The sequence below is a fragment of the Pseudonocardia sulfidoxydans NBRC 16205 genome (assembly GCF_007989085.1).
Taxonomy (GTDB): domain Bacteria; phylum Actinomycetota; class Actinomycetes; order Mycobacteriales; family Pseudonocardiaceae; genus Pseudonocardia; species Pseudonocardia sulfidoxydans.
The window spans coordinates 1-57146 of sequence record NZ_BJVJ01000013.1 but is presented as its reverse complement, the minus strand read 5'-3'; the positions used below and the strand labels follow the sequence as shown (position 1 = coordinate 57146).

Genomic DNA, 57146 nt, shown 5'->3' with positions numbered 1-57146 from the left:
GACGAGGTCCCTACGCTCGAGACCGTCGTCGTGGTCGGCGGGCCTGGCGACGGCGGCGACGGCGGCCGATCGAGCTTCGACGACCTGCTCGCCGAAGGCCACGCGGACCCGATCAGCACCCCGCGGGCGTCGGGCGACATCGCCCTCCTGCTGTACACGTCCGGCACCACCTCGGCGCCCAAGGGTGCACTGCACAGCCACGACACCCTCGATCACGAGAACCGCAGCATCATCGACTTCTTCGGCCTCTCCGCCGCCGACGTCGTCTTCATGCCGTCCCCGGTCGGCCACATCATCGGTGTGCTCTACGGGCTGCAGCTGCCGTTCATGCTGGGCGGCACCGTCGTGCTCCTCGACGTCTGGGAGCCCGGCCGGGCCCTGGAGCTCATCGAGGAACACCGCTGCACGTTCACCGTGGCGGCCACACCCTTCCTCCACGGGCTCGTCCACCACCCGTCGCTGCCGGAGCGGGACGTCAGCTCACTTCGGGTGTTCGCCTGCGGCGGCGCCGACGTCCCGCCGGAGCTGGTCAGGGCCGCGACCACGGCGCTGGGCTGCACCGTCAGCCGCGGCTACGGCTCCACCGAGTTCCCCACGGCGACGGTGTGCAACACCAGGGACGCCGTCGAGAAGCGGGCGCGGACGGACGGCAGGCCGATCGGCCCCGCCGAGGTGCGGCTCGCCCCCGACGGCGAACTCCAGGTACGCGGCCCCGAGCTGTTCCTGGGCTACCTCGACGCCTCGCTCAACGACTCCGCGTTCACCGACGACGGCTGGCTGCGCACCGGCGACCTCGCCCGAATCGACGGCGACGGCTACGTCGAGATCACCGGGCGGCAGAAGGACATCATCATCCGCGGCGGCGAGAACATCAGCGCCAAGGAGATCGAGGACCACCTCTTCGAACATCCCGACGTCGCGGACGTCGCCGTGGTGTCCTCCCCCGACCCGGTGCTCGGCGAACGGGTCTGCGCCGTCGTCGTCGCCTTGCCGGGACACCACGTGACACTGCCAGGGCTCGTCGAGTGGCTGACAGTGCGCCGGACGGCCCGTCAGAAGCTCCCCGAGCGTCTGATCCTGCTCGACGAACTGCCCCGCAACCCCAGCGGGAAGATCCAGAAGTTCCGGCTCCGCGACCTCGCACGTGAGCACACAACCCTTGGAGTGACGCGATGATGCTGCACCGCCTGACCGAGCTCGCCTCCGGGCACCGCTTCCTCGAGGGCCTGCGCTGGCACGAGAGCGCGCTGTGGGCCAGCGACTTCTTCGCCGGCACGGTTCTGACCTTCGCCCCTGACGGCGTGGCCACCACGGTCGCCGAGGTACCGGGGGCGCCGTCGGGGCTGGGGTTCCTGCCCGACGGCACCCCGCTCGTGGTCTCCCAGGCCGACGCGACGGTCCAGCGGATCGGCCCGGACGGCTCACTGAGCATCTACGCCGACTTCAGCCCCCTCGCGGGCGGCCCCGGGAACGATCTGCTGGTGGCTCCTGACGGTCACGCCTACGTCGGCAACTTCGGGTTCGCTGTCGGGACGGAGGAGCCGAAGCCGACTGCGCTGGCCCACATCGACCCGCTGGGCGCCGTACACCGCGTCGACGGCGAGGTGCTGTTCCCCAACGGAATGGCCCTCGCCGCCGACGGACGCCTGCTGCTCGCGGAGACCTTCCTGCACCGCATCACCGCCTACGACCGCGCGACCGACGGCACCCTGTCGAACCAGCAGGTCTGGGCGCAGCTGCCGGAGACGTTCATGCCGGACGGCATCGCCCTCGACACCGACGGCGGCGTCTGGTTCGGCAACGCGCTCACCACGGGCGACGACGCCGGCTTCTTCCGCGTGGTCGAGGGTGGCGAGCTCACCGACAAGGTGCCGGTGACGGGGGCGCAGGCCGTCGCATGCGCCTTCGGCGGCGACGACCTCGCCACGCTGTACATGAGCTGCAACGCCACCACGCTCGAGGAGTTCGTCCAGGGGCAGTCCAAGGGCGCGATCGCCACCGCGTCGGTCGGACGGACCGGACTCCCTCGCTAGGATCCGTGCGGCGGGAGGAGGCCACGGCATGGACGCAGCGAGCGCGCCGCCGCGTTCGCGGCCACGCAACCGGCGGGCCGAGATCGCCCGCAACGCCGGCGAGCTGTTCAGCGTCCGTGGCTTCCACGCCGTGCGCATGGACGACATCGCGGAGGCGAGCGGCATCACGGCCCGCGCCCTGTACCGCCACTACGCCAACAAGCAGGCCTTGCTCTCCCACGTGGTGCTGGAGGATCAGCAACACGTCGTCGACACGATCACGGAGCTGAGCGCGCAGCCACCCGGGCGACGCGACCTGGACACCACGTTGGCCGCGCTCACCGAGGCCGCGCTGGACAGTCGGCGACTCTCCCTGCTGTGGCAGCGCGAGGCACGCCACCTCGACCCCGACGACTTCCGGCTGGTCCGGAGCCGGACGCGGTGGATCGCCGACCAGCTGGACCAGCTGCTCCTCGCCGACCGGCAGCCCGAGCTGGGCGCTCAGGTCACCGACATCCGCAGCTGGGTGATCGTCAGCGTCATCTCCGGCGCCGGGTTCTACGACAGTCCGCTCCCCCGGGCTCATCTCTCCCGGGAGCTCGCCGCGGCGAGCAGGCGGGTGATCGACGCCCCGGCGGCGCCCGCCGCGGAGGAGCCTGCGCGGTCCGCCGAACGCGTCCCGCTGGCCCGTCGGGAGCAGCTGGTGTCTGCCGCGGCGACCGAGTTCCGCGCGAAAGGCTTCGCGGGCGTCGGCATCGACGACATCGGCAGCCGGGTCGGCGTCGTCGGGCCGGCCCTGTACCGCTACTTCGACACCAAGGCCGACGTCCTGGTCGCCGCCGTCACCCGGCTGCACGAGTGGCTGGCCCTGGAGACGATCCGCGCCCTGCGCACCCCCGGCCCGGATGCCGCGGTTCTCGGCCGGCTCGTCGACGGGTACGTCCGCGTCGCACTCGACGCGACCGATCTCCTCGCCGTCTGGCTCACCGAACGGCTCTACCTACCCGACGCCGCCCGCGAGCGCATCGACCGGATTCAGGCCGACAATCTGGCCGAATGGCAGCGCTGGCTCACGGTGGCCCGCCCCGGCCTTTCCGACGCCGACGCCGCGACGCTGGTCAAGACCGCGAAGACGATCGTCGACGACTGCGCAAGGATCCCCCACTTCCGGCGCTACCCGACGGTGGCGGGTGAACTGTCGCTCGCGGCGCTGGCCGCCCTGGGGCTGTCCGGACCCGACGGCCGAGAGTCGGTCCGACCTGCGGGGTCGTGACACGCGCCGGACCTCGCGTCGATCGCTCCCCGCCGGGGCGTCTCAGCCGACGACCGGCAACACCACGCGGGAGCGGCCGTCGACGGGGAGGGTTCTCGTCGACGGGCGCAGGGTCGAGCCGGTGGCGGCGGGTTCGCCCGAGCCGAGGTTGCGGGCGAGGCGGGGGTGCGCGCCGCCGGAGATCTGCAGCCGGACGCGGTGGCCGGGGCCGAAGCGGTGCGCGGTGCCAGCGAGCTCGACGCGCACGACCTGGTCGCGGTCGGCGTCGGTGAGCCGGACGAAGCCGTCGGTCACGTTGAACGACCGGCCGCGCTCGTCGACGTCGCAGATTCTGACGAAGAGGTCGGCGTGCGGGTTGTCGCTGCGGTGCGCGAGCTCGACGACGACCGTGCCCGCCACCTCCAGCGTCCGCGTGAGCGGCTCCCCGGTGAAGGTGACGACGTCGTCGCGTGACTCCAGCGGCCCGTTGTCGACCACGCCCGCGGTCTTGCCGTCGAGCAGCGGCCCGCCGAGCGCGGGGGTCGGGTCGGTGGGGTCGTAGGTGAAGGTGACGGGCGCGGCGGGCTGCGTGGACGCCGTCGCCGCGAGGCCGCGGCCGGGTTCGAGGTAGAGCTCCCGCGGTGAGGTCGGCGGGGGCCAGTCGGCGGAGCCGCGCCAGCCGGCGTCGGCACCGGTGACGTGGACGCGCACCGGGGTCGGGCGCCCTTCGGGGCGGCCCGCCAGCCGGGCGCCGAGGAAGTCGAGGGTTTCTTTCACCACGCGCCCGCCACCGCGGGCGGCGGCGTCGGTGTGGGTCCAGGGCCCGACGGTCAGGGCGACGTCGAGGCCGCGTCCGCGCAGGTGGGCCCACTGGTCGAGGGTCTGGCGGATGAAGATGTCCTGCCAGCCGCCGACGAGCAGGACCGGCGTCTGGACGCGGTCGAGCGCGGCGGAGAGCTGCATGGGCTTCCAGAAGGGGTCGGCGGCGTCGGGCCGGGCGGCCCAGTCGCGGTACCACGGGGCCTGACCGGCGAGCAGGGTCTCACCGGCCGCGACGAGCGGGATTCCGTCCATGGCGGTCCGTTGGCGGCGTTGGGTGGAGCGTTCCCGCAGCAGCCGTTGCGTGAGCGAGCCGTCCTCCTGGTGGGCGACCATGTCGCTCCAGCCGAGGAAGTCGGCCAGCGAGAACGAGCCGATGCCGTGGGTGGAGCGGTTGAAGTCGTGCGGGCCGACGACGATGACCGACGCGGCGAGCTCGGGCGGCGGGTCCATGAGCAGCGCCCACTGGGTGAAGCCCAGGTAGGACATGCCGAGCGTCGCGAAGCTGCCGATGAACCACGGCTGGTCGCGCATCCATGCGACGGTGTCCTGGCCGTCTTCGATCTCGCGTCGCATGGGTTCGAACGCCCCGCCCGACCCGAAGGTCCCGCGCACGCTCTGCAGCAGCACCTGCCAGCCGCGGGCGGCGTAGACGCGGGCGAAGGCGAGGCTGTTGAGGGTGGTGCGGCCGTAGGGGCCGCGGACGAGGATCGTGCCGAGCGGGGTCTCGTCGGCGGGGGTGTAGAGGTCGCCGATCAGGTCGATGCCGTCGCGCATCGGTGCGCGCAAGCCGAGGGTGACGGTGTAGCGGCCGCCGGGTGGGAGCTTCCAGACGCGGTCGATGATCCGGTCGGCGAGCCGCATTCCTCGCCCGGCCTGCCGGGCTGCCGGTGCCGTTGCGACCGTCGTGGTCATCCGCGTCTCCCCTTCGTCGGGTCCCGGCCCCGACGCTAGCGGAACCAGTGGATCAGAGCGCGGCTCGCGGCGACGCGCGTCAGGCGTGGTCCGGAACCGGTGCCGCCGTCCCGAGCGCGAGCACCGCACCCAGCACCGCGCAGCCGGCGAGCAGCACGAACACCGGCGGGTAGCCGCCGAACACCCCCGCGAGGGCGGCGCCGGCCCAGGGGGCGAGGGCGGTCGCGACGGTCACCGGGGCCGAGACGATCCCGTTGAGCCGGCCGTAGTGCGTTGCGCCCCAACGGTCGCTGACGGCGGTGGCCTGCAGCAGCGTCACGACCCCGCGGCTCACGCCCATCAGCAGCGACGCCCCGAACAGCAGCGCGGTGGGCCCGGGGACGAGCCCGAGCAGGGCGGTGGTCGCGGCGGCGGCGAGGAGGATGACGACGGCACGGGTGCGTGGGGTGAGGCGCCCGGTCATGCGTCGGTAGCCGAGGCGGCCGACGAGCTGCGCGACCCCGGCGAGGCCGAGGGCCCAGGCTGCGGCGTGGGTGGAGAGGCCGCGTTCGATCAGCAGCGGGACCTGGTTGACCAGCACCGCGAAGGACGTGAAGGTCCCGAGCGCGACGGCGACGACGATCAGCACGAACGGCCGGCTGCGGGCGATCGTGCGTGGGGCGCCGGTGTCGTCGTCCGACGTGCCCGTGCGGGCGGCCGCGGGCCATGGGCCGCGCAGCCCGATGGCGTGCGCCGGGATCGTCACGACGGCGAGCACGACCGCGAGGACGAGGTAGGTGTGCCGCCAGCCGAGGTGGTCGAGCAGCGTCGCCGACAGCGGCGCGAACACCGTGCCGGCGAGCCCGCCCAGCATCGTGACGGCGGTGAGCGCGGTGACCCGCCGCGGCCCCCACCAGCGGGTCAGCGCGGCGAACGCGGGTGGGTACAGCGTCGCCGACATCGCGACGCCCGCCACCAGCCACGCCGCCACGAACAGCGGCAGCGTCGGCGCGAACGCGACCCCGACCACCGCGGGCACGGCGAGGACCGATCCCACGGTCATGACGGGCCGCGGGCCGATGCGGTCGAGCACGCGTCCGGTCCAGATGCCGACGATCGCCGACACCACGAGTCCGGCCGAGAACGCCGCGGTCACGGTGGCGACCGACCAGCCCGTGTCCCCCGCGACCGACGGCGCCAGCACCGGGAACGCGTAGTAGAGGACGCCCCAGCCGACGATCTGGGTCAGGCACAGCACGACCAGGACCCGGCGGAGCCCGCGTTCGTCGAGGGCGGCGGTGAGCGGCATCGTCGGTCAGCGTCGCCCACGACCGCCGGATCGGCAGGGCGGGGTGAACGCTGCCCGTCCGGAGCGCTGCGTCGGTGACGACGCCGGCGCCTGCCACCTCGGCAACGTGGAAAACTCGGCATCGGGTCGCGCCCCGAGCTGCGGCCCTCGGGGAGCCCCGACAGGTGGGAGGAGACGTGCGATGCGCGTGCTGATCGTGTCCGTCGGTGACACGGACTCGTTGCGCTGGAACGGGCGCACCGTGCCGTCCGCGATGGCGAAGGTCCCCGCGCGCGGCCCGGTGGAGGTGGGCACCCTCGGGTTCCTCGGCGACGAACAGGCCGACCGGAAGAACCACGGCGGGCCCGACAAGGCGGTCCTGCTCTACCCGGGCGAGCACTACCGGGCCTGGGAGCACCTTCCCGACGACGTCGAGCGCCCCGCGTTCGGCGAGAACATCACCGTCGAGGGCATCCTCGAGTCCGACGCCGTGATCGGGGCCGTGTACGCCGTGGGCACGGCGGTGCTGCAGGTGTCCCAGCCGCGCCGCCCGTGTTTCAAGCTCGCCGCCCACCACGGCATCCACGACATGGCGGTCCGCGTCCAGAACACGGGCCGCACCGGCTTCTACGCCCGCGTGCTGCAACCCGGCCGGATCGGCGGCGGCGACGTCGTCGAGGCGATCCGGGTGCCCGAGCACGGGATCACCGCCGCCGAGGTGCACCGCGTGCTGAACATCGACCGCGACGACCTGCCCGCCGCGCGACGCCTGCTCACCACCCCCGACCTGCTGCCGGACTCGTGGGTGACGATCCTGCGCCGGCGCCTCGACGGGCAGCTCGACGAGCAGTCCGCGCGCCTGCACGGCGCGAAGAACTAGGGATCGGCCCCAGGGAAGCTCCGCCGCCGACCCGGAGGGGGACGAGGACGATGAGTGGCGACCCGGCACGGATCCATTTCACGGACGCCGACTACGACGGTCAGCTGGGCCGCACGCTGTCGATGGCGGTCGTGCACGCCGCCGACCTGGGCGAGGCCATGGCCGCCGCCCGCCGCGTCCACCACCCCGACCGCGACGCCTGGTTCAGACCCTGTGAGCGGCAATAGTCGCTATAGCGACTATTGCCGCTCACAAGGGGTGAGGATCGCGCCGACCCCTCACGGGAAGCACTCACCTACCGCGCCTCCCGTACACACCTCAGCTCGGCGTGACCCCCAGCCGCGCGCCGAGGACGTCGACACCCGGTCCTTCGAGCCCCGCCAGCCCCGACCCGCGTCCGGAGGCGACGAGCAGGAGATCGACGTCCGCGCCCCGCACCTCCGGTCCGTCGCCATGGACCCAGCCGGAGCCGGTCGAGACCAACCGCACCCCGGCCAACCGCTTCGGCCCGCCCATGAACGCGTTGCAGGCGACGTGATCGAGACTCGCGGTCACCACCTCCGGCGGCGACCCGTAGGGCACGCCGAGCGGACGGAAGATGTCCTGTCCGTGGATCACGAGGTCCATGAGGGGGTCCATGGGGCCGCTGCCGGGGAACCGCCGTGACGACTCCGCGCTCTCCCGCAGCTGCGCCACCAGCTGGCCGGTGGTGAACGCCGCCGCCCGGCGCGCGGCGAGGTCGACCTCCATCCGGTCGAAGGACCCGCGCGCCCGGATCGCGGCCGCCACCAGCATCGGCACCGTCAGCCGGGTGGTCGTCGTGAGGTGGGCGAGGACGTCACGGACCGTCCACCCCGTACACAGCGAGCGGGTCGCGAGCTGAGTCTCGGAGAGGGCGGCGACGTGAACGGCGAGGCGCCGACGCTCGGCGGACACCGCGGCGTCGACGACCTCGCGGGGCAGTGCGGCCGGGGATGTGGGGCTCATGTCCGATACGACCGTTCGCGACGGTGAAACTCGTCGAACCCGTGGGATGACGAGGACACCCGCAGCGCGTCAGCCGATCGACCCGACCCGCAGTCCGCTTTCCGACCTCTCCAACCGACCCTGCTCCACGAGTTCGTTCGTCGTGGCCGTCAGCCGCCGCGAAATCTCGGGTCCGACCCGATTCCAGCCGTACAGCCGGGCAACCTGCACCGACACGTCGTCTGCCTCTATGCCGGCAGAGTCGCGGACAAGGTTGAAGACAGCCGCCTCCAACTCGGCTGGGTGCACCTGTTCAACCGTCCGCCGGCACTCGTCGGCGGGAGTCCTCACGCGTACCGCGGCGCCTCCGGGAGGGTCGAGGAAGTCGCCGTCCCGGACGACCGCTGAGCGCTGCAGAGCTTCGTCGAGGCGGCGGCGGATCCGCACACCCATCTGCCCGATGGACCAGGCCTGGCGAAAGCGCTGGTGGACGATGTCCATGTGGACAGGGCCTTCCATTGCGGCGATCTTTTGCAGCGCAAAGATCATTTCGTCCACTGCGCCCGCTTCGTGCGGTTCGACCCATCGAGGCCTGCGGCCGATCCGCGCGACGCGGTACTCCTCCGCCCACTCGGGAACTTCCGAGAACTCCACTTCCACGAGTCGTGGCACCGGACGTTCCGGCGCCGGTTCCGGCGTCTTCCCTCCGAGCAGGCCCCGGACCGGCATGCGGACGGCGCTCTCGATCGCCTTCTTCAGGTGCTGTTCGGCGCCCTGCCGGTCGCGGTACCACGCTGTGCCCCAGATCCTGTGCATGGACCAGCCGAGACCGACGAGCACCTGGTCGCGAAGCCTGTCCCTGTCACGGGCGACCCGTGACGAGTGGTACTGAGCGCCGTCGCACTCGACACCGAGCACGTAGACCCCCGGCAGATCGGGGTGGTGCACAGCCATGTCGATGCGATATCCGGCCGCGCCGACCTGGGGTGTGACGTCGTACCCCCAGGAACGGATCGTCCGGATGACCGATTCTTCGAAAGGCGACTCCGCGTCGCCTCCTGTTGCTGTGCTGAGCGACAGCGCGGGAAGACCGCGCTCGGCGAAATCAAGGTAGCGGCGGAGGTGCCGGACTCCCTCGTTCAACGTCGAGTTCCCGATGTCGCCGGCCCTGAGCGAGCTGACGATCTCATTGCGGTACCGAGCCCGGGTGACGGCGACGTTGAGCCGACGCCAACCGCCGGCCCGGTTGAGAGGGCCGAACGTATTGGTTGTCTTCCCGTTCTCATCCGGTCCGTAGCCGATCGAGAAGATCATGACATCGCGCTCGTCGCCCTGGACGGACTCCAGACTCTTGACGAAGAACCCGTCCAGGCGGCTCTCGGCGAATGCCTCGTCCAGGTCCGCTCGATCGCGCCGAGCCTCCTCGACGGCAGCCTCGATCGCCGACGCCTGAGCCTCCGAGAACGTCACGACTCCCACCGACCTTCCAGGGCGGGAGTCGTAGTGGTGGATGACGCGCTCAGCCACCTTCGCCGCCTCGATCGGGTTGTCCCGTGACGACCCACGCCTGTACACGCCCTGGACAGGAATCAGCTCGACCCCGACATCGGGACCCTCATGATCGGCGCCGGGGAATGTCACGAGCTCGCCGCTGTAGAACGAAGTGTTCGAGAAGGCGATCAGCGATTCGTGTCGGGATCGGTAGTGCCATTTGAGCGTCAGACTGCGGAACGATCCCGAGCCTTTCACAAGGTCCAGGATTGATTCGAAGTCCATCGCGTCGTCGGCCTCGTCGACCCACTCGTCGCCGTCGTCCGAGGCGAGTGCGAAGAAGTTCGTCGGAGGCAACTGCTTTGCATCGCCCGCCGTAATGAGAGCCGAGCCGCGATAGACGCAGTTGATCGCGTCCATCGGAGCCACCTGACTCGCCTCGTCGAAGATCACCACGTCGAATTTGAGACTGGCCGGCAAGTATTGGGTGACGGCAAGCGGCGACATCATGAAAACCGGCTTGATCGCCTGCACGACATCCTGCGTCCGCTCGATCAGCGTCCGCACTGGCATGTGTTTCTTCTTCTTCTTTGCCTCATTGCTGATCACAGCAGCCTGTCCGACCTGACGGCGCGGACGGCGCTCGTTGCACTTGTTGATGATCCGTCCGACGCTCGTCTCGACGAGTCGGCGGTCGAGCTCCCGGAAGTCGGCCACCAGGGCGTCACGATCCGTCCCACGGACCGGGCTCAGAGCCTCGTCCTCTGCGATGTGGTGGTCGACCCATTCACGCAGGACAGCCTTCTCGATGACCGCTGGAACCTGTTCTGCAGACACCTGCGTCCGCACACAGAACTCGACCGCCTCGCCGAGGCCCAGGACCTCCAGCGCGTCCCTGCTCGTGCGGTACGCGAACCAGTCGTCCTGCCCTGCAGCATCGTCGAGCAGCGCCGTCAGTAGTTCGCGTGCTCCCTCGACGTCATCGAGTTCGGCAGTCAGCTCGGCTCGCCGTGAGTCGTCGAACGCTGCGACGACGGAACCGCGACGCTCACGCCAGCCGTCCGAAGCTGTTCGCACAGCGGCAGGATCGCCACCCTCGCCCAGCGCAGCAACCTGCGCGGCGGTGAGTGCGCCGCCGGTCATGTCGCGCAGTCGGTGCAGCCAGACAAGAGCAGCGTGCAGTCCGTCGAGATCCGTCCGGTCGCCCGCGTACAGGTCGCCGAAAGCGGTTCGATCGTCCTCCGCCGCCGACTCGAACGAGGCGAGTGCGTGCTGCATCTCCCGCTGGAGCAGGAGAAGCCCCCGGGCGTCGGCCACGTTCCATGTGCGATCCGTTGCGTCATCGACCGGCGCCAGCTCCTTCCGGACCGACTGCAGCGCCCTCAGATGTTCGTCGATCCACTCGATCGCGCCGTCGACGGTTCCTGTCATCAGCTGTGGTCTGGGACCGACCTCGACCGCGACGTCGAACGCGGCACGCCATTCCGTGAGGGCCGCTCCGGCCGTTTCGAACGCGCGCTTCAACGAAGGCGAGGTGTACGCATTGTGCGCGATCTGAGCAGCGGCGCCGTCGAGGAGCATTCCCGGGTATCGATCGGAGACAGCGGCCGCACGGGCAAGTGCACGGGACACCCGCGCCGCATCTGTCTTACGGCCCCGGAAGTAGCTGCCGAGTTCGCGCGAATAGCCCCCTGCTGCGTCGGCGAACTCGCCGACCGCCTTCTGCCAATCGACGATGAGCCCGAGTTGCGCTCGTGCGTCGGCGGCCCCGACGCCCTCGCGTGTGAACGAGACGACCGTCGCCTTGTCCCGCCGGCACGCGCCGCCGAACTTGCGGATACCGGTGTGCACGGTGCGGAATCGCTCCATCAGGCCCGCTGCATCCGCATCGAGGGCGGATTCGTCGAACAGCCGGACGGCAGCGGCCTCGGCGTGGTCGAGTGCGGCGCCCCTGGCCTGGAGGTCGTCCAGTGCCCGCCGTGCAGTGTCCCGAGCAGCGTTCCGGAACCATGCGGCCTCCGGGCGGTCGACGTCCTCCGCGACCGACGCGACGAAGAGCAGGTCGTCGCACTCGGCGAGCGTTCGCGGGGTCGGCAGACGAAGCAGGCCGGCCAGGTCGTCGAGTGCAGACCGGGCGGTGTCGAGCCGTGTCCGATCGGCGAGCAGTCTCTCGACGAGCCGGTCGATGGCAGGTGTCGTCAGCTGCTCGACGTCCAACGGCCTCGGCGCAAGGTTCTCGGGGTAGCCGGGGCTCAGAGTCCCCTGAGCGAACCCCAGAGGTAGCGACGACCACGACACCCCGGCGCGGCCCGACACCTCGTCACGCAGCCGACGGAGCGTCGTCAACTGCGCTGAGAGCTGATCGAGAGCAGCCTCGATCCCCGCAGGTGACGGAACGGTGAGCCAGCTTTCGGGCACGCCTGCTGGACGCGCGAGGTAGTGCTCCAGCAGATCGGCGACCCTCGCTGCCTGCGAAAGGCGACCGATCCCGAATTCCCGGACGACGGCGTTGTTGACCTGCAGCATCGCATCGAGACGGTCCAGAGCCCGTAGACCCGCTTCGAGGTGCGACGTGAGCGCCGGCCGACGCGTGACGCGACGCCACAGGAATGTCGATCCCTCCAACGCCGGTCGCCACGCGCGCGCCAGATCCTGCGCATGCTGCGTGATGTCTCCGAACCGCTTCTGGGTCAGGTTGTCAACGGGGTGGCCGGTCGCAGGGGCCGACGCGACGTCGGAGAGCTCGGAAATCCGGCCGACGACGCTGTGCAACGACCTACCGAAGGGAGCCCTCGGCTCGTTCATCGCCGCGGCGTAGCGGTTGAGCTGGGTCAATCTCGTCCGCAGCCGGTCGAGCTCGACCGCGTCCATGCTCGGCGGGGCAATCGGCCGATGTGTGAGCGCGTGTCCCAGCTCAGTCGCGACCTCCTTGCGGGTCGCCTTGCTCGAATGCAGCTCCAAGAGGAACGGGCCCAGACCCGCCCCGGCGAGACGGTTGCGGACGACATCGAGGGCGGCGGCCTTCTCCGAGACGAACAGGACGGTCCGACCGGCCTCGAGCAGGGCCCCGATCATGTTGGCGATCGTCTGCGACTTGCCGGTGCCGGGAGGGCCGTCCATGACGAAGGACCGCCCGCCGACCGCCGCGGCGATACAGGCCCGCTGCGAAGAGTCCGCGTCGAGCACGAGCGGAGTGCGATCGACCGGCGCTCGCTCGTCGACGTCCTGGTCTCGCAACTCGGCGAAGTCGAAGTCGGTGACATCCTCACCGCGGCCACCAGCCGTCAGAGCGACGACGCCCGGATGCGCCGCGATCAGATCTTCGTTGTCGAGCAGGTCGCGGTACATCGCTTCTTTGGCGAAGGTGAAGTAGGACAGGACCGTGCGGTCCTCGACCCGCCATCCACGCTGTCTCGCAACGGCACGCCGAACCTGATCCAGCACAGCCGACGGGTCGATCTCGTCGGCGCCGGACACGTCCGGCAGCTCCACCTCCGAGTCGGCGAGCTTGAGCGTCAAGGCCGGATTGAGGACTGCGTCGTCCTCGGCGGGCGCGAGGTGCGGAAGCATCCGCGGCCCGGTGTACATCAGCTCCACGGGCACCAGCAGCAGCGGACTCGAGAACTTCGCACCGGAGACATCGACCCACTCAAGAGTCCCGATCGCCAGGTACAGGATCCGGAGGCCTCGATCGAGATACTCCTGGTGCGACCGCCGGAGCAGGTTCCGGAGTGCACCGCTGAGCTCTCCGTCCGAGGCTGTTGTCCGGAGTTCCTCGAGCCCTCGCCCTGATCGCTCGGCGGCCCCGACCACGGCGTCCTTGGTCATGTCGACGACTAATTCCGTGAACGTGAAGTGCCGCCCGGCAGCGAGGCGGCGCAGGATGCCTGACGCGTCGGGTCCGACGATCGTTACCGCACTCGTCTTTCTCGGGCGAAAGTTCAGCAGTCTGTTCGACGCGGACAAGTTGACGAGGCCGTCCCGCCACGACCGCACCGTGTCGCGGACAAGCCGCTCCCGCTCCCCATTCGCGACACCGTGCTCCACGTACTCGCCCTCCACCGCAGCCCACACCGCACACACGTCCACACTCGATCAACAGGACCGTCGCCCCGAACTGCGCCCGTGTTACGACGTATCGCGAAGATTCGAAGGAGACGTTCGGAACCGCGAGGCCCACAGCACATCACTGCTCGGGCGCCCGGTCGCCCCAGGTACCGACCTGGAGCGCGGCGAGGGCTGAGCCCGGCACCGCAGTGCCGTCGTGCGAGGGGGCAGCGCATAATCCTCAGCCTCGAAAGGCGGATATGTCTCCTTCGCGCCGGGCTGCGACGATGCCCTTCCTGGTGGTCACGATCGTCGCCGCGATCGTCGATCTCGTTGTCCTCGCGGTGTTCCACATCGCGCGCCCGGAGGTGGATCCGCTGACGCGCCCGACCAGCGAGTACGCGTTGGGCGCGTACGGGTGGGCGGCAGCGGTGGCGACGGGGATCGTCGGCCTCGGTGCACTCGCGCTCGCCTGGGCGGTGCGGACGCAGACGCGGCCCGCCGCGGTCGTGCTCGCGATCTTCGGGGCGGCGAAGGTGGCGCAGGCGTTCTTCCCGATCGACCCGGCCGGGGTGGTGACGACCACCGGGCAGGTGCACAACGTCCTCGGCAACATCGCATTCTTCACGCTGCCGCTGGCGGCGGTCCTCGCGGTGCGGGCGCTGTCGCCGCGATGGCGGTGGGCGCCGCCCGCAGCGGCGGGGCTCGTCGTCGCGGTCGTCGCGGTGCTCGCGGCCGACCTGCACGGGGCGTTCGGCGTCGCGCAACGCGTCTATCTCGTCGGGTGCTCGCTGTGGATGCTCGCGGTCGCGGCGGTGGGCATCGCCGACCTGCCCGACCGCACCCGGGACGTGTCGTGAGCGGGGTGTCGCGGCGGGCCACCCGGGCGCGCGACGCCGACCGGTCCGCGACCTGCGCGATCCTCGACAGCGCGCTCGTCGACGGGCAGCTCGACACCGTCGAGCACCGCGAACGCATCTCCACGGCGATGACCGCGACCACGCTCGCCGAGCTCGCGGCGCTCACCACCGACCTGCAGACTCCGGACCCGGCACCGGTCGCCGCCGCGCGCCCGCCGCGCACCGGGTCCGGTCCGGTCCGCGGGCCTACCTGGTCGGCGTGGCGGTGGTGTTGTGCGTGGGTCTCGTCGCGACGATGTGCGGGATCGCGAGCTCGCGACCGGCGGTGTCGACGTCGCCCGGCGCCGCCGGTGCGCCGCCGTCCGCGGACACGGACCTCTTCGGCGCGACGGGCTGGCAGGCGATGCTCGGGTGGCTGCGGTCGGAGCACGGTGGGACCGTCGTCGTCGGGGCGACCGTCTATCCGACGTACGCGCGGATCGAGATCGTCGAGCCCGACGATGCCCGGCACACCCGCCGGGTGGCCTACCCGCCGCGGTCCGGCGCGAGTGACCTCACGGGGAACCGGAAGCTCGACGGCCCCCTCGTCGACCTCGCAGGTGTCGATGACGCCGCGGTGCGGGCCCTGCTCGCCACTGCCCCGGAGCGGCTGCGCGTCAGCGACCCGACCTCGACGTACGTGCTGTTCGGCTTCCCGACGCGGCCCGTGGACCAGATCGGCGTCTACGTCGCCAACGAGCACAGGCAGAGCGGAATGCTCACGGCGACGGTGCGCGGCGAAGTGCTGTCGGTGTCCCCCGTCGAGGGCTGACCGCTCCCCGCGGTCGGTGCGGGGCGCCGGGGCCGGACACGGCGATGCGCGCCCGGGCGGTGGGCCCGGACGCGCATGTCGTGTGGTCGTCGGATCAGCTGCTGTAGGACCAGTCGTCGCACTTGCCGTACTTGTCGTCGCAGTCGTACTTGCTGCCGTACTTGTCGTCGCAGTCGTCGTACTTGTCGTACTTGCTGTCACAGTCCTCGTACTTGTCGTACTTCCCGTACTTGTCGTCGCAGTCGTTCCACTTGTCCTTGCCGCCGTAGCCGTCCCACTTGTCGTTGTCCCACTTGTCGTTCTTGCCGCCGTAGCCGCCGTAGCCGCCGTCCCACTTGTCGTTGTCGTAGGACTTGGAGGGGCAGGTGCTCTTGAACATTCTGGGGCTCCTTCGTCGTTTCCGGTGTTCCTTCGCTGACGAGAACTTTGCCGGTTTCCTGCCGCGATGTGGATCGAGTGCACCCCCGGACAGGAGGGGGTAAACCCCCCTTTCCACCACCTTCGGACGGGCACAGGCCCTCCGGCTGCTCCTGCACGTCGTCCCGCGGGGCCGATCTTTCCCTCCACCAGAGGCTGACGCTGCGAGTTCCGCATTGCGGTGCAGGCACCCGAGGGCGCGACGGTCGTCGCCGGCGCGCCGGCGACCGGGTCCGCCACGGACCTGATCGGGGACGACGTCCTCGCGTCGCCGAGGGTGTGCCCGATCGTGTGCGCGGCGCGGCCACGCCCTGCTCGACGCCCGTGCCGCCCCGGCGTCGTCGCCCTGTGCAACCCCTGTTGTTTGATGTCCAAACAACGACTTAGGATGCCCTCATGAAGCGACTCCTGGGCGCCGCCGCCCTCGTCCTGGTGCTGGCCGGGTGCAGCGCCACACCCCCGGCGGCGGAGCAGCAGCCCGCCGAGACGACGTCCTTCCCGGTGACCGTCACGCACTCGCTCGGCTCGACCACGATCCCGAAGGAGCCGGTCCGCGTCGTCACGCTCGGCCCGTCGGACGCCGACGCGGTGCTCGCGCTGGGCGTTGTCCCGGTTGCGATCCACAGCCGCTACGGGTTCGAACGCGGCGTCGGCGCCTGGGCCGAGCAGAAGCTCGGGACGGCGACCCCCGCGGTGACGGGCGGACGCGAACTGTCGTACGAGGCGATCGCCGCCGCGCGTCCCGACCTGATCATCAACGTCGCCTCCGGCGGTGACCGCGAGGAGTTCGACACGCTCTCCAAGATCGCCCCGACCGTCGCGCTGCCGACCGGCGCCCAGCCCTACTCACCCCGGTGGCAGGACTCGACCCGGCTGATCGCGCAGGCCCTGGGCAAGCCGGCCGAGGGCGACACACTCGTGACCGCCACCGAGGCCTACCTGCGGCGTACCGCCACGGACAACCCGTCGTTCGCCGGGAAGACCGTGACCTATCTCGACGTCGTCTCGGGCGAGACCTACGTCGGCGGCAAAGAGGCCACCGTGGTCACGACGATGCACGAACTGGGCTTCGTCGACACCCCGTACGTCGAGGCGCTGCCCGCCTCCGACACCCAGCACGCCCTCTCCGCCGAGCTGCTCCCCCGTATCGACTCCGACGTGCTGCTCGTCTACGGGTTCGGTTCGAGCCGCGACGAGGTCCTGGCGGGCAACGTCGGCCTCGCGAACCTGAACGCGGTGAAGAACGGGCACGCGTACTTCCTGCCCGACCTGGCGCTGTCGTCACCGTCGGTGCTGTCGATCCCGTACGGCATCGACGCGATGCTGCCGTTCCTGCGTACCGCTACGGGCTGACGGCGCTCTCCGGGCCGAGCGCGCGGGCCGATCCGTCGCCCGGGAGATCGGCGAGGCCGGCGACCATACCGTCGACGAGGGCACGCACCGTCCACCGGAAGAGCTCGCTCGGCTCGTCGGGATCGGCCTGCCAGCGCCTGCTCAGGGCGTTGTCCGCCGCGGCGAGGGTGACCGAGACGACGCGGCTGAGCAGGACGTAGGCCTGGTCGTCGGTGAACTCCGGGGCCATCGCCCGGAAACGGGCGATGCTCTCGGAGAACAGCTGCAGGGTCTCGGGATGGTAGGGACCGTCCAGCAGGTAGCGCTCGATCCCGGGATGGCGGCGGGCGAGCTGCCACATCTGCTCGGCGACCTCCAGCAGGTGCGGGCGCCATCCCGTCTGCTCCGCCGGCAGCGGGTACGTGGCGTGGGCGCGCGCCGCGGCCCGCGAGTACAGCTCCTCCCGGGACCCGACGTAGCGGTAGAGCGCCATGTCGGTCACGCCGAGCTCCCGGGCGACGGCGACCATGCTGAAGCGGTCGAGCCCCTGGGCGATCGCCGTCTCCAGGATCTGGTCGAGATTCAGCACGGGTCGACGGTGCCGCAGCGCCCGGTGCGGAATTCCCGCCCATTTGCCGGCGGAATTCGCGCTAATTGCCGGTCGTGGGCGGGTCGCCGATCCGGGCGCGGCGCAGGCCGGGAAGTGCGACGAGAACACCCGCGCTGACGACGGCCATCGCGACGTTGTACATCCAGAATGCACGGGCGGGCCCGAGGGCGGCACCGAAGACACCGGCCACGAGGGCCCCCACCGCCGCGCCCGACATGTTCTGCGCCCCGAAGACGCTGTTGACCCGGCCCAGCATCGCGGCCGGCGTCCGGATCTGGAGCAGCGCGTAGCGCAGGACCTCCTCGACCGACACGCTGATCCCCGCGGCGACCACGATCAACAGGACCACCGGAACCACCGAGGCGAACCCGACCGCGGCGTAGCAGAGGAAGCTCACCACCATCATGACGAGCAGCAGCCGACCGGGCCGGGCCACTCCCACGAGCCTGCCGCTGCCGACCGCACCGATGATCAGTCCCGCCGACAGTGCGGAGTACATCAGGCCGACGACCCTCGGGTCGCCCCCCAGCTCGGCGTCGACGAACGCGGGGACGAGAACCAGCGACCCCCCACCGCACATGCCGACGACCCCGGCGACCATCACCCCCCGCACCACCGGCTCGCCGACGATGAAACGGTAGCCGTTCACCAGCGAGCGGATCGGCCCCTCAACAGGCGAGACCGCTTGCGCGGCAGCGGGTTCCGGCCGCATCCGGTCCCGCGCGGCCAACAACCCGACCCACGTCGACAGCGCGGCCACGGCACCCGCACCGTAGTTCCATTCCGGCCCCGCCACCGCCATCACGGCACCACCGGCCGCCGGTGCGAGGACCGTTCCGAGGCGCATCGCGAGCGTGTTGAGGGCGCCGACCGCGTGGAGCTGGGACCTGTCGACGAGTTCGGGCAGGACCGCGAGCAGCGCGGTGATGCAGATCGACCCGGACACACCGTTCAGCACCACGAACACGGCGACGGCCCACACCGAGTGGAGGAACAACGCGTTGAGGGCCAGCCCGGCGAAGCTCGTCCCGCACACGAACCACGTCTGGACGATCAGCCGCCGGCGGTCCCCGCGGTCGGCGAGCACCCCGCCGGCGAGGTAGCCGGCGAAGAACGCGAACCCCTCGGCGGCCGCAACCACGCCGACCGTCGGCGTGGAGCCGGTGAGGGCGTACACCTCGAGCGGGACCGTCACCGCGACCAGCCCGACGCCGAGCAGCAGGATCGCGCGGGCGACGAAGAGGTACCGGAAGGCGACGCTGTCGCGCAGCGGCCCCACGTCGACGAGCACCGAACGACGGGCCGACCGGCTCATCGGCGGGCCGTCGGCACCGAGCGGTGGGGGCGGATCGGGGAACGTCCCGGAATGTATGACGTGCGACCAGCGATACTCGACCCGAATTGACCCACATCCTCAGAATAGCGTTTACGCCGCCGCGAGTATGAGGGTCAAACAGAAATGTCGTCGTCGTCGGCAGCGCAGTACACGTGCACGAAGCCGACCGAGTCCGCTCCGCCGCTGGTCATCGCGGCGGGTCCACCGCCGCTGACGGGCCCCACCGCCGTCGCGGTCCGGGCAGACAGCCCGACTCGCCCACCCGCGCCGCGGGCCGGGACCGTCGAGCTCAGCGTCCGGCCCGCGGCTTCTCCACCCGCAGCGCCTTCACGCGGGCCTCCTCGCGCTGGGCCTCGGCCCGTATGGTGCGCTCCCGGCGCAGCCACTCCGGCTGCTCCTCCTTGATCGCCGCGATCTGGGCCGTGGTCAGCGGCTCGGTGATCTCGGCGCGGGCCAGCCCGGAGATCGACACCCCCAACCTGTCCGCGACCACCGGGCGCGGGTGCGGGCCGTTGGCCCGCAGCTCACGCAGCCACTCGGGCGGATCGGCCTGCAGGGCGTCGAGCTCGTCGCGGGAGACCACGCCCTCACGGAACTCCGCGGGCGTCGAGTCGAGGTGCACGCCGAGCTTCTTCGCCGCCGTCGCGGGCTTCATCGTCTGGACCGACCTCTGACGCGCCATACGCCCAGGATATCGGGGCCGTGACGGCGGATAACCTGGGCCGGTGAGCGCCCCCGACTCCTTCCGGCTCGGCTACGTCCCCGGCGTCACGCCGGGAAAGTGGGCCCGGATGTGGGCCGACCGCCGACCCCGGGTCTCCCTCGAGCTCGTCCCGGCAACCACCGACGAGGCCGTCGAGCAGATCCGGGCCGGTTCGCTCGACGCCGGCCTCGTCCGGCTGCCGATCGACCGGACCGGGCTCCACGCCATCCCGCTCTACACCGAGACCACCGTGGTCGTCGTCCCCAAGGACCACCTGCTCACCGCCGCCGACGAGACCACGATCGTGGAGCTCGCCGACGAGATCGTCCTCCGGCCGCACGACGACACCCTCGGCTGGCCCGACGGCCGGCCCGGCCGGGCCGGCGCCTACGAGCCCGCCACCACCGCCGAGGCCGTCGAGCTGGTCGCCGCCGGGGTCGGGCTGCTGGTCGTCCCGCAGTCGCTGGCCCGCCTGCACCACCGCCGGGACCTCACCTACCGGCCACTTGTCGACGCCCCCGGGTCCGACGTCGTCCTCACCTGGCCGGACGCGGAGAACACCGAACTGATGGAGGAGTTCATCGGGATCGTCCGCGGACGCACCGCCAACACCACCCGCACCCCCGCACCGAAGGCTGAACCGGCGAAGCGGGACACCCGCCCCACGAAGAAGACCCCCACCCGCCGCACCCCGCCCCGCCGCGGCACCCGTCGCCGCTGACCCCGGCGCCCGCCCGGCAACTGCGATCGGCGCGCACCTTCCACAGTCGACGCCCACGCTGCAGAGCACGTGAGGCCATCAGAACCCGCGCGGCAACCTCACAACGCGCGCCGCGGCAAGCCGTCCCGCACCCCGTCGTGGGCCCGGCACCCCATGTAAGGCCCCGCTTCCCGGGCAGAGGCTCAGCACCGGTCGCAGAGGTGCCGGGCACACCGAACGGGTACAGCCACCGCGGCGCCATTCCGATCAGCCCGCAGGTTGTGTAGTTGAGGCTCACCCTGCAGGACGCGCAGGCCCCCGGAACCGGCGCGATCCTCCGAAAACCCGCGCGCCGGGCCCCGACCATGCGCATCAGCACTCCGGCGTCGAGCAGGGGGTACCCAGCGACAAAGCCGGCGCAGAGCCGTCCCGCTGCCTGCGCCCTGCACCCTGTGCCCGACGCAGCCGGCGCGATCAGCGTGCCCCTCGCGCTCACGACGCTCGACATCCCCGCGCCGACCATCGCGACCGCGGCGGCCACATCACGACGGGGCGGCGGAGACTGGACCGGGCGCTGTGCACGACAGCACTACCGAAAACGACGAACGGCCTGGTCTCAGGACTCGTATTGAGTCTCTGACCAGGCCGTTCGGCTGTGGGCGATACTGGGATCGAACCAGTGACCTCTTCGGTGTGAACGAAGCGCTCTCCCCCTGAGCTAATCGCCCGCTGCCATCGGCAACCCTACATCACCCGAAGATCGGGCTCTTCAGCCAGGTCCAGTGTTCCAGCCCGACCCAGCCGGCGACGAGCGCGAAGGCGTTCAGCAGCCACAGGGTGGCGACGACGATCGCGGCGGTGGCGAGCAGTACGAGGATCTTGACGGCCCAGTGCTGGCGGCCCAGCCAGTCGGTCCAGGCGTCGTACTTGCCGCGCGCGTATCCGAGGACGCGCTTGGCCCAGGTGAACTCGGTGGCGAGGATCGCGAGGCCGGCGAAGACGATGAGCCAGCCGGGGCCGGGGTACGGGATGGCGATGATCCCGGCGGCGAGGACGGCGGCGCCGACGACACCGACGCCGATCTTCCAGGCCCGGCGCCAGGTGGGCCGTTCCTCGATCCGTGCCCGGAACGCGGTGATGCCTCTGGGCTCCTCGCGTTCGTCGGTCTTCTCGCTCAGATCTCCACCTGCCCGGTCGCGACCACGTTCGTGGGGACGGCGGGGAGTGCTCTGCCGGGTTCGAGGGAGATCGCGTACCCGGCGTAGTCCACCGTCGCAGTGCCCGATCCTATGTCGTGCGGTCCGGTTTGCGCGGATGTGACGTCGAAGGTGCCGAGCGCGCGGGGGTCGCCGTCGCCCATTCCCCAGAGGACGTAGGTGTCGTCGGCGGCGGAGTTGGTGGGGAGGCCGACGGTGACGACGGCGCGGGTGGCGCCGTCGACCATGACGGCGGCGACGGGGCTCTGGCCGGGTTCGGCGGTGAGCCAGGCGTGTCGGACGCCGGGGCGGTCGAACTGGGCGACCATGTCGACGATCGTCTGGGTCTGCTGGATCTGGGCGTCGCGCTGGTTCTGCAGCTGGACGGTGCGGGCGGCGAGCCCGCCGATGCCGGCGGCGACGATCAGGGCGAGCGCGGCGGCGACGAGGGTGCGGGTGCGTCGCCGGGGCGCGCGGTGCCCGCCGCCGGTCGGGGGACGTGTGGGGGCAGCGGTCCGCGACGGCGCAGGACGACGTCCCGGCGCGGGTGCGGGCGGGGCGGGGGCCGGGTTCGGCGGCGGCCCGATCTGCGGGGTCCGCGCGGCCGCGTCGAGGATCGACTCGCGCAGCCGGGGCGGCGGGTCGACCTGGTCGACGGAGCTGCCGAGGGTCGCCAGGGCGTCCTCTGCGTCGCGGACGGCGGCGGTGCAGTCGGGGCAGCCGGGCAGGTGCGCGAGGACCTGGAGTTCCTCGTCGGGTTCGAGGGTGTGCAGGACGAGGCCGACGGCCTGCTCGACGCGTGGGCAGCCGGGCCGGGCGGGACGGTTCACCGGGCACCTCCGGTCGCGTCGCCGGGGACGTCGCCGAACAGGGGGCCGAGTTTGCCGCGCAGTTTCTGGATGCCGGTGAACATGCGTGACTTGACGGTGCCGAGGGGCACGCCGACGAGGGCGGCGACCTCGCGTTGGGTGTAGCCGCCGAAGTAGGCGAGGGCGAGGGCTTCGCGTTGTTCGTCGGGCAGGGCACCGAGGGCGTCGCGGACCTGCCCGGCGACGACGGCGCCGAGCGCGGCCTGGTCGGCGCCGGGTCCGGCGGGGGCGGAGCGGTCGTCGGTGTCGTCGCTCGCGGGCACGGTTCGGCGGCGGACGGCGCTCTCGCGGCGGACGGCGTCGACGGACTTGTGGTGGACGAGCGTCATCAGCCAGGAGCCGAAGGCGCCGCGCCGCGGGTCGAAGCGGGCGGGGTCGCGCCACACGGCGAGGAACACCTCCTGGACGACGTCCTCGGCGATGCCCTCGTCGGCGCAGATCCTGCGGGCGAGGGAGAAGGCGGGCCGGCCGTAGCGGTCGTAGAGCGCGGCGAGGGCGGTGGAGTCGCCGCCGGCCATGCGGCGGACGAGGGTGTCGTCGGCGGGTTCCGCCAGGGGCCGTGGCGGGCGACCCGGGCCGTCGTGCGAGCGGCCGCGCGGACCCGACGGGTCACGCTCGCCGGTCGGGTCGGCCACCAGGGTGTTCCTCACGCTCGTAGTTCGCACCGTCCCGGGTGCGCGGTTCACCCTATGTTGCCCACACGTCCCCCCGCGCGGCGATCATGCAGGTCGGGGCGTTGCCGAGGCCCTCGGAGCACCCTCCCGGGTGGATTTCGCCGATCTTTCGGGCGGACTCGCCGCAGTCGACCCGTCACATCTTCGCGACACGCTCGTTTTTGTGCATGACGGACCACGCGGGACCCCAGGAAGAGGAGCACGATGCGCGACGTAACCAACATCATCTGCAAGCAGACGGTGTTCGAGCTGATCGCTCCCGACTCGACGGTCTCGGTGAACGTCGAGCTGGCCTACTCGGTCAAGGACCCTTTCGCGGTCGAGGCGTCGTTCCGCACGGGCAATGCGCAGCCGGTCGTCTGGGTCTTCGCCCGCGAGCTGCTGGCCGACGGCCTGTCGGAGGCCTCGGGCGACGGCGACGTGACGGTCGCCCCGATCGAGCGCGACCAGGTGGAGCTCGTGCTCACCTCGCCGTCGGGTCATGCGCGCTTCCACGCGTCGGCGTCGGTGCTGTCGGACTTCCTGGAGCACACCTACGCGGCCGTCCCCCAGGGCGGCGAGTACTCGTGGCTCGACTTCGACGCGGCGCTCACCGACCTGCTCGAGAAGACCATGGACTGATTGCGCTGATCAGGGGCCGCGCGTAGGTCCTGGAGGGGGGTGCTTGCACCGTCCCTCCAGGCTTGCGCTAATGTTTCCCCATCGCACCGACACGGTGCACATGCGGACGTAGCGCAGCTGGTAGCGCATCACCTTGCCAAGGTGAGGGTCGCGGGTTCGAATCCCGTCGTCCGCTCGGAGGAACCTTGAGTCAACGTCTGGACCTCCAGGTCTCGAACCGCCGGAGTGATCCGGAGGATCGGGCGGAGTGGCCGAGTGGCTTAGGCAAGGGCCTGCAAAGCCCTGTACGCGGGTTCGATTCCCGCCTCCGCCTCGGGCGATTAGCTCAGTGGGAGAGCGCTTCCTTGACACGGAAGAGGTCACAAGTTCAATCCTTGTATCGCCCACAAGGTCAGGGCCCCGTCCGCAACGCGGACGGGGCCCTTTTGCATGTTCGGTTCGTCACGTCCCGGCGGCCGGGACGGTGGGATTCGCCGGGCGCCGTCGCACAGCGTCGGCGCTGGACGACGGCCGGCAACGTTCGTGACGATCGGCCGATCGCGATGGCCACAATGGACCAATCGGCGCTTATGCGACACATCTCGGAGCGGTAGACCGTAGGGGGCTTCCCCTGTGGGTCGCCTCCGGCGCCGAGGGAGCGGGTTTCATGGGCCGATCGTGGGTGCGATACATCGGCGTGGTGGGCCTCACGATCACGCTGACCGTGGCGGGCGCCGGCCCGGCCGCCGCCACCGCGTCGCCGACGGGTGGCCACAGCGCCGGCAGGTCCCTCGACCCGTCGACGCTGGCGGAGGTCCAGCGCATCATCGCCCGGTTCCAGGACACGAACCACACTCCCGGTGTCCTGGTCGGCATCTGGAGTCCCAAGGGGAACTTCGTCAGCGCGACGGGCGTCGCTGATCTCACGACGGGGGCGCCGCTCACCCCGGACATGCAGTTCAAGATCGCCAGCCAGACGAAGGCCTTCACGGGCAACCTCGTCCTGCAGCTTGTCGGAGAGGGGCGGGTGGCGCTCGACGATCACATCTCGAGGTGGGTGGCCGGGGTACCCAACGGTGACCGGATCACGATTCGTCAGCTCCTGACCATGACCAGCGGCCTGAGCACCGGCTTCCTGGTCCAGGAGGCGAACGTGAACAAGCTGGCCACCGGATGCACCGAAGCGGAGGTGCTCGCGGCCGGGGCGGCAGAGCCGCCCGTCGCCGAGCCGGGTGAGATGTGGTCCTACAGCAACTACGGCTACGACCTGCTGGGACGGGTCGTGGAACTGACCACCGGCGTGGACATCAGCACAGCCATCCAGCAGCGCATCGCCGAACCCCTCGGGCTGCACCGCACCTTCCTGCCCAGGTCGGGCAACGGTCTGACCAAGCCCTTCACCCACGGGTACGGGACCGGTGGCGTCCTCTCCGCCGTAGCGCCGGGTGTTGCGTCCGACGACGTCACCTCCCTCCACCAGTCCTGCGTCGGGGCGTCGGGGGGCATGGTCTCCACGCTCTCGGATCTGCGTGTCTGGTCCCGGGCCCTGGCGACCGGCGCGCTGCTGGAGCCGGAAGTATGGCGCGAGGCCACGAAGGACCCGATCCCCTACGTCTTCTCCGACGGCTACAACGGCACCGGTCGTTGGTTCCAGGGGCTGGGCTTCGTCAGGTCTGGCCCTTTCATCGGCAAGGAAGGCAGCTTCCCCGGCTACGAGTCGATCACCATGTACTCGCCCTCCCGACATACGACGATCGAGGTCGTCGCCACGAAGCAGCCCAACGGCATCACGCCCACGCTCATGTTCCAGGCCCTGGCGATGGCGCTCTACGGTCCGGACCTCGGTTTCGGGCTGACTCCGGAACAGGCTCTCACTCCCGGCTACACGGGTCTGCCACCGGTTTCCGGGCCCTGAGATCCGGCTGTCGGCGAGCGGTCTCCCAGGTCGACACGGGCGGGGGCGCTCTGTGCCGGCCGAGGCCGAATTTCATGCGGCTGCACCGAACCAGGTGGGCAGCTGCGCCGTCAGGTCGTCCTGGTCGTCCCCTACCCAGGCGACATGGCCGTCGGGACGCAGCAGGGCCGCGGGCGCGTCGAACTCGTCGCCGACGTCGCCGATCCGGTCGACCCGGCCGGCCCACCTCTTGACCGTCAGCCGGCCGGCCCGGTCGAGCAGCAGTCCGCGTCCGGCGTGCATGCGCTCGTAGAGGCGGCCCTCCTTCAGGGCGATGTCACGCAGCCGTCGCCCGACGAGCGGGTGCCCGTCGCCGAGGTCGTAGCGGACGTCGATCGCCGTGATCTTCTCCACGAGGTAGCGGTTGACGCCGTCGAGGGCCATGAGCTCGCCGACGAGCCCGCGGACCGCGCGGGGGCCGGGTTCGTCGGTCATGAGGACGAGCTGCGCGCGGGTGTTGTCGAGGACGGCGGCGGCGACGGGGTGGCGTTCGGTCTCGTAGGTGTCGAGGAGGCCGTCGGGTGCCCAGCCGGCGACGGTGGCGGCGAGCTTCCAGCCGAGGTTGAACGCGTCCTGGATGCCGAGGTTGAGGCCCTGGCCGCCCATGGGCGGGTGGATGTGGGCGGCGTCGCCGGCGAGCAGGACGCGTCCGGTGCGGTAGCGCTCGGCCTGGCGGGTGGCGTCGCCGAAGCGGGAGAGCCATCGGGGCGAGTGCACGCCGAAGTCGGTCCCGGCGTACGCGACGAGCTGGGTGCGGAACTCGTCGAGTGTCGGTGGGACCGTGCGGTCCTGGGCCACCCCGTCGGCGGGGACGACGACGCGGAAGATCCCGTCGTCGCCCATCGGTCCGAGCCCGAACCGCAGCTGCGTCCTGCGGATCTGGGCGACCAGGGCGGCGATCTCGTCGGCGGGGGCGGTCACCTCCATCTCGCCCAGGAGTGTGTCGACGCGGCTCGGTTCGCCGGGGAAGGCGATGCCAGCGAGGCGGCGGACGGTGCTGCGCCCGCCGTCGCACCCGACGAGCCAGCGCCCGCGGACGGTGGTCCCGTCGGCGAGCGTGGCGGTGACACCGTCGGGGTCCTGGTCGAGGCCGGTGACCGCGCACCCACGGCGGACGTCGGCGCCGGCTGCGACGGCGTGCTCGGACAGCAGCCGGTCGGTCAGCGGTTGCGGGATGCCGAGGACGTAGCCGTGGGCGGTGTCCAGGTTCTCGGGGGCGGGTGCGGGGATCCCGGCGAAGAAGCCGCTGATCGGGTGCGTCCGGCCGTGGGCGAGGAGCCGGTCGAGCAGCCCGCGCTGGTCCATGATCTCGATGCTGCGCACGTGCAGCCCGAGGGATCGGACGTGGGGCGGGGGTGTTTCCTTCTTCTCCGTCACGAGTACGGAGACGCCGTGCAGGCGCAGTTCGCCGGCCAGCATCATGCCGGTGGGGCCACCACCGGCGATGATCACGTCGTACATGGACCGCCCATCGATCGGTCGGGTCGTCGCGCCTGTTCTCGCAGGTCACGACGTTCGGCCGGGCGATTGTGCGGCAGCGGCGGGGGCTTGTGGCAAGCCCCCGCAGGCGCTGTACGTTGAGGTGGGGCAAGGGCGTCAGTGTGGTGACGGCACCTCCGACAGGCGCGCGGAGTAGATCGAGTAGCCGTCGACCCAGCGGGCCACGGCCGTCGCGATCAACGTGACGGCGGCTGCGGGGACCATGAGCTCGAAGCCGCTGTGGGTGAGCTCCAGGACGAGCGCGAGCGCGGCGAGCGGCGCCTGCATCCCGGCGCCGAGCATCGCGGCGGCCCCCATCATCGCGAAGGCGCCGACGGGCGCGCCCGGCCACAGCAGCGCCCACGCCGAGCCGAGGAACCCGCCGAGGACGGCTCCGGTGGACAGCGTCGGGGTGAGGAGTCCGCCGGCGGCGCCGCTGCCGAGGCACAGCGTCGTGACCAGCGGTTTGAGGACCATCAGGATCGTGAAGAGGCCGATGCCGCCGACGCCGAGGAACGCGTCGCGGGCCATGCCCTGCCCGTTGCCGTAGAGCTGGGGCCAGAGCAGGCCGAGTGCGGCGAGAACGGCGAAGGCGCCGAGTGGCGCGACGAGCTCCCAGCGGCCGCGCGGGCGGCGGTGCGACACCCACGCGACGAGCCGCACGAACCCGACGGCGGCCAGGCCGATGAGTGGCCCGGCGAGCAGCGCCCACACGATCTCGGAGAGGTGGAACGGGTAGCTGGGGATTCCCGGGTAGACGGGCCCGGTCGGCAGGTAGATCCAGCCGACGAGCGTGGCCGTCGCCGACGACGCGAGCGCCGGGAGGATCACGGGCAGCCGGACGGTGCCGCACAGCACCTCGGCGGTGAACAGGGCGCCGGCGAGGGGCACGTTGTAGACGGCGGCGACACCGGCGCCCGCGCCGCAGGCGACGAGCAGCCGGCGTTGCGCCGCGCTGAGCCCGAGCGGGCCCGCGAGGATGCTGCCGCACACGCCGCCCATGAGTTTGGGCGCGGCCTCCCGGCCGAGCGACGCCCCGAGCCCGACGACGATCACCGACAGCACGGACGTCCCGGTGCTGCGGGCGACCGAGAGTGTGCCGTCGCCGCGCCAGATGGCGTCGTCGACCTCGGAGGCTTTTCCTGCGGTGACGCGGCGCAGGACGTACCAGCCGACGCCCGCGATCACGCCGGCGGCGAGCAGCGGGAGGACGCGGTGGAGCGGGTCGGCGGCGGCGACGGCGGCCTCGACGTCGGAGGTGGGGGTCCCGGCGCCGAACGCGAGTCCCTGCACCGAGTAGAGGACGAGCATCAGCGCCACGCCGACGAATCCCGCCGCGATCCCGGTGAGCACGACGGCGGCCCAGAACCGGGCGGTGAGCGGGACGTCGCCGTCGCCGGTGGCGTTGGGCTGTTCCATCGCGCCGCGGCCGGATGCGATCCGGTTGCGCAGCAGCGGTGCGGGTTCGCGTCGTCGCTCGGAGGGTCTTCGGGCCACGGTCGCCTCCCCGGTCGGTCCGACCGCACTGGTTAATGTCCGGTCATTCTGTCGGATGCGACGTCGCCGGCGACAGCGACGGAGGTCACCCATATACCCCCTGGTGGTATATGTTGAGGGTATCGAAGGAGGTCCTCGCGATGAGCACTCGGGTCACCTGGGGAACCGCGGCACAGGCCACGCTGCACTGCCTCGTCGGCTGCGCGATCGGCGAGGTTCTCGGCATGGTGATCGGCACGGCGCTCGGCCTGCACAACGCCGCGACGATCGTGCTGTCGATCGCGTTGGCGTTCGTGTTCGGCTACGCGCTGACGATGCGCGGAGTGCTGCGCGCGGGCGTCGGACTGCGCCGCGCGCTGCGGATCGCGCTCGCGGCGGACACGGTCTCGATCGCGGTGATGGAGGTCGTCGACAACACGGTGATGGCCACCGTGCCGGGCGCGATGGACGCCGGGCTCACCTCGGCCCTGTTCTGGGGAACGCTCGCCGGGTCGCTCGTCGTCGCGTTCCTGCTGACGACGCCGGTGAACCGCTGGATGATCGGCCGCGGGCTCGGACACGCCGTGGTCCATGCGCACCACGCTCACTGATCCGCCCAGGGCAGGCTAACCTCACCGAATGCTCTCGAGAAATCGACCGCGCCGGCGTCCCACCTGGGGCGCCGCCGCCGTCGTCCTGGCCGTGGCCCTCGTCGCCGGGGCGTGCTCCGGCCAGTCCCAGGACGTCCGCCCCGGCAACACCGACGTCGCCACCGGCGGCAAGCAGTTCTCGACCGCCGACGAGGCGACCGCGAAGTTCGGCGCCGACGTCGCCCCGGGCGTCTTCCCGCGGACGGTCACCCACGCCAACGGCACCACGCGGCTCGAGAAGAAGCCGCAGCGCGTCGCGGTCCTCGACAGCGGCGAGCTCGACGACGTCGTCGCGCTGGGGCTCACGCCCGTGGTCATGGCCAACCCCAACAACACCGCGCCGTCCTACCTCGCCGACAAGACCGCCGGAATCCCGACCGCAGGCGACGTCAGCACGCTCAACCTCGAGGCGATCGCCGCCGCGAAGCCCGACCTGATCCTCGGCAGCAAGCTGCGCGCCGACCAGCTCTACGACCGGCTCTCCGCCATCGCGCCGACCGTGATGAGCATCCGGCCCGGGTTCCCGTGGAAGGAGAACCTGCTGCTCGTCGGGGCCGCGACGGGCGAGGAGGCGAAGGCCGTCGAGCTGCTCAACGACTACCAGCGCCGCGCCGACGCCGTGCGGGACAAGGTCTCCGGCGACCCGCCGACGATCTCGATGGTCCGCTTCATGCCGGGCCGCATCCGGCTCTACGGCAACCTGTCGTTCATCGGCGTCGTCCTGCAGGACGTCGGGCTGCCGCGCCCGGCGACGCAGAACTTCGACGAGCTCGCGACCGAGATCTCGGCCGAGCGCATCGACCAGGCCGACGGTGGCTGGATCTTCTACTCCAGCTACGGCCCGCCCGAGCGGACGGCGCAGGCCACGGTGCTCGACAGCGCGCTGTGGAAGGGCCTGCCCGGTGTGGCGGCGGGGCACGTGCGCCCGGTCGAGGACGAGACCTGGTTCCTCGGCCTCGGGCCGATCGGCGCGGGCCGGGTCCTCGACGACCTGGAACGCCTCCTCGGTTCCTGAGCCCGGCACACGAGCTGTGCGGCGCGTCGCACCCGTTCTGGGCGGGCACGACGCGGATGCCCGACGAGGCCGCTACGGCGCCGGCGCCGCTGATCCCTCGTGAGTGGCGATAGTCGCTATAGCGACTATCGCCACTCACAGGGGTTTGTCGTACTGGGCCAGCGGGTCGGGCTCCGGCGCCGGGACGGGGAGGATCTGGCGCGGCAGCGACTCGGTGACGATGCCCCGTTCGGCCCGGAACCTCTGCTCGCGCGGGTAGCCGAGCGAGGCCTCGACGAAGCGCACCCCGTCCTCCCATGTCACCCGAGGCACGTGCAGGTGGCCGTAGACGACCGTGCGGGCCCGGTAGCGGACGTGCCAGTCCGCGGTGCGCGTCGAGCCGCACCACAGCGAGAACTCCGGGTAGCGCAGGATGCGCGTCGGGCTGCGGGTGAGCGGCCAGTGGTTGACCAGCACCGTCGGCAGTTCGGGGTCGATCGCGTCGAGCCTGCGCTCCGTCGAGGAGATCCGTGCGTCGCTCCACGCGTGCCGCGTCGGGTACGGGTCGGGGTACAGCAGGAACTCGTCGGTGCACACCACCCCGGCGGCCTGCGCCGCGGCGATCCCCTCCTCGACGGTCGAGGTGCCGGCGGGCAGGAACGAGTAGTCGTAGAGCAGGAACAGCGGGGCGACGACGATCGGCCCGTCCACACCCGTCCACACCGGGTACGGGTCCTCAGGGGTGACGACGCCGATCTCCCGGCACCGTTGCACGAGCCGCTCGTACCGCGCGACCCCGCGCGGCGCGCCCTCCTCCTTGGGCCGGGTCCACAGCTCGTGGTTGCCCGGCACCCAGATCACGGTCGCGAAGCGGTCGCGCAGGGACGCGAGCGTCGACACGGTGTCCTCGACCTGTTCGGCGACGTCGCCCGCGACGATCAGCCAGTCGCCGGGATGGGTGGGGCGCAGCGCGGCGGCGGTCTCGCGGTTCTCGGGGTGGCGGACGTGCAGGTCGCTGACGGCGAGGAGGCGGGGGGCGGGCACCCGCACAGTCCTACCCGTTGCGTCGGCCCCGGTGTGGGCGGCGTGCGCGGGCCCACCCCTGGACGCACCTAAGTTACCGGAAGTAAGTTGGATCGTATGGCGGCTTCGGGCGGACCACGACGATTCATCCGGTGGGCACTGCGGCACGGGATGGTGCGCCGCGCGGTCGGCAAGCGGGCCGCCGCGGGCGACCTCGGCGCCCGGCTCATGCTCGACCCCACCGTCCTCGACGAGCCCTACCCCTTCTACGAACAGGTCCGCGCCCGCGGCCGCTTCGTCGACACCGGGCTGGCCGTCACCACCGTCGACCACGCCGCCGTGACGGAGATTTTGCGCAGCAAGGACTTCGGCGTCGGCATGCGGATGCCGGAGAACCTGCCCGGCGCGATCCGGCTCGCACTGAAGGCCGGGGGCACGTGGGCGCTCGGGCCGGCGCAGCCGCCGTCGATGCTCGCGGCCGACCCGCCCGACCACACCCGCTACCGCAAGCTCGTCACCCGCGCGTTCAGCGCCAAACAGGTCGCGGCGCTGCGGCACCGCACCGAGGAGATCGCCGACGGCCTGCTCGACGACCTCGCCGCCCGCCCCGGCGCCACCGCCGACCTCGTCGCCGACTACGCGGCCCTGCTGCCCGCCACGGTGATCGCCGAGATGCTCGGCGCGCCGCCGGCGATGCGCGACCAGTTCCTGCGGTGGGGCGAGGGCGGCGCGCTCTCCCTCGACATGGGCCTCACCTTCGCCGAGTTCCGACGGACCGAGCGCGACATCGACGCCCTGCACGACTGGATGCTCGGCCACTTCGACCGCATCCGCGCGAACCCCGGCAGCGACATCCTGTCGGCGCTCGTCGGCGTCCACGACGAGGAGGGCGGGCTGTCGGAGGACGAGCTGTCCAGCATCGCGATGCTGCTGCTCGCCGCCGGGTTCGAGACGACGGTCAACCTGATCGGCAGCGGCGCCGCACTGCTGCTGGAGCACCCCGACCAGCTCGCGCTGCTGCACGAGGACCCGTCGCGCTGGGCCAACGCGATCGACGAGATGCTGCGCATCGACTCCCCCGTGCAGCGCACCGGCCGGGTCGCCGACGTCGACGTCGAGGTGGCGGGCACCCGGCTCGCCGCCGGGTCGGTGGTGATCGTGCAGCTCGGCGGCGCCAACCGCGACCCCGCGGTGTTCGACGACCCCACGCGTTTCGACGTGTTGCGCGCCAACGCCGGCGACCACATCGCGTTCTCCGGCGGCATCCACTACTGCCTCGGAGCCGCGCTCGCGAAGATGGAGGGCGAGGTCGCGCTGCGGAAGCTGTTCGAGCGCTTCCCCGACCTCACCGCCGCCGGGCCCGGGCGGCGCCGGCCGACGCGCACCCTGCGCGGCTACGCCTGCCTGCCGGTGTCGCTGGCGAGGACGTCCGTCCCCGCCTGATCCCCGGGCTGCTGGTCGATGCCGCCACCCTGATGGCAGGCTCGGCGCGTGGACATCACCATCGACCTGGTGCCGCGCATCGGCGAGGGCCGCGCACTGGTCGCCTGGCTGCTCGCCTCGTTCGTGGTGACGTTCGTCGTGACCCGGGTGATCACCCGCCTGATCGCGAGCGGTCGCGGACCGTTCCGGAACACCACGATCGGTGGCGTCCACATCCACCATCAGGTGTACGGCATCTTCATGATGATCGGCGCCGGGACGTTGATGTTCACCTACCGGCCCGACGCGCCCTGGGCGGAGATCCTCGCCGTCGTGTTCGGCGCCGGCGCCTCGCTCACCCTCGACGAGTTCGCGCTGTGGCTGCGTCTCGACGACGTCTACTGGGCCGAGGAGGGCCGCCGATCGGTCGATGCCGTGATGATGGCCGCCGTCGTCGGCGGCCTGCTGCTCGTCGGCAGCAACCCGCTCAACGACGCCGACGCCGGCGACGGGGCGCCGTTGGTGGCGCTCAACATCGCGATCAACCTCGTGTTCGCCGCACTCGCCATCCTCAAGGGCCGCAACATCCTCGGCCTCCTCGGGGTGTTCATCCCCGTCGTCGCGCTCGTCGCCACGTGCCGCCTCGCGCGGCCGCGCTCGTTCTGGGCCCGCCGCCGGTACAAGCCCGGGTCGCGCAAGCTCGAACGGTCGCTGCGGCGGTTCCCGCCGGGCCGGCTCAACCGGTGGGACAAGGTCGTCGACTGGCTCGCCCGACCGCCCGCACCCCGCCCCGTCGGCCCGGCCGCACCGTCCGTCGTCGAGTTCGGGCCCGCCGTCGCACACGTCGACGCACCGGACCCCGCGACGCCGGGCACGGTCGACGGTGCCGCGCCGGGTGGCCAGTCGGGCAAGGGTTGACCGCGCACCGGCGTGTCCTGCGGACTTGATGCCCCCATCGGGTCATCATCACGCGAGTGCAGGACGTACCGGTGCGGGTCGGGACACCGGGTGACGAGACGGCCGACGGTGGCCCCGACCGCCCCGTCGCGACCCGTTCCGCTCCGCGCCGGATCCCATCCTCGCGTGCGGCGCTGCCCTGGCCGGACGCGCCTGCCCGGGGACCCGCGTTCCCGTCGCGGCCCGCGCTGACCCGCACGTCGGCCGTCCTCACCGCCCTGCTGTTCGGGATGATCACGTTCGTCAGCGCGCCCGACTCGCCGTTCCGGATCGTCGCGCCGCCCGCCCCGCCCGTCGCGGTCGAGCCCGCCGGACTGCCGGCCGTGCCGCAGGTGATCACCGAGGTGCGGCAGAACGGCACCGCCGGGGCCCGGACGGTCGCCCTCACCTTCGACGACGGTCCCGACCCGACCTGGACGCCGAAGGTCCTCGACGTGCTGGCCCGCAACGGCGCCGTCGCCACCTTCTGCATGGTCGGCACCCAGATCGAGCGCCATCCCGAACTGGTCGCCCAGGTCACCGGGGCCGGGATGCGGCTGTGCTCGCACTCGCGCAGCCACGACGAGTCGCTGGCCACCCGTCCCGAACCGGCGATGCTCGCCGAGATCACCGACGTCCGCGACCGCACCGTGAACGACCCGCGTGCCGACGTGCGCTACTTCCGCGCGCCCGGGGGGTTCTGGTCGCCGGTGATGCTCACCGACGCCGCGACCCACGACCTGCAGCCGCTGGGCTGGTCGGTCGATCCGCGAGACTGGAAACGGCCGGGCGCCGACTCGATCGTCGCGACCGTGCAGAAGAACGTCCACAGCGGCGCGATCGTGCTGCTCCACGACGGCGGCGGCAACCGCGCCCAGACCGTCGCCGCGCTGGAACGGCTGCTGCCCTGGCTGACCTCGCAGGGCTACACGTACGTCTTCCCCTGACGGCTCGCCGCCGAGTTCGACGCGGGACTGGTTGGATCATGATCAGGACCAGTCCCCTGTCGAACTCGGCGCGGGGGTGGCCGTCAGCGGGCGGGCAACCACTCCAGCCACGCCGCGCTCGGGTGGGCCCGGCCGACGACGCGGCCGGTACGGCGCCCGTCGCGCAGCGAGACGTGCCCGATCACGCCGAACACCCCACCGGCCCGGTTGTGCTCGACCCAGCCGTCGGGCACGGGCAGCCCCTGCACCGTCGAGTCGGCGTCGGGACCCAGCGGGACGAGGGGGTCGACGGAGATCCACTCGATCGTCCGGGTCCGGCTCAGCCGCTCCAGCAGGGCGTCGAACCGGGCGAGCTGGGCGGGCGGCAGGAAGACGTGCACGTAGGTGTCGAGCAGGCAGACCGTCGCCTCCTCGGGCAGCCCGGCGACGGCGTCCTCCAGCACGTCGAGCAGGTCCCCGCGGACTGCGCGGGCCCCGTCCGACCGCGTGATCGCGGCCGCGGCGGCGAACCGCGTCACCGCGCCGGCCTCGGGCGGGACGCAGGCGGCGAGCCAGCCGTAGGTGTCGGGGTCGGCGAGGTCGTGCGGCTCCACGTCGACGCCGATGCGGGCCAGGATCGGCGGAACCCGCTGCGGGACGTCGGGCGCCACCCCGTGCACGGCACAGTCGAGCTGCACCGTCGCGCCCGGATCGCCGCAGGTCAACGCCGCTCCCCCGGCGAGCCGGTAGGTGTAGGCGAAGCGGTCGAGGTGCAGGGCGAGGCCCGCGCCGGTGCCGAGGTCGACCAGCGCGAGCGGTCGTCGGTCGCGCGCGGCGATGCCGTTCAGGACGGGCAGCACGTCGAGGCAGCGGGCGACCTCGTTCATCTGGTAGCGGTGCCCGGCGCAGAGTGCGGCCAACGCCTCGCGCTCCTGCCGGGCGAACGCCGCCACGGCCACGGGGAAGCCGCCGTCGTCGGCGGGCTGGGTGCCCCCGGGACGGGGGAAGTAGCGCGCCAACGCCGTGTCGGGCCGCAGCGCCGCCTGCCGTGACAACGCCGCCACCACCAGCAGCGCGGGCAGCCGGTCCGGCGGGAGCGACGCGGCCAGGGCACGCAGGACGTCGTCACGGGCGACGGCGGTGAGCGCCGCGGCCGTCAACCACCAGCTCTGCGGCGCCCCGGGCGGTGACCACGCCGCCGCGACGGCGAGCGCCTGCTCGGCGACGACCTTCTCCCGCTGCGCCGCGTCGTCGGGTTCTCCTACGGCGGCCGGAGCGGCGTCGGCGTCCATCGCGGCAGTCTTCACCTCGAAGGGACGACGCGCCAAGAACGACAACCGCCCTACCGTGACCTCCATGCCCATCGCGCAGCCGCCGTCGGAGACCGGTGGCCACCGGCCGGACGTCCCCGTCAACCCGATCTTCGCCCGTGAACCGATCTCGATCCCCCGCTTCGCGTTGCCGGAGGAGGGACTCGACCCCGAGATCGCCTACCAGGTCGTGCACGACGAGCTGATGCTCGACGGCAACGCCCGGCTCAACCTGGCGACGTTCGTGACCACCTGGGCCGACCCGCAGGCCGAGCGGCTGCTGACGGAGTCGTTCGACAAGAACGTCATCGACAAGGACGAGTACCCGCGCACCGCCGACCTCGAGGCCCGCTGTGTGCGGATGCTCGCGAAGCTGTGGAACGCCCCGGACCCGCAGCACGCCGTCGGCTGCTCGACGACCGGCTCGTCGGAGGCCTGCATGCTGGGTGGGCTGGCGCTCAAGCGGCGCTGGCAGATCGCGCGCCGCGCCGCGGGGAAGCCGACGGACCGGCCCAACATCGTCATGGGCGTCAACGTCCAGATCTGCTGGGACAAGTTCGCGAACTTCTTCGAGGTCGAGCCGCGACTGGTGCCGATGGCGGGCGACCGGCTGCACCTGGGCGCCGCCGAGGCCGTGGCGTTGTGCGACGAGAACACGATCGGTGTCGTCGTCATCCTCGGGTCCACGTTCGACGGCAGCTACGAACCCGTCGCCGAGGTGTGCGCCGCTCTCGACGACCTGCAGGAACGCACCGGTGTCGACGTGAAGGTCCACGTCGACGGCGCCTCGGGCGCGATGATCGCGCCGTTCTGCGACCCGGACCTGGAATGGGACTTCCGGCTCGACCGGGTGGCGTCGATCAACACCTCCGGCCACAAGTACGGGCTCGTCTACCCCGGCGTCGGCTGGGTGCTGTGGCGCGACGCCGACGCCCTGCCCGAGGAGCTGGTGTTCCGGGTCAACTACCTCGGCGGTGACATGCCGACGTTCGCGCTCAACTTCTCCCGCCCCGGCGGGCAGGTCATCGCGCAGTACTACAACTTCCTGCGCCTGGGCACGGCCGGCTACCGCCGCGTCCAGCAGACCTGCCGGGACGTGGCGACGGCACTGTCGGCGCGCATCGCGGAGTTCGACCGGCTGCACCTGCTCACCGACGGCTCCGAGCTGCCGGTGTTCGCGTTCACCGTCGACGACGACGCACCGTTCTCGGCGTTCGACCTGTCGGCGGCGCTGCGGGAGGCCGGCTGGCTCGTCCCGGCCTACACGTTCCCTGCCGACCGCGAGGACCTCGCGGCGCTGCGCGTCGTGGTGCGCAACGGGTTCTCCCACGACCTGGCCGGGCTGCTGATCGACGACCTCGGGCGGGCGCTGGAGCAGTTGGAGAAGCAGCCGTCGCCGCAGCGCGGCGCGGAGTCGTCGTCGTTCGCGCACGGCGCGGGCCGGCCTGCGGGGTCCTCGACCCGCTGAACCCCTGTGAGCGGCAATAGTCGCTATAGCGACTATTGCCGCTCACAGGACCTAGCGTGAGGCCGCGCGCCCGCCCGTCGCCGAGATGGCCGCGCCCGTCACGAGCGAGCCGATCGCGATGCCGATGACCAGGTAGATGACCCCCGACGCGATCTTGACGCCCAGGTCGCCGCCGCCGAGGAACGCCAGCAGGATCACGACGACCGTCACCAGCGCGACGATCCAGCCGAAGTAGGCCAGCGGCCGCGGGGTGCTCACCAGCAGCAGGTGCGCGAGCCCCGTCGCGGCGAGGGCGGCGACGGCCGCCGACAGGCACAGCACGACGGTCTGCCCGCTGCCCAGGGGGCCCGACGCGAGCGGGCCGAGGAACTCCACCTTCGGCAGGGCCCGGGCGATCAGCACCCCGACGAGCGCGATCAGGGCCGCGACGATCGCCGTGGCCACACCGCCCGCCCAGAGGCGCCCGGCGTTGACGACCGGTGCCCGGGTGCCGGGCGGCGCGGCGCGCCCACCGGAGAACTGCTGGCGACCGTACTGCTGGTCGTAACGGTCGTCGCCGTAGTGCTCGGCGGGCATCTCGCGGGTGCGGTCGTCGTACTGCGACGGGTTGCGCGGGGTCCCGTACTCGTCCCCGGTCCCGTATCCCCGTGTCATCGTCGTCCGTCTCCCCCACCGAGTGCGTCGCTGCGCGCGCCGGTCCCGGCAGCGCGTCGCGCGATTGTCGCGCACATCGCCGGGGATGCAGCCTGCGAAACGTCCACCGGAAGTGTTCCGATCCGGTGACGACCGCCTCCCCCCGATCGTGCGGGTCAGCCGCCGAGCATCCGGCGCGCCTCGTCGACCTGGGCCTGGAGCACCTCGAGCCGCGTCGCGGTCGCGGCGCCCTGCTCGGCGCCGGGACCCATGTGCCCCGCGACGTAGCGCCAGTACACGCCCGCCCCGATGCACGCCGAACGCCAGCGGGCGAACGCGACGTAGTAGTCGACGACGTCGCCGGCCAGCGGGGTCCCCGTCCGTTCGACGTAGCGCGCCACCAGTTCGTCGCGCTCCGGGAAGCCGGGCTGGGCCGACGGGCTGTTGGTGCCGGCGGGGACGGCGTCGCCGGGGCGGGTCCACGACATGAGCAGCCAGCCGAGGTCGGCGAGCGGGTCGCCGAGCGTCGCGAGCTCCCAGTCGAGGACGGCGCGGACCTCGCCGTCGGGTGCGTACATGAGGTTGCCCGCGCGGAAGTCGCCGTGCGCGATACGCGTCGTCGTCGCCTCCGGGGCGGCCGCGACCAGCAGGTCGTGGACGGCGTCGATGCCCGTCAGGTCCTCGACCGCCGACGCATGGGCCTGCTTGTGCCAGCGCTTGAGCTGGCGCTGCAGGTAGCTGCCGGGCCGGTGGAGGTCGCCGAGGCCGGCCTCGTCGGGGTCGACGGCGTGCAGGTCGGCGAGGACGTCGACGGTGGCGAGACCCGCGGCGTGCCGGGACACCTCGGGGTAGGCGGCGCCCGCCGCGTCGTCACCGAGGACCGCCCCCTCGACGAACCCCATCACGTAGAACTCGGCCCCGATGACGTCGGTGTCGGCGCAGTAGGCGACCGGCCGGGCCACGGGCACCGGCGTCGGGTGCAGCGCGGAGATGAAGCGCCACTCACGGCTCATGTCGTGCGCGGTGGCCAGTACGCCGCCCATCGGTGGGCGGCGCAGCGCCCAGGAGGCGCCGGCGTCGTCGACGATCCGGTAGGTCAGGTTCGAGTGCCCGCCGGCGATACGGTCGGCGCGCAACGTCCCGGACGCGGTGGACACCTCGTCGACGTGCGCGTCGAGCCAGCGGGCCAGGGGCGCCACGGGCACGGGGTCGTCGGTGGCGATCTCCGTCGATCGGCTCATGCGCCCATTGAATGTCGTCGGCGGCGGAGTGTCACGCAGACGGCACTCACGTGAGCGGCAGCACAAGGCGGGCAAGGAGCCTGGCCGGTTCCGCCGCGGGATCGGCGGTGAGTCCGGTATGGACGGCCCCCGGGCGCACGACCGTCGACCGCGGTGCGGTGAGCCTGCGGAACCGGCGGCCCAGGTCCTCGCCGTCGGCGGGGCCGGTCGCCGCGAGCGCGCCGTCGGTGAGCCGGTCGGACCGCGCGGGCGCGGCCACCGCGGTGATCCCCGCGACGGCGTCGAGGGCGAGCCCGATGGCCTCGACGTCGGCGTGCGGGTCGAGGACGGCGACCCGGGCGGCGTCGAGGTGGACGGCCGCGCCGAGGAAGTCGACGGCCCGGCAGTAGACGAGGACGCCGGCGTTGACGGCCTCGCCCCGGTCGGGGCGGGGCACGACCTGCAGCAGGGCGTACTCGTAGAGGTGCACGTTCACCGGGCCGCCCGCCACTCCGCGAGCCACGACGGGTGCTTCGCCGGCCGGGTGCGGCGCTCGGCACCTGCGGCCGCGGCCTCGCGCAGCGGCGGCAGCCACGCGGCGCGGGCGTCGAGGCGGGCGGTGAGGGCGGCGACGTAGGCGGCGCGGACGTCGTCGGGCTCGTCGAAACCGGGTTCGCCGTCGAGCCACGCGTCGGGCACGGCGGCGGTGGCCGCGGCCAGCAGCGCAGGCGTGACGCGCGGGGCCAGCTCGGCGTCGGCGGCGTCGACGTCGGGGGCGCAGCCGAGCAGCACGTGGTCGCCCGCGTCGTAGGGACGGGCGGCGCGCTGCGCGAGCGCCTCGGCCGTGGGTGGGCCCGACCAGCCGTGATGGAACGTCAGGGTTGCGCCGTGGTCGATCAGGTACGGACGCCGGTGCCACAGCAGCAGGTTGGCGTTGCGCCACGAGCGGTCGACGTTGCCGACGAGCGCGTCGAACCACAGCACCCGGCCGGCGAACTCCGGGCCGGGGTCGAACGCGAGCGGATCGAGGTCGAGCGCGCCGGGCAGGAAGTCGACACCGAGGTTGCGGCCCGGCGAGTTGCGCAGCAGCTCCTGGACCTCCTGGTCGGGCTCGGCGAGCCCCAGCCGCGGGTCGACGTCGACGGTGACGAGCTCGGGCACCGCCAGGCCGAGCCCGCGTGCCAGCTCCCCCGCCACGATCTCGGCGACCAGCACCTTGCGCCCCTGGCCCGCGCCGTGGAACTTCACGACGTAGGTGCCGAGGTCGTCGGCCTCCATCAGCCCCGGCAGCGACCCGCCCTCACGCAACGGCGTGACGTAGCGGATCGCGGTGACCCCTCGCAGCACGACACCCCGTCCTCTCGCTCGACGACCATCCTTGCCGATGGCCGTCGTGCGGGAGTGCGGGGTGTGCGTGCGCCGCGGGGGGCGGTCCGGCGTGTGCGGGGACCTGCGGGGGTCCGGCTCAGCGGGCGGAGAACAGGTGCGGCTCGGGCTCGGTCCACGCCGGGACGTAGCGGGCCGGTTCCTGGGTGTCCGCCCTGGTGTACGCGGGCGTGCCGACGGCGGACTCGTCTTGCGCCGCAACGGGTGCCTCGGCCGGGCGGGCGGCCGGGCGGCCCATCGGGACGAAGGTCTCGCTCAGCATCGGGAAGCCGCGGGCCTCGGTGGGCACGTCGTCGGCAGCGGGAGCGGTGGTCGACTCGGTGACGGTCGCGCCGGCCATCGCGGGGGCGGCCGGGCGGCCGTTGTCGTGCACGGTGACGACGACGGAGCGACGCTCGGCGCGGCGGGCCTCGGCGCGGGCCCGCCACCCGGCGGCGACGTGGGACAGGCTAAGCCGGCCCGGGCCGAACGCGGCGATGCCCAGGACGACCGCGATGATCATGCCGACGAGCTCCCAGCCGCCGTCCTTGACGAAGATGCCGTTCTTGGCGTGCACGAACCAGACCGCGCCCGCCATGACGAACACGAAACCGGCCGCGGCCCAGCGGACCATCACGCCGAACAGCAGCAGCAGCGAGCCGGTGAGCTCCACGACGAGGGTGAAGGCGGTGGCGGCGATGGCGATCGGGATGCCGAAGTTGGCGAACACCACCGTCGTGGAGGCGAACCCGGTCTGCACGAACGTCTGCCAGACGTGCGCGAGCATCACCACCGAGACGAGGACGCGCGCGACGAGGATCAGCACGTCGCGGTACCAGTCCTCGGCCCGGTCGCGGACCTGTGCGGGGAGCGTGCGGGCCATCTCAGCCTCCTGTGCATCGATCGTTCGTCGTGTCCGGCAGGGCATGTGCGACGCGCTCGGCAGCAACGCTGCGTGCCCGGTCGAACGCTTTCCGTAGCGGTCGTGGAGCCGACGTTAGCCCGGACGCCGCTGTGCGCAGAGACGAACGGCCGCTTCTACGACGACCGAACGGTCCTGCGCGGTGAGCTGTCACACATCGACCACTCATCCGTGTAACGCACCCCGACGGAAAAGGTGACGCTCCGGGTTACGACAACCACTCAGGGGCGATCTTCGGACCCGAAAGCATGCATCTACGCATCCGTCACGACCGCGTGCGTCCGTACGGGGGTGGGGCTAGCACCACCCCCGGATGCGGGTCAGCACGGTCGTCGCGACGGCCGCGGTCCGGCAGAGTTCCCCGTGCCGGGCGGGAGGGCAGCACCTGGGGGGTCCGCCCGGCACGGACGACCACCACGTCGCCGCCGCTGGGGAGCGGGCCGCGACACGGGTGGACGGGGTTGCCGACGGGGGTGTCGAGAACCCCCACCGGCCGGGCGGCTCTGGGGAGCGCCGCCCGGCCGACTTCGTTCTCCTCAACGTGTGCCGGTCTCAGCCATGATGGGGCCGTGAGCGCATCGAGCCGTCCCGCCGACATCACGTCGACACCCGAGTGGGCCGCACTGGCCGCCCACCACCGCGAGGTCGAGCCACTCCACCTGCGCGAGCTGTTCGACTCCGACCCCGACCGGGTCGAGGCCTTCACCGCCACCGCGGCCGACCTCGTCCTCGACCACTCCAAGCACCGCATCACCCGCGACACGCTGCCGCTGCTGTTCGCGCTGGCCGAGCGTGCCGGCATCCCCGACCGGGTCACCGCCATGTTCCGCGGCGACCACATCAACACCAGCGAGGACCGTGCCGTCCTGCACACCGCGCTGCGGCAGCCGCGCGACGCGTCGCTGACCGTCGACGGCCAGGACGTCGTCACCGACGTGCACGAGGTCCTCGACCGCATGGGCGCCTTCGCCGACTCCGTGCGGTCGGGCACGTGGACCGGGCACACCGGTGAACGCATCCGCGCCGTCGTCAACATCGGCATCGGTGGCTCCGACCTCGGCCCGGTCATGGCCTACGAGGCGCTGAAGGCCTACTCCGACCGCGACCTCACCGTCCGGTTCGTGTCCAACATCGACCCCACCGACCTCGCCGAGACCGTCCGCGACCTCGACCCGGCGTCGACGCTGTTCATCGTCTCGTCCAAGACCTTCACCACCCTCGAGACGCTGACCAACGCGCGCAACGCCCGCGACTGGCTGCTGGCCGGGCTGGGCGACGACTCGGCCGTCGCCAAGCACTTCGCCGCGGTGTCGACCAACGCCGAGAAGGTGCGCGAGTTCGGCATCGACGAGGCCAACATGTTCGGCTTCTGGGACTGGGTCGGCGGGCGCTACTCCGTCGACTCCGCGATCGGGCTCTCCCTCATGGTCGCCGTCGGACCCGACCGGTTCGGCGAGTTCCTCGCCGGCATGCACGCCATGGACGAGCACTTCCGCACCGCGCCGCCCGAGCGCAACGTGCCGCTGATCGCCGGGCTGCTCAACGTCTGGTACGCCAACTTCTTCGGCGTCCAGACCCACGCCGTGCTGCCCTACAGCCAGTACCTGCACCGGCTGCCCGCCTACCTGCAGCAGCTGACCATGGAGAGCAACGGCAAGTCCGTCCAGCAGACCGGCGTCCCCGTCACCACCACGACCGGCGAGATCTGGTGGGGCGAGCCCGGCACCAACGGCCAGCACGCCTTCTACCAGCTGCTGCACCAGGGCACCCGGCTCGTCCCGGCCGACTTCATCGGCTTCGCCCGGCCCGCGCACGACCTGCCCGGCGAGGGCGCGGCCGACATGCACGACCTGTTCTCCGCCAACCTGTTCGCCCAGACCGCGGCGCTCGCGTTCGGCAAGACCGCCGAGGAGATCGCTGCCGAGGGCACCCCCGCCGACGTCGTGGCGCACAAGGTCATGCCGGGCAACCGCCCGACGTCGACGATCCTCGCCCCCGAGCTCAGCCCGTCGGTCCTGGGCCAGCTCATCGCCTTCTACGAGCACGTGACGTTCGTCGAGGGCTCGGTGTGGGGCATCGACTCCTTCGACCAGTGGGGCGTCGAGCTGGGCAAGGTCATGGCCAAGCAGATGGTGCCGGTGCTCTCGGACGCCGACCCGTCCTACGACGGCCTCGACGCCTCGTCCGTCGCGCTGGTGAAGCGCTACCGGTCCCTGCGCGGCCGCTCGTAACCCTGTGAGCGGCAATGGTCGCCATAGCGACCATTGCCGCTCACGACCCCGCCGGGCCGCACCTGGCCGGTCGGCCGGGTGCGGCGGGGCGCCGGCCCGGCCAGACTGGACGGATGCGATCGTCGCCCACCCGGCTGCCGCTGGTCCTCGGCGCCGTCCTGGTGGCGCTGCTCGCCCTGGCCGCCGGGTGGCTCCTGCACTTCGGCGCCACCGGCAGCGGTCCCGCCGACGCCGACGCGGCACTGCTCACCGACGCCATCGCCGTCCGCGAACCGGCCCTCACCACCACCGCGGTGACGATCACGACGATCGGCAGCACCGCCGCGATGGCGCTGCTCGCCGCGGCCATGTGCGTCGTGAGCTGGCTACGCGGCCACCGCGCCGACGCCCTGTTCGTCGCGGCCGCCGCGATCGGCGGGAGCGCGCTGTTCCGGCTGCTCAAGGTCTTCTTCGACCGGCCCCGCCCGCCGGTGGCGACGCGGCTGGTCAACGAGACCAACGAGTCCCTGCCGTCGGGGCACGCCACGATGTCGGTCGTGATCGTCGGCGCGCTCGTCGTCCTGTTGTGGACGGGACGCGGCACCGTGGCGCGTGTCGCGCTCCTCACCGCGGCGACGCTGTGGGTGGTGGCCGTCGGGGCGACCCGCATCTACCTGGGCGTGCACTGGTTCAGCGACGTCCTCGCCGGCTGGTTCGTCGGCGCGACCTGGCTCGCGGTGTGCGTCGTCGTGCGCCGGTCGTGGGGCAGCCGGCCGGGTGAGCCGGCGCCGGTGGACGCCGATCCGGTCGAGCCCGCCGACGACCGCTAGCGCTGTTCCTTCTCGCACCACCACGTCGACCGGCCACCCACGGTCCCGTGGACCATCGGCGCCCCACAGCGCGGACACGTCGCACCGGGGTGGCGGTGCTCGATGATCCGTCCGGTGTGGACACCGCCGTTCGCGATCGCCGCCTGCAACGCCCGTTCGAGGTTGCGGTGCAGACGGTTCACCTCGGTGCGGTCGAGCTCGTCCGACGGTCGCGACGGCGACAGCCTGGCCTGCCACAGCGTCTCGTCGGCCAGCAGGTTGCCCACGCCCGAGAGCACCTTCTGGTCGAGCAGCCGCGCCTTGAGCGGGGCGTGGCTGCGGCCCAGCCTGGTGCGCAGCTCGGCCGCGGTGATGTCCTCGGCGTCGGGGCCGAGCGCGTCCACGTCCGGGTCGAGGCGCACCCGTCCCAGCCGGCGCTTGTCGAACAGCCGCAGCTCGCCACCGTCGTCGAAGCGGACGGTGAAGCGGTTCCACTCGGGCTTGCGGGGTGCCTGGTCGTGCTCGGCGTCCGTCACCACGATCCGTCCGCCCATCCCCAGGTGCACCCCGAGGGTCGGGCCCTCGTCGCCGTGGGGGTCGCGGGTGTCGCACCACATCGTCTTCCCGCGCCGGTGCGCCGCCGTGAGTGCGCCCCCGACCAGCACCGATGCGATCTCACCCGGCGGGTGCGGGCGGCACACCCACTCGTCGGTGTCATCCACGGCGACGATCCGGCGGTCCAGCGCGTGCTCCAGGACGCGCCTGGCCTGTTCGACCTCGGGGAGCTCGGGCACGTGATCAGTGTCGCGCCGCCGAACCGGGATCGCGCGGCGGGCGCGGGATTAGCGTGCCGGTCGTGGTGACCTCGACCCCCGCCGACGCCGGACCCGTCCTCCTCGCCCGCGACGTCGACCTCGTCCGCGGCGAGGCCCGGCTGCTCGACTCGGTGTCGCTGCGCGTCGAGCACGGCGAGCACTGGGCCCTGCTGGGTCCCAACGGCGCCGGCAAGTCGACCCTGCTGGGCATCCTCGGCGCCCGCACCCACCCCACCCGCGGCGAGGTCCACGTCCTCGGCCGCCGGCTCGGGCGGGTCGACGTCCGCGAGCTGCGCTCCTACCTCGGGCACGTCGACCCGCGCCATCCTGTGCAGTCTCCGCTGACGCTGCGCCAGGTCGTGCTCACCGGGCTGACCAACACCACCGAGCTCGTGCCGCGCTGGGGGCCGTCGGCGTCCGAGGAGGCCGAGGCCGATCGGCTCATCGCGCTGCTGGGTGTCTCGCACCGGGCGTCGGACCGCTGGCCGACGTTGTCGCAGGGCGAACGCGGCCGAGCGCTGATCGCCCGCGCCCTCATGCCCGCACCGCGGCTGCTGCTCCTCGACGAGCCCGCCACCGGCCTCGACCTCGCCGCTCGCGAACAGCTGCTGACCGCGCTCGACACGCTGCGGCGCGAACACCCCGGCCTCGCGACCGTGCTGGTCACCCACCACCTCGAGGAGCTCCCGCCCTCGACGACGCACGCCTACCTGCTGCGCGACGGCCGCTGCCTCGCCGCCGGCCCCGCGTCGGCGGTCCTGACCACCGAGCTGGTGAGCCAGTGCTTCGGCCACCCCGTGCGGATCGTGCACGACGACGGCCGCTGGGCCGCCCGCGCCCGCCGGGTCCTGGCCCCCCTGTGAGTGGCGATAGTCGCTATCGCGACTATCGCCACTCACGACCTCGTTCGTGGAACACCAGCGGGTGGAGCGGAGTTGATCACGGCGTGACGACCCGGATGCGTGTGCGTGCCCCCGAGCTGCACGGCCGTCGCTGGCTGAACACGGGAGGGCGCGAGCTCTCCCTCACCGACCTGCGCGGCAAGATCGTCCTGCTCGACTTCTGGACGTTCTGCTGCGTCAACTGCCTCCACGTCCTCGACGAGCTCCGCCCGGTCGAGGAGCGCTGGTCCGACGTGCTCGTCGTCATCGGCGTGCACTCACCCAAATTCGTGCACGAGGGCGAGCCCGCGGCCGTCGAGGCCGCCGCCGAGCGCTACGGCGTCGGGCACCCGGTGCTCGACGACCCCGCGCTGCAGACCTGGGACGCCTACGCCGCCCGCGCCTGGCCGACCCTCGTCGTCGTCGACCCCACCGGCTACGTCGTCGCCCAGATGTCCGGCGAGGGCCACGCGCACGGCCTCGACGTCCTCATCGGCGAGCTGGTCGCCGAACACGAGGCCGCCGGGACGCTGCACCGCGGCGACGGCCCCTACGTCGCACCCCCGGAGCCGGAGACGGCGCTGCGCTTCCCCGGCAAGGTCATCGCCCTGCCCGGCGGGACGTACCTCGTCTCCGACACCACCCACCACCAGCTCGTCGAGCTGGAGCCCGACCTCGTCACCGAACGGCGCCGGTTCGGGACCGGCCGCCGCGGACCGCTGTCGGAGCCGCAGGGCCTGGTCGCGCTTCCCCCCGACGTCGCCGCCGAGGTCGGCTACGACGTCGTCGTCGCCGACTCGGTGAACCATGCGCTGCAAGGACTCACGCTGTCCACGGGCGAGCTGCGCAGGGTCGCCGGGACGGGTTCGCAGCTGCGCGAGCGGGCCGCCGTCGGAGCGTCCGCGCAGGAGCTGTCCACGCCGTGGGACGTCGCCTGGTGGGAGGACCGCGTCGTCGTCGCCATGGCCGGGTCGCACCAGCTGTGGGCGTTCGACCCGCGCACCGGCACCGCGTCCGTCCTCGCCGGGACCACCACCGAGGGCCTGCGCGACGGCCCGCCCGCCGACGCCTTCTTCGCCCAGCCCTCCGGGCTCGCCACCAGCCCCGACGGCACCCTGTGGGTGGCCGACGCCGAGACCTCCGCGCTGCGCTCGGTCGTCGCCGCCCCCACGGTCGGCGCCGCCGTCACCACCGCCGTCGGGCTGGGCCTGTTCGACTTCGGGTTCCGCGACGGCCCCGCCCCCGACGAGGCGCTCCTGCAGCACCCGCTCGGCGTCGGCGCCCTGCCCGACGGGTCCGTCGCCGTCGCCGACACCTACAACGGCGCCATCCGCCGCTACGACCCCGGGACCCGCACCGTCACGACCCTGGCGCGCGACCTCGCCGAGCCCTCGGACGTCATCGTCGACGGTGACACCCTCGTCGTCGTCGAGTCCGCGGCGCACCGGCTCGTGCGGCTGCCCATCCCGGCGGGCGCCCGCGTCGACGCCGGCGCCCACACGGTCCGCCGCTCGCGCACCGACCTGGCACCGGGCCCGCTGCGGCTGCGGATCGACTTCACCCCGCCCACCGGCCAGCACCTCGACGACCGCTTCGGCGACCCCACCTCCCTGACCGTGACGGCCTCGCCGCCGTCGCTGCTGCTGAGCGGGGCCGGGACCGCTCCGGGCCTCGTGCGGTCCGTCGAGCTCTCGGGCGAGGTCACCGAGGGCGTCCTGTCGATCAGCGTCGCCGCCGCGGCGTGCGACGAGGGCGACGGCATCTACGCCGCCTGCCACCGCTACCAGCAGGACTGGGGCATCCCGGTCCGGCTGGTCACCGGCGCGCCGTCGGAACTGACGCTGGACCTGCGAGCGCTCTGACCCAGATCCCCGACCAGAAGCGGGTGAGCGCCGCGGCCTCCGGACCGGCCCCGGATCGGCCGGCGCAGGCTGCGCCGCCGACCGGTACAGCCGCAGGATGCACGCGGCCATCGCCGGGTCCGACGCGGCGGCGACCTTGTCGGCCACGTCCGCGTCCGTCCCCTGCGCCGCGAGCCCCTCCCCGCGCCGCGCGACCGGTGCCGCACCCATCCGCTCGGCGAGCTCGGACTACGGTCATCGCCTGACGGTCGCCGGCGGGACCGACGATCGCCCGGTTCACGACGTCACCCGACGGGGGCGAGTGAGGGGGCGGCGGGGCCGCTGTTAGCATGAATGACCGAGCGCACGGCGTGCTCGCTCGATCCGGGTCACACGACCTGCGGTACGGGTCGTAACGCCGGCCCCCGTACACGTTCCAGGTAGGAAGACTCGAGGCAGACGCGTGGCCAACATCAAGTCCCAGATCAAGCGGGTCAAGACCAACGAGAAGCGCCGCCAGCGCAACAAGGCGGTCAAGTCGTCGGTCCGCACCGCCATCCGCCGGTTCCGTGAGGCCGAGGCGGCCGGCGAGACCGAGAAGGCCGTGGAGCTGCAGCGCGCCGCCGCCAAGGCCCTCGACAAGGCCGCCAGCAAGGGTGTCATCCACCGCAACCAGGCGGCGAACCGCAAGTCGGCCATCGCCAAGCGCGCCGACGCCCTCACCGCGTCCACGAGCTGAGCACCCCCGGCGCGTCGCGCCGGACCTGTTCTCACCGACGGCGCCGTCCGCATCCCGCGGGCGGCGCCGTCGTCGTGTTCCGCGACGGGCTGCACGTCTGAGCCCGCGCCGAGTTCGACGTGCGGCTGGTTCGATCATGGTCGGGACCAGTCCGGTGTCGAGCTCGACGAGGTCCTCCGGTGCGTCAGCGCATCTCGCGGGCGTCGATGATGCGGCGGACCGCGCGTTCCAGCGCGAACTCCGGATCGGCGGCGGCGCCCTTGACGTCGGCGTTCGCCTCCGCGGCCGCCGCGAACGCCACCGTCAGCCCCTCGGGCCGCCAGGAGCGGACCTGCCCCTGCGCCTTGCGGATCTTCCAGGGCGGCATGCCCAGCGAGCTCGCGAGCCGGTTGGGGTCGCCCCGCCCTGCCGCGCCGACCTTCGCGAGCGTCCGCACCGCGTCGGCCAGCGCATCGGCGACCAGCACCGGCGCCACCCCCAGCACCAGCGCCCAGCGCAGCGCCTCGAGCGCACCGGCCCGGTCGCCCGCGACGACCTTGTCGGCCACGGTGAACCCCGACGACTCGGCCTTGCCCCGGTGATAGCGCCGCACCGACTTCTCGTCGATCGCGCCGCCGGTGTCGGCGACCAGCTGCCCGGCCGCCGACGCGAGCTCCCGCAGGTCGGAGCCCACAGCCTCCATCAGCACCTCGAGGGCGTCGCCGGTGATCTTCCCACCGAGACGACGCACCTCCGCGCGGACGAAGTCGGCACGCTCGGCCGGGCGGGTCAGCCGGTCGCAGCGGACGACCTCGGCGCCCGCCTTGCGCAGGTCGTCGGCGAACGACTTGCCCCGGGCCCCGCCCTGGTGGACCAGGACGACGACGATCCCGTCGGCAGGCTCCGCGGCATAACGCAGCACGGCGGCAGCCATGTCCTTGGCTGCCTCCTGCGCGGAGGTGAGCACGACGACCCGCCCTTCGGCGAACAGCGACGGGCTGAGGTGCTCGGCGAGGTCCTCGGGGGCGAGCTCGCCGATGCGCATCCGACGCACGTCGGTGTCGGGATCGGCCGCCCGCGCCCTGCTCACGACGTCCTGCACCGCCCGCTCCGCGAGCAGCTCCTCCTCACCCACGACGAGGTGGACGGGGTGCGGAGGCGTCGCGTCGGCAGCCGGTGGGGTCACCCCCTCATCGTGGCCCAGCACCCGCCTAGGACGTGACCCGCCTCCCAGATCCCGGACCACTGTTTCGCGTCCGGGAGACAGATGTCGTACGGTTGTCACGAGCACCGGCACGGTCCGCGTGGCCCCGGGCTCGCACAATCGAATATGGCTCATCCAGAGGGGTAGAGGGAACGGCCCGTTGACACCCCGGCAACCGGCGTCGCACGACCATCGCGAGTGACGATCACGGTGCCAATTCCGACCCGCTTCGTGCGGGGAAGATGAGGAGATTCTCCGATGACTTCTGTTGCGCCCGCGCGCGCCACCGGCCTCGACCTCGGTTCGGCCCGTGCCCTCTCCTGCCGCGAGTGCGGCCACGAGACGCCCCTCGCCGCGGAGTTCGCCTGTCCGCAGTGTTTCGGCCCCCTCGAGGTGGCCTACGACTTCCCGGCCGTCACGCGCGCGTCGATCGAGGCCGGTCCGCAGTCGATCTGGCGCTACCGCGACCTGCTGCCCGTGCCGTCGAACGTGCAGTCGCACCCTAACACCGAGCCGGGCATGACGCGGCTGATCAAGGCCGACCGGCTCGCCGCCGCCCTGGGCGTGCGCTCCCTGTGGGTCAAGGACGACACCGGCAACCCGACGCACTCGTTCAAGGACCGCGTCGTCGCCATCGCCCTCGCCGCGGCCCGTGAGCTCGGCTTCACCGTGCTGTGCTGCCCCTCGACCGGCAACCTCGCCAACGCCGTCGCCGCCGCGGCGTCGCGCGCCGGGTGGGACTCGGTCGTGCTGATCCCGTCGTCGCTGGAGAAGGCCAAGGTCCTCACGACCGCCGTCTACGGCGGCACGCTGCTGGCCGTCGACGGCAACTACGACGACGTCAACCGGCTCGCCACCGAGCTGGCGGCCGAGCACGAGGAGTGGGCGTTCGTCAACGTCAACGTCCGCCCCTACTACGCCGAGGGCTCGAAGACGCTGGGCTACGAGGTCGCGGAGCAGCTCGGCTGGCGCCTGCCCGAGCAGATCGTCGTCCCGATCGCGTCCGGCTCCCAGCTGACGAAGATCGACAAGGGTTTCCAGGAGTTCGGCAAGCTCGGGCTCGTCGAGCCCACCCCGTACAAGATGTTCGGCGCGCAGGCCACCGGCTGCTCGCCGGTCGCGACGGCGTTCGCCGAGGGCCACGACGTCATCCGCCCGGTCAAGCCGGACACGATCGCCCGCTCGCTGGCGATCGGCAACCCGGCCGACGGCCCGTACGTCCTCGACTCGGTGCGCCGCACCGGTGGCGCGATCGGGCACGTCTCCGACGACGAGGTGCGCGACGGCATCCAGCTGCTGGCCCGCACCGAGGGTGTCTTCGCCGAGACCGCGGGCGGGGTCACGGTCGCGACCGCCAAGAAGCTGATCGAGGCCGGCCAGATCGACCCCGACGCCGAGACCGTTCTGCTCATCACCGGTGACGGGCTGAAGACGCTCGACGCCGTCGCCGACCGCGTCGCCCCGAGCGCGACCGTCGCGGCCACGAGCAAGGCCGTCCGTGAGGCGCTCGCCGGGCGCGACTGACCGAGCCCGCCCGGGCCGCGCACGTCGTCGGCGGCCCGGGAGCGGATCACCGCGCGACACCACCGACGGCCCGCCGTGGCCGTCTGCCGTGTCCGCGACGACGGCGGTGTCACCGTCGTGGTCGGTGCGGCGCACCGCCACCCCCGCGGAGCCGAGGACGCCGAGCAGCTGCGGGTCGGGGTGCCGGTAGCTGTTGCCGGCCCCGACCGAGACCAGCACGACCCTCGGCGCCACTGCGGCGAGGAACTCCCGCAGGCTGTAGCGCGAGCCGTGGTGGGGCATCTTGAGGACGTCGGCGCGCAACGGGACGCGGGCGGCGAGCAGGTCGGCCTGTGCGGCGATCTCGACGTCGCCGGTGAGCAGCACCGAACCCGCCCGGGTCTGGGCCCGGACCACGAGCGACCCGTCGTTGACGGCGGTGCCGTCGTCGGGATCGACGTCGGTGGCCGGGTGGACGGGCCCGAGCACGTCGAGCACCAGCCCGGGCCAGGTCAGCCGCTGCCCGGGGCTCAGCGCCACGACGCTCGTCCCCGCCTCCCGCGCCTGCACGCCGAGGCTGCGCAGCGCTGCGCCGGGCTGACGCGAGGGGCCGATCGCGATCCCGCCGACGGCCCTGCCCCGCAGCGCGCCCGACATCCCTCCGACGTGGTCGGCGTGCAGGTGGCTGACGACCACGAGGTCGAGCGAGTGCACACCCAGCCGGGCGAGACAGGCGTCGACGGGCCCGTCGTCCGGGCCGGCGTCGACGAGCACCGCATGGCCGGGTGCGCCGGTCGACAGGACGAGCGCATCGCCCTGCCCGACGTCGCACGCGACGACCGTCCATCCGACGGGCGGCCAGCCGGGGGTGACGACGCGCGTCGGCACCAGCACGAGCAGCACACCGACCAGCACGGCGACGAGCAACGCCCGCAGCCGCCGCGACCGGACCAGCACCGCGAGCACCACGATCACGACGACGAGCAGCAGCGCGCCGACCCATCCCGACGGCCACGGCACGACCCCGCCCTGCACGGCCGCGGCCCGGTCGGCGACGAGGACGAGCCACCCGACCTCGGGCCCCGCCAGCCACACGCACACCTCGGCGGCGGTCGGACTCACGACCGACAACAGCGCGGCCAGGACCCCGAGCACCGTCGCGGGTGGGACGACGGGTGCCGCGAGCAGGTTGGCCACCAGTGAGACCAGGCTGACCGTGCCGCTCAGGCCGGCGATCAGCGGTGCCGTCGCGATCCCGGCCGCCGCGGGGACGACCAGCGCCTCCGCGACACCGGGCGGGACGCCGCGGTCGCGCAGCCGACGCGCCCACCCCGGGGCGACCAGCACCAGGGCAGCGGTGGCGACGGCCGACAACGCGAACCCCGGGTCGACGGCGAGCCGCGGCATCCACAGCAGCAGCACGACGACGGTCGCCGCGAGCGCCGGTACAGCCGACCGCTTGCGGCCCATGGCCAGCGCGAGCAGGACGACCCCGCCCATGACCGCGGCCCGCAGCACGCTCGGCGACGGCCGGGCCAGCACGACGAACCCGACGAGCGCGAGCCCGGCCCCCGCCGCGCACACGCGCGGCCCGGCGCGCAACAACCGGAGCAGGAGCAGCACCGCACCCGCGATCACGGCCAGGTTCGCACCCGACACGGCAGTGAGGTGGGTCAGTCCGGCGGCGCGGAAGTCGTCGGACACCTCCGGGGCCTGGTCGCGGGTGTCGCCGACGGTCAGCCCCGGCAGCAGGCCCGCAGACCGTTCCGGTAGCACCCCCGACGCGCTGCGCAGGCCGTCGCGCAGCGTCCCGGCTGCGCTCTGCCACCAGGGCGGTGCGGTGACGTCGGCGGGTGCGCCGTGGACCCGCAGCACCGCGACGGTGAGGTCGCTGCGCGAGGGTGGGGCGAGCAGTCCCTCCGCCCGCACCGACTGTCCCGGCAGCAGCCCGGACCAGCCGTCGGCGGGGGCGATCAGCAGCACCCGGCCACCGGCGCTCCAGCGGCCGGCGCCGGCGGCGGCCTCGACGAGGTCGGCGGCGATCGTGACCTGGCCGCCCGCCGCGATCGGGGCGCCCGTCGTCGGCCGGACGAGGCGTGGGTCGTCGGTGAGCGTGACCCGGACCGTCGCCGCCGCGCCGGTGGACGCCGCCGCGGCCAGCGGGTGCCCGGCCACGATCACGACATTGGTACCGACGACGACCGCAGCCGCCGCGGCGCAACCGAGCGCGGCCGCGACCCCGGCGGCCCAGCCGCGGCCGCGGGCGCGCCGGGCGAGCACGACTCCGCCGACGAGCAGCAGGCCCGCGACGACGACCACGCCCGCCACCCCACCGAGCAGCCCGACGACCGTCACCGCCCAGACCGCGAGGGCTGCCGGGACCAGTCGCAGGTCGGGCGGGACACGCGTCTGGTCCTCGGCCCCCTCCCGCACGGCGGACGTCATCCCGCGACCACCAGTTCACGCATCTGGGCGTACTTGCGCTCACCGATGCCGTCGATCTCGCGCAGCTGGTCGACGCGGCTGAACCGACCGTTGCGGGTGCGCCAGTCGACGATGCGCTGCGCCGTGACGGGGCCGACGCCGGGCAGCCCGTCGAGCTGGGCGACGGTCGCGGAGTTGAGGTCCACCTTGCCCCCGGCCGCCCCGGCGGCGGGCTCCGCCGGCGCAGCACCGGCGTCGGGTACGGCCGGGGCACCCACGACGAGCTGCTCCCCGTCGGACACCCGCCGTGCGAGGTTGAGCCCCGCGACGTCGGTACCGGGTGAGACACCACCCGCGGCCTCGACGACGTCGGCCACCCGGGCGCCGTCGGGCACCCGGACGAGGCCCGGTCTGGCCACCGTGCCGACGACACTCACGACAATCTCCCCGCCGGGGGTGGCGGAAGGACCGGAGCCGGTCGGTACGTCGGCGATCGGCGACAGGCCCGCTACCGGGCCGGGCGGCAGCGGATCGGCGCGGGGGCGGTCGAGCCACACGCCCGCCGCGGCGGCGAGCGCTGCGAGCAGGGTGACGACCGTCAGTGCGACCGCGCCGGGACGTCCGGGATCCAGGCGCGCCCCCTGTACCGACTCGGGAACCCATCGCCGCACCGCGGCGCCACGCCGACGACGGAGCCGGTCGCCGAGGCGTGCGGCACGACTCGGCGTCGACTGCTCCGGTGCACCCACAGGCATGTCGACGGTGTCGGGCTCGACGATCCATTCAGGATGGTCGAGCCAGTGATCGCCGCCGGTGCGCCCGTCCGTTGCGGCGGCGGGTCCGGGTCCGGGTCCGGGGCCGGGGCCGGGGCCGGGGCCGGGGCCGGGGACAGCGGGAGAGGGGACGGCGGAGGAGTCCACGGAGGGCTGTCGACGTGGCGCCGAGCCCAGCGCAGCCGCGAGCCGCCGTCCGGGATCCACCACACCTGCCACGGGATCGACCGTAGGAGCAGAAGGCCGGCTGAGGGGTCGTCGAGCGAGCACTGTGGATGATCCGGAACCGATGTGGACAGCTCGGCTGCGACGTGGGTCGCCACCGCAGTTCGTGTCGGAGCGGTGTGCGAAGCTGGGCGGGGCCCAGTGCGCGAAACGGATCGGTCGGTCGGACCGCTCAGCCGGATCTGCTTCCCGACGAACGCGAACGTGTCGTCAGCCCTTGCTCCGATGCGCTCACGACACCCTCGGTGCACGACGCCGGCCCCGATCCCGCCGAACGTGTGACCGGGGCAGCCTGCCCCGCACCCACCACCCCTTCGATCCACACCGACGGCCGCTCGCCCCGCTCACCGGCACGCCGGGACCGGGCCTCACGACACGTCGGACCGCGGGCGACGCGCACGCCTCGACCCCGAACAGCGGGACGCCGGGAACCGGGAGATCAGTGCTCGGCGGGCGCGGCGTCGTCGGCCGCATCGGGGCCCGAGCGCCGCGGCACCACCACGATCCCCAGCAGCCCCTGCCCGGCGTGCGCGCCGATCACCGCGCCCACCTCCGACACCAGCAGCCGGGCCGCGGAGGGCAGTCGTTCCCGCAGCGTCGCCGCGAGCTCCTCGGCACGCGCGGCGGCGCCGAGATGATGCACGGCCAGGTCCGCCCCCTCCCCCGCGGCGGCGACGGCGAGGTCGAGAAGTCGTTGCGCCGCACGGGCACTCGTGCGCACCTTCTCCAGCGGCATGATCCGGCCCTCGGCCAGGTGCAGCAGGGGTTTGACGGCGAGCGCGGTCCCGAACAGCGCCGCGGCCGCGCCGATCCGCCCGCCGCGGCGGAGCCGTTCGAGGTTGTCGACGGAGAAGAAGACCCGGCACCGGGAGGCGACGTCGGCCGCGGCGTCCTCGACGTCGGCCCCGCCCGCGCCGGCATCGGCGGCGTCGCAGGCGGCGAGGACGGCATAACCGAGGCCCATCGCGACGGCGCGCGAGTCGACGATCCGGACCCGGTCGGGCCCGACCTCCTCGGCAGCCAGCCGCGCGGCGTCCCAGGTGCCGGAGAGCTCGCGGGACAGGTGCACGGAGACGACGCCCGTGGCGCCGGCGTCGAGGGCCTCGCGGTAGACGGCTTCGAACGCGGCGGGGGTGGGCCGGGAGGTGTGGACGGCGAGGGTCTTGTCGGCGAGGGCGGTGACGAGCTCGGCGGGGCCGATGTCGGTGCCGTCGCGGCCGGTACGGTCGCCGAGCCGGACTTCGAGGGGGACGACGCGGATGCCGCGTTGGGCGGCGAGTCCGGCAGGGAGGTAGGCGGTCGAGTCGGTGACGACGGCGACGGGCACGACGACGGACCCTAGCGCCTCGACGGTGTATCCGGACACTTCAGGCGCGGCCCGTGTCGATCAGTTCGGCGACCGCGGCCCCGACGGCGGCGTGGGCGGACCAGCCCCAGTGCATGCCGTCGGGGTTGCCGTGACCGCCGAGGACGTGGTCGCCGACGAGCGTGGGGACGTCGAGTACCCGGACGCCGGTCTCGGCGGCCCAGCGACGGGTGGCTCGTTCGGCGGCGGCGCGGCCGGGGTGGACGCCGCCGTAGATCGCGGCCCGGTGCGGCGCGGGCAGCGCGGCGACGACGGTGAGCCCGGGGCGCAGTGCGGTGACGGCGGCACGGCAGCGTTCGAGGTGGGCGACGGTGAGCCACGGGGGCAGCGCGACGGGCCCGCCGCCGGGGAGCCGGGCGAACGCGCGGGCGAGTTCCGGCTGGGCACGCAGGTAGCCATCCCTGACGACACGACGGAGGGACGGGGGCCGCAGCACCGGGATCAGCTCGCGCAGCGCCGTCGGGAGCGGCGACGGGAGCGCGTCCATGCCGCCGACGCCGAGGACGAGTGCCCGGGCGTGCGGCACGGCGGCCCAGGCGCGGGGGTCGTGGGTCAACGCATGCCAGGCGTGGCGGGCGGTCCAGCCGGCCCCGGCGACGAGCTCGGTGCGCGCCCCGAGCGCGGTGGCCGCGATGTTGGGCCAGAGCCGCGGGTCGTCGGCGGGTTCGGCGCGCTCGGGGCCGTGGAAGGCGAGCGAGTCGGCGAGGACGAGCAGTGCCGTCGGAGCGCGGGCCGACCCGCCCTCGGTCACCTGGTGACGCCCATGTCGCCGCTCACCTGGTGACGCCCATGCCGCCGCTCACCTGGTGACGCCCATGCCGCCGCTCACCTGGTGACGCCCA

48 protein-coding genes, 4 tRNA genes, 2 pseudogenes and 1 riboswitch (1 of these 55 running past the window's edge) are annotated in these 57146 nt (G+C 72.6%); of the genes and pseudogenes, 27 read left to right on the top strand and 27 right to left on the bottom strand.

Going from position 1 to position 57146, the window contains the following annotated elements; genetic code table 11:
* The 3 genes in view from PSU4_RS09245 to PSU4_RS09235 are tightly spaced (at most 28 nt apart) and all read left to right on the top strand, a layout consistent with a single transcriptional unit that may run on beyond the window.
* Positions 1-1176: the 3' portion of an AMP-binding protein gene (locus PSU4_RS09245; protein ID WP_147104958.1), read on the top strand. Its footprint begins 429 nt before the window's first position; 1176 of the gene's 1605 nt are visible here — the last part of the coding sequence; its start codon lies beyond the left edge, outside the window; its stop codon occupies positions 1174-1176.
* The gene (locus tag PSU4_RS09240) at positions 1173-2033 is read left to right on the top strand and encodes an SMP-30/gluconolactonase/LRE family protein (protein ID WP_147104954.1); all 861 of its coding nucleotides are present in this window, start codon (positions 1173-1175) and stop codon (positions 2031-2033) included. Before PSU4_RS09245 ends, PSU4_RS09240 begins: the two co-directional genes overlap by 4 nt.
* 28 nt (positions 2034-2061) lie before the next feature.
* The gene (locus PSU4_RS09235; protein ID WP_147104952.1) at positions 2062-3285 is read left to right on the top strand and encodes a TetR/AcrR family transcriptional regulator; all 1224 of its coding nucleotides are present in this window, start codon (positions 2062-2064) and stop codon (positions 3283-3285) included.
* A 42-nt stretch (positions 3286-3327) separates the two neighbouring features.
* Here the strand turns inward: PSU4_RS09235 and PSU4_RS09230 are convergent, their stop codons facing one another.
* Together PSU4_RS09230 and PSU4_RS09225 are read right to left on the bottom strand one after the other, a co-directional pair.
* A complete protein-coding gene (locus PSU4_RS09230; protein ID WP_147104949.1) occupies positions 3328-4998 on the bottom strand; it encodes a CocE/NonD family hydrolase in 1671 nt (556 codons plus the stop codon).
* A gap of 79 nt (positions 4999-5077) precedes the next feature.
* Positions 5078-6286, bottom strand: a complete 1209-nt coding sequence (locus PSU4_RS09225; RefSeq protein WP_147104946.1) for an MFS transporter — start codon at positions 6284-6286, stop codon at positions 5078-5080.
* A gap of 181 nt (positions 6287-6467) precedes the next feature.
* Here PSU4_RS09225 and PSU4_RS09220 point away from each other — a divergent pair, with 181 nt between their 5' ends.
* Both PSU4_RS09220 and PSU4_RS31195 read left to right on the top strand, forming a co-directional pair.
* The gene (locus tag PSU4_RS09220; protein ID WP_147104943.1) at positions 6468-7145 is read left to right on the top strand and encodes an MOSC domain-containing protein; all 678 of its coding nucleotides are present in this window, start codon (positions 6468-6470) and stop codon (positions 7143-7145) included.
* A gap of 50 nt (positions 7146-7195) precedes the next feature.
* Positions 7196-7372, top strand: a complete 177-nt coding sequence (locus PSU4_RS31195; RefSeq protein WP_186816836.1) for a hypothetical protein — start codon at positions 7196-7198, stop codon at positions 7370-7372.
* Between the two features lie 91 nt (positions 7373-7463).
* On the opposite strand, the gene PSU4_RS09215 is transcribed toward PSU4_RS31195, so the two are convergent.
* Together PSU4_RS09215 and PSU4_RS09210 are read right to left on the bottom strand one after the other, a co-directional pair.
* Positions 7464-8132: a maleylpyruvate isomerase family mycothiol-dependent enzyme gene (locus PSU4_RS09215; RefSeq protein ID WP_147104940.1), complete on the bottom strand. Its 669-nt coding sequence runs from the start codon at positions 8130-8132 to the stop codon at positions 7464-7466.
* 69 nt (positions 8133-8201) lie between these two features.
* Positions 8202-13664 carry a DUF3320 domain-containing protein gene (locus PSU4_RS09210; RefSeq protein WP_186816835.1) on the bottom strand — a complete coding sequence of 1821 codons (5463 nt, stop codon included), beginning with the start codon at positions 13662-13664 and terminating at the stop codon, positions 8202-8204.
* A 272-nt stretch (positions 13665-13936) separates the two neighbouring features.
* On the opposite strand from PSU4_RS09210, the gene PSU4_RS09205 reads away from it, so the two are divergent.
* The 3 genes and pseudogenes from PSU4_RS09205 (at position 13937) to PSU4_RS09195 (ending at position 15320) form a co-directional block, all read left to right on the top strand.
* Positions 13937-14509: a DUF998 domain-containing protein gene (locus PSU4_RS09205; protein WP_186816834.1), complete on the top strand. Its 573-nt coding sequence runs from the start codon at positions 13937-13939 to the stop codon at positions 14507-14509.
* A pseudogene (locus PSU4_RS32995) lies at positions 14434-14676 on the top strand (DUF1707 SHOCT-like domain-containing protein); the annotation flags it as partial. The gene PSU4_RS09205 and the pseudogene PSU4_RS32995, both read left to right, overlap by 76 nt.
* A gap of 92 nt (positions 14677-14768) precedes the next feature.
* Positions 14769-15320, top strand: coding sequence for a hypothetical protein (locus PSU4_RS09195; RefSeq protein ID WP_147104931.1), 552 nt, complete (start codon positions 14769-14771; stop codon positions 15318-15320).
* A 94-nt stretch (positions 15321-15414) separates the two neighbouring features.
* On the opposite strand, the gene PSU4_RS09190 is transcribed toward PSU4_RS09195, so the two are convergent.
* Positions 15415-15699, bottom strand: a complete 285-nt coding sequence (locus PSU4_RS09190) for a hypothetical protein (RefSeq protein WP_147104928.1) — start codon at positions 15697-15699, stop codon at positions 15415-15417.
* A gap of 434 nt (positions 15700-16133) precedes the next feature.
* On the opposite strand from PSU4_RS09190, the gene PSU4_RS09185 reads away from it, so the two are divergent.
* Positions 16134-17090, top strand: a complete 957-nt coding sequence (locus PSU4_RS09185) for an ABC transporter substrate-binding protein (RefSeq protein WP_147104925.1) — start codon at positions 16134-16136, stop codon at positions 17088-17090.
* On the opposite strand, the gene PSU4_RS09180 is transcribed toward PSU4_RS09185, so the two are convergent.
* The 3 genes from PSU4_RS09180 to PSU4_RS09170 form a co-directional block, all read right to left on the bottom strand.
* The gene (locus PSU4_RS09180) at positions 17080-17658 is read right to left on the bottom strand and encodes a TetR/AcrR family transcriptional regulator (protein WP_186816833.1); all 579 of its coding nucleotides are present in this window, start codon (positions 17656-17658) and stop codon (positions 17080-17082) included. The genes PSU4_RS09185 and PSU4_RS09180 overlap by 11 nt on opposite strands.
* Positions 17659-17719: 61 nt before the next feature.
* Positions 17720-18994: an enterobactin transporter EntS gene (gene entS / locus PSU4_RS09175; RefSeq protein WP_147104919.1), complete on the bottom strand. Its 1275-nt coding sequence runs from the start codon at positions 18992-18994 to the stop codon at positions 17720-17722.
* 310 nt (positions 18995-19304) lie between these two features.
* The gene (locus PSU4_RS09170) at positions 19305-19697 is read right to left on the bottom strand and encodes a DUF5997 family protein (protein WP_147104916.1); all 393 of its coding nucleotides are present in this window, start codon (positions 19695-19697) and stop codon (positions 19305-19307) included.
* A gap of 109 nt (positions 19698-19806) precedes the next feature.
* Between PSU4_RS09170 and PSU4_RS09165 the strand changes: the two genes are divergently transcribed.
* A complete protein-coding gene (locus tag PSU4_RS09165; RefSeq protein WP_147105107.1) occupies positions 19807-20439 on the top strand; it encodes a LysR family substrate-binding domain-containing protein in 633 nt (210 codons plus the stop codon).
* Between the two features lie 635 nt (positions 20440-21074).
* On the opposite strand, the gene PSU4_RS09160 is transcribed toward PSU4_RS09165, so the two are convergent.
* The 4 genes from PSU4_RS09160 to PSU4_RS09145 form a co-directional block, all read right to left on the bottom strand.
* Positions 21075-21146: transfer RNA gene (locus PSU4_RS09160), tRNA-Val, on the bottom strand.
* A gap of 21 nt (positions 21147-21167) precedes the next feature.
* Complete coding sequence (locus tag PSU4_RS09155) at positions 21168-21500, bottom strand: TIGR02611 family protein (RefSeq protein ID WP_246115015.1); 333 nt, start codon at positions 21498-21500, stop codon at positions 21168-21170.
* 92 nt (positions 21501-21592) lie between these two features.
* The gene (locus PSU4_RS09150) at positions 21593-22444 is read right to left on the bottom strand and encodes an anti-sigma factor (RefSeq protein ID WP_147104913.1); all 852 of its coding nucleotides are present in this window, start codon (positions 22442-22444) and stop codon (positions 21593-21595) included.
* Positions 22441-23118, bottom strand: a complete 678-nt coding sequence (locus tag PSU4_RS09145; RefSeq protein ID WP_307724774.1) for an RNA polymerase sigma factor — start codon at positions 23116-23118, stop codon at positions 22441-22443. Before PSU4_RS09145 ends, PSU4_RS09150 begins: the two co-directional genes overlap by 4 nt.
* 243 nt (positions 23119-23361) lie before the next feature.
* Between PSU4_RS09145 and PSU4_RS09140 the strand changes: the two genes are divergently transcribed.
* The 5 genes from PSU4_RS09140 (at position 23362) to PSU4_RS09120 (ending at position 25672) form a co-directional block, all read left to right on the top strand.
* The gene (locus PSU4_RS09140) at positions 23362-23778 is read left to right on the top strand and encodes an SsgA family sporulation/cell division regulator (protein WP_147104910.1); all 417 of its coding nucleotides are present in this window, start codon (positions 23362-23364) and stop codon (positions 23776-23778) included.
* 102 nt (positions 23779-23880) lie between these two features.
* Positions 23881-23953 (top strand) — tRNA-Gly (locus tag PSU4_RS09135).
* Between the two features lie 66 nt (positions 23954-24019).
* A tRNA-Cys gene (locus PSU4_RS09130) sits at positions 24020-24091 on the top strand.
* A gap of 1 nt (position 24092) precedes the next feature.
* Positions 24093-24164: transfer RNA gene (locus PSU4_RS09125), tRNA-Val, on the top strand.
* A gap of 260 nt (positions 24165-24424) precedes the next feature.
* Positions 24425-25672: a serine hydrolase domain-containing protein gene (locus PSU4_RS09120; protein WP_147104908.1), complete on the top strand. Its 1248-nt coding sequence runs from the start codon at positions 24425-24427 to the stop codon at positions 25670-25672.
* Positions 25673-25744: 72 nt separating this feature from the next.
* On the opposite strand, the gene rox is transcribed toward PSU4_RS09120, so the two are convergent.
* Positions 25745-27172 carry a rifampin monooxygenase gene (gene rox / locus PSU4_RS09115; protein ID WP_147104905.1) on the bottom strand — a complete coding sequence of 476 codons (1428 nt, stop codon included), beginning with the start codon at positions 27170-27172 and terminating at the stop codon, positions 25745-25747.
* A gap of 135 nt (positions 27173-27307) precedes the next feature.
* Positions 27308-28687 (bottom strand): chloride channel protein, encoded by a 1380-nt coding sequence (locus PSU4_RS09110; RefSeq protein ID WP_147104902.1) that lies wholly within the window; start codon positions 28685-28687, stop codon positions 27308-27310.
* A 140-nt stretch (positions 28688-28827) separates the two neighbouring features.
* On the opposite strand from PSU4_RS09110, the gene PSU4_RS09105 reads away from it, so the two are divergent.
* Both PSU4_RS09105 and PSU4_RS09100 read left to right on the top strand, forming a co-directional pair.
* Positions 28828-29277, top strand: a complete 450-nt coding sequence (locus PSU4_RS09105; RefSeq protein WP_222596208.1) for a DUF4396 domain-containing protein — start codon at positions 28828-28830, stop codon at positions 29275-29277.
* A 28-nt stretch (positions 29278-29305) separates the two neighbouring features.
* A complete protein-coding gene (locus PSU4_RS09100; protein WP_147104897.1) occupies positions 29306-30331 on the top strand; it encodes an ABC transporter substrate-binding protein in 1026 nt (341 codons plus the stop codon).
* A 135-nt stretch (positions 30332-30466) separates the two neighbouring features.
* Here the strand turns inward: PSU4_RS09100 and PSU4_RS09095 are convergent, their stop codons facing one another.
* A complete protein-coding gene (locus PSU4_RS09095; protein WP_147104893.1) occupies positions 30467-31360 on the bottom strand; it encodes a metallophosphoesterase family protein in 894 nt (297 codons plus the stop codon).
* Between the two features lie 90 nt (positions 31361-31450).
* Between PSU4_RS09095 and PSU4_RS09090 the strand changes: the two genes are divergently transcribed.
* The 3 genes from PSU4_RS09090 to PSU4_RS09080 are packed head-to-tail and all read left to right on the top strand — an operon-like array spanning position 31451 to position 34638.
* Complete coding sequence (locus tag PSU4_RS09090) at positions 31451-32776, top strand: cytochrome P450 (RefSeq protein WP_147104890.1); 1326 nt, start codon at positions 31451-31453, stop codon at positions 32774-32776.
* A 48-nt stretch (positions 32777-32824) separates the two neighbouring features.
* Positions 32825-33673 carry a hypothetical protein gene (locus tag PSU4_RS09085; protein ID WP_246115011.1) on the top strand — a complete coding sequence of 283 codons (849 nt, stop codon included), beginning with the start codon at positions 32825-32827 and terminating at the stop codon, positions 33671-33673.
* 56 nt (positions 33674-33729) lie between these two features.
* A complete protein-coding gene (locus tag PSU4_RS09080) occupies positions 33730-34638 on the top strand; it encodes a polysaccharide deacetylase family protein (protein ID WP_246115010.1) in 909 nt (302 codons plus the stop codon).
* 83 nt (positions 34639-34721) lie between these two features.
* Here PSU4_RS09080 and PSU4_RS09075 read toward each other — a convergent pair whose 3' ends face one another.
* Positions 34722-35909 (bottom strand): DUF2332 domain-containing protein, encoded by a 1188-nt coding sequence (locus PSU4_RS09075; protein WP_186816832.1) that lies wholly within the window; start codon positions 35907-35909, stop codon positions 34722-34724.
* Between the two features lie 64 nt (positions 35910-35973).
* Here PSU4_RS09075 and gad point away from each other — a divergent pair, with 64 nt between their 5' ends.
* A complete protein-coding gene (gad, locus tag PSU4_RS09070) occupies positions 35974-37395 on the top strand; it encodes a glutamate decarboxylase (protein WP_147104884.1) in 1422 nt (473 codons plus the stop codon).
* A 51-nt stretch (positions 37396-37446) separates the two neighbouring features.
* Here the strand turns inward: gad and PSU4_RS09065 are convergent, their stop codons facing one another.
* From PSU4_RS09065 to PSU4_RS09045, 5 genes are all read right to left on the bottom strand, one after another.
* A complete protein-coding gene (locus PSU4_RS09065) occupies positions 37447-38049 on the bottom strand; it encodes a DUF6069 family protein (RefSeq protein WP_147104882.1) in 603 nt (200 codons plus the stop codon).
* 155 nt (positions 38050-38204) lie between these two features.
* Entirely contained in the window at positions 38205-39269 is a 1065-nt protein-coding gene (locus tag PSU4_RS09060) for a phosphotransferase family protein (RefSeq protein WP_147104879.1), read from the bottom strand.
* Positions 39270-39315: 46 nt separating this feature from the next.
* The gene (locus tag PSU4_RS09055) at positions 39316-39771 is read right to left on the bottom strand and encodes a DUF3037 domain-containing protein (protein ID WP_147104876.1); all 456 of its coding nucleotides are present in this window, start codon (positions 39769-39771) and stop codon (positions 39316-39318) included.
* Positions 39741-40595 carry a HipA family kinase gene (locus PSU4_RS09050; protein WP_147104873.1) on the bottom strand — a complete coding sequence of 285 codons (855 nt, stop codon included), beginning with the start codon at positions 40593-40595 and terminating at the stop codon, positions 39741-39743. Before PSU4_RS09050 ends, PSU4_RS09055 begins: the two co-directional genes overlap by 31 nt.
* Before the next feature lie 118 nt (positions 40596-40713).
* Positions 40714-41496, bottom strand: coding sequence for a DoxX family protein (locus PSU4_RS09045; RefSeq protein ID WP_186816831.1), 783 nt, complete (start codon positions 41494-41496; stop codon positions 40714-40716).
* Between the two features lie 608 nt (positions 41497-42104).
* Between PSU4_RS09045 and pgi the strand changes: the two genes are divergently transcribed.
* Both pgi and PSU4_RS09035 read left to right on the top strand, forming a co-directional pair.
* A complete protein-coding gene (gene pgi / locus PSU4_RS09040; RefSeq protein ID WP_147104867.1) occupies positions 42105-43766 on the top strand; it encodes a glucose-6-phosphate isomerase in 1662 nt (553 codons plus the stop codon).
* Positions 43767-43879: 113 nt separating this feature from the next.
* A complete protein-coding gene (locus PSU4_RS09035; RefSeq protein WP_186816830.1) occupies positions 43880-44575 on the top strand; it encodes a phosphatase PAP2 family protein in 696 nt (231 codons plus the stop codon).
* Here the strand turns inward: PSU4_RS09035 and PSU4_RS09030 are convergent.
* Positions 44572-45348 carry an Fpg/Nei family DNA glycosylase gene (locus PSU4_RS09030; protein ID WP_147104861.1) on the bottom strand — a complete coding sequence of 259 codons (777 nt, stop codon included), beginning with the start codon at positions 45346-45348 and terminating at the stop codon, positions 44572-44574. The two genes, PSU4_RS09035 and PSU4_RS09030, sit on opposite strands and share 4 nt — an antisense overlap.
* A gap of 62 nt (positions 45349-45410) precedes the next feature.
* On the opposite strand from PSU4_RS09030, the gene PSU4_RS09025 reads away from it, so the two are divergent.
* The 3 genes from PSU4_RS09025 to rpsT all read left to right on the top strand — a co-directional run bounded on the left by PSU4_RS09025 (position 45411) and on the right by rpsT (position 48830).
* Positions 45411-46232, top strand: a complete 822-nt coding sequence (locus PSU4_RS09025) for an ABC transporter ATP-binding protein (protein ID WP_147104859.1) — start codon at positions 45411-45413, stop codon at positions 46230-46232.
* A gap of 95 nt (positions 46233-46327) precedes the next feature.
* Positions 46328-48112 carry an NHL domain-containing thioredoxin family protein gene (locus PSU4_RS09020; protein ID WP_147105094.1) on the top strand — a complete coding sequence of 595 codons (1785 nt, stop codon included), beginning with the start codon at positions 46328-46330 and terminating at the stop codon, positions 48110-48112.
* A gap of 442 nt (positions 48113-48554) precedes the next feature.
* Entirely contained in the window at positions 48555-48830 is a 276-nt protein-coding gene (gene rpsT, locus PSU4_RS09015; protein WP_147104857.1) for a 30S ribosomal protein S20, read from the top strand.
* A 184-nt stretch (positions 48831-49014) separates the two neighbouring features.
* Here the strand turns inward: rpsT and holA are convergent, their stop codons facing one another.
* Positions 49015-49995, bottom strand: a complete 981-nt coding sequence (gene holA / locus PSU4_RS09010; RefSeq protein WP_186816829.1) for a DNA polymerase III subunit delta — start codon at positions 49993-49995, stop codon at positions 49015-49017.
* Positions 49996-50141: 146 nt separating this feature from the next.
* A riboswitch (SAM riboswitch) is annotated at positions 50142-50262 on the top strand.
* Between the two features lie 9 nt (positions 50263-50271).
* On the opposite strand from holA, the gene thrC reads away from it, so the two are divergent.
* Positions 50272-51537 (top strand): threonine synthase, encoded by a 1266-nt coding sequence (gene thrC, locus PSU4_RS09005; RefSeq protein ID WP_147104851.1) that lies wholly within the window; start codon positions 50272-50274, stop codon positions 51535-51537.
* Positions 51538-51822: 285 nt separating this feature from the next.
* Here the strand turns inward: thrC and PSU4_RS09000 are convergent.
* The 4 genes and pseudogenes from PSU4_RS09000 to octT all read right to left on the bottom strand — a co-directional run.
* Positions 51823-53961, bottom strand: a pseudogene (locus tag PSU4_RS09000) (ComEC/Rec2 family competence protein); the annotation flags it as partial.
* Complete coding sequence (locus tag PSU4_RS08995; RefSeq protein WP_246115009.1) at positions 53958-54932, bottom strand: ComEA family DNA-binding protein; 975 nt, start codon at positions 54930-54932, stop codon at positions 53958-53960. The gene PSU4_RS08995 and the pseudogene PSU4_RS09000, both read right to left, overlap by 4 nt.
* A gap of 445 nt (positions 54933-55377) precedes the next feature.
* Positions 55378-56265 carry a DegV family protein gene (locus PSU4_RS08985; RefSeq protein ID WP_147104845.1) on the bottom strand — a complete coding sequence of 296 codons (888 nt, stop codon included), beginning with the start codon at positions 56263-56265 and terminating at the stop codon, positions 55378-55380.
* 40 nt (positions 56266-56305) lie between these two features.
* Positions 56306-57055, bottom strand: a complete 750-nt coding sequence (gene octT / locus PSU4_RS08980) for a diglucosylglycerate octanoyltransferase (RefSeq protein ID WP_147104842.1) — start codon at positions 57053-57055, stop codon at positions 56306-56308.
* Positions 57056-57146: the final 91 nt, after the last annotated feature.

Excerpts from the sequence above, each read along its gene's own strand:
- PSU4_RS09140 (WP_147104910.1), top strand. The coding sequence starts at position 23,362 with ATGCGCGACGTAACCAACATCATCTGCAAGCAGACGGTGTTCGAGCTG.
- PSU4_RS09240 (WP_147104954.1), top strand. The coding sequence starts at position 1,173 with ATGATGCTGCACCGCCTGACCGAGCTCGCCTCCGGGCACCGCTTCCTC.
- rox (WP_147104905.1), bottom strand. The coding sequence starts at position 27,172 with ATGTACGACGTGATCATCGCCGGTGGTGGCCCCACCGGCATGATGCTG.
- PSU4_RS09220 (WP_147104943.1), top strand. The coding sequence starts at position 6,468 with ATGCGCGTGCTGATCGTGTCCGTCGGTGACACGGACTCGTTGCGCTGG.
- entS (WP_147104919.1), bottom strand. The coding sequence starts at position 18,994 with ATGAGCCGGTCGGCCCGTCGTTCGGTGCTCGTCGACGTGGGGCCGCTG.
- PSU4_RS09215 (WP_147104940.1), bottom strand. The coding sequence starts at position 8,132 with ATGAGCCCCACATCCCCGGCCGCACTGCCCCGCGAGGTCGTCGACGCC.
- PSU4_RS09020 (WP_147105094.1), top strand. The coding sequence starts at position 46,328 with ATGCGTGTGCGTGCCCCCGAGCTGCACGGCCGTCGCTGGCTGAACACG.
- PSU4_RS09225 (WP_147104946.1), bottom strand. The coding sequence starts at position 6,286 with ATGCCGCTCACCGCCGCCCTCGACGAACGCGGGCTCCGCCGGGTCCTG.
- PSU4_RS09060 (WP_147104879.1), bottom strand. The coding sequence starts at position 39,269 with ATGAGCCGATCGACGGAGATCGCCACCGACGACCCCGTGCCCGTGGCG.
- gad (WP_147104884.1), top strand. The coding sequence starts at position 35,974 with ATGCCCATCGCGCAGCCGCCGTCGGAGACCGGTGGCCACCGGCCGGAC.
- PSU4_RS09190 (WP_147104928.1), bottom strand. The coding sequence starts at position 15,699 with ATGTTCAAGAGCACCTGCCCCTCCAAGTCCTACGACAACGACAAGTGG.
- thrC (WP_147104851.1), top strand. The coding sequence starts at position 50,272 with ATGACTTCTGTTGCGCCCGCGCGCGCCACCGGCCTCGACCTCGGTTCG.
- PSU4_RS09165 (WP_147105107.1), top strand. The coding sequence starts at position 19,807 with ATGTGGGCCGACCGCCGACCCCGGGTCTCCCTCGAGCTCGTCCCGGCA.
- PSU4_RS09100 (WP_147104897.1), top strand. The coding sequence starts at position 29,306 with ATGCTCTCGAGAAATCGACCGCGCCGGCGTCCCACCTGGGGCGCCGCC.
- PSU4_RS31195 (WP_186816836.1), top strand. The coding sequence starts at position 7,196 with ATGAGTGGCGACCCGGCACGGATCCATTTCACGGACGCCGACTACGAC.
- PSU4_RS09205 (WP_186816834.1), top strand. The coding sequence starts at position 13,937 with ATGCCCTTCCTGGTGGTCACGATCGTCGCCGCGATCGTCGATCTCGTT.
- PSU4_RS09230 (WP_147104949.1), bottom strand. The coding sequence starts at position 4,998 with ATGACCACGACGGTCGCAACGGCACCGGCAGCCCGGCAGGCCGGGCGA.
- PSU4_RS09105 (WP_222596208.1), top strand. The coding sequence starts at position 28,828 with ATGAGCACTCGGGTCACCTGGGGAACCGCGGCACAGGCCACGCTGCAC.
- PSU4_RS09120 (WP_147104908.1), top strand. The coding sequence starts at position 24,425 with ATGGGCCGATCGTGGGTGCGATACATCGGCGTGGTGGGCCTCACGATC.
- PSU4_RS09185 (WP_147104925.1), top strand. The coding sequence starts at position 16,134 with ATGAAGCGACTCCTGGGCGCCGCCGCCCTCGTCCTGGTGCTGGCCGGG.
- PSU4_RS09065 (WP_147104882.1), bottom strand. The coding sequence starts at position 38,049 with ATGACACGGGGATACGGGACCGGGGACGAGTACGGGACCCCGCGCAAC.
- PSU4_RS09035 (WP_186816830.1), top strand. The coding sequence starts at position 43,880 with ATGCGATCGTCGCCCACCCGGCTGCCGCTGGTCCTCGGCGCCGTCCTG.
- PSU4_RS09090 (WP_147104890.1), top strand. The coding sequence starts at position 31,451 with ATGGCGGCTTCGGGCGGACCACGACGATTCATCCGGTGGGCACTGCGG.
- PSU4_RS09075 (WP_186816832.1), bottom strand. The coding sequence starts at position 35,909 with ATGGACGCCGACGCCGCTCCGGCCGCCGTAGGAGAACCCGACGACGCG.
- PSU4_RS09235 (WP_147104952.1), top strand. The coding sequence starts at position 2,062 with ATGGACGCAGCGAGCGCGCCGCCGCGTTCGCGGCCACGCAACCGGCGG.
- PSU4_RS09170 (WP_147104916.1), bottom strand. The coding sequence starts at position 19,697 with ATGGCGCGTCAGAGGTCGGTCCAGACGATGAAGCCCGCGACGGCGGCG.
- PSU4_RS09045 (WP_186816831.1), bottom strand. The coding sequence starts at position 41,496 with ATGGCCCGCACGCTCCCCGCACAGGTCCGCGACCGGGCCGAGGACTGG.